The 57,671-nt window shown below is 59.8% G+C and carries 45 protein-coding genes (2 of these 45 running past the window's edge); 25 read left to right on the top strand and 20 right to left on the bottom strand.

Translation table 11 applies throughout. The annotated features are described in order from the left end of the window. The 6 genes from F7R06_RS14245 to acnA all read right to left on the bottom strand — a co-directional run. Positions 1-523, bottom strand: the 5' portion of a protein-coding gene (locus F7R06_RS14245; RefSeq protein ID WP_090318488.1) for a polysaccharide biosynthesis/export family protein. The gene continues 551 nt to the left of window position 1, outside the view; the window shows 523 of its 1,074 coding nt (coding positions 1-523); it begins with the start codon at positions 521-523; the stop codon falls past the left edge of the window. Between the two features lie 40 nt (positions 524-563). Further along, positions 564-1,670, bottom strand: a complete 1,107-nt coding sequence (locus tag F7R06_RS14240; protein WP_090318491.1) for a KpsE/RkpR family capsule polysaccharide export protein — start codon at positions 1,668-1,670, stop codon at positions 564-566. A 48-nt stretch (positions 1,671-1,718) separates the two neighbouring features. Further along, positions 1,719-2,372, bottom strand: a complete 654-nt coding sequence (locus tag F7R06_RS14235) for an ABC transporter ATP-binding protein (RefSeq protein ID WP_090318495.1) — start codon at positions 2,370-2,372, stop codon at positions 1,719-1,721. Positions 2,373-2,385: 13 nt separating this feature from the next. Then, positions 2,386-3,180 carry an ABC transporter permease gene (locus F7R06_RS14230; protein WP_090318498.1) on the bottom strand — a complete coding sequence of 265 codons (795 nt, stop codon included), beginning with the start codon at positions 3,178-3,180 and terminating at the stop codon, positions 2,386-2,388. A gap of 238 nt (positions 3,181-3,418) precedes the next feature. Further along, complete coding sequence (locus F7R06_RS14225; protein WP_090318501.1) at positions 3,419-4,210, bottom strand: CPBP family intramembrane glutamic endopeptidase; 792 nt, start codon at positions 4,208-4,210, stop codon at positions 3,419-3,421. Between the two features lie 488 nt (positions 4,211-4,698). Beyond that, positions 4,699-7,440 carry an aconitate hydratase AcnA gene (acnA, locus tag F7R06_RS14220; RefSeq protein WP_090318504.1) on the bottom strand — a complete coding sequence of 914 codons (2,742 nt, stop codon included), beginning with the start codon at positions 7,438-7,440 and terminating at the stop codon, positions 4,699-4,701. A 222-nt stretch (positions 7,441-7,662) separates the two neighbouring features. On the opposite strand from acnA, the gene rlmM reads away from it, so the two are divergent. Then, positions 7,663-8,736, top strand: a complete 1,074-nt coding sequence (rlmM, locus tag F7R06_RS14215) for a 23S rRNA (cytidine(2498)-2'-O)-methyltransferase RlmM (RefSeq protein ID WP_090318507.1) — start codon at positions 7,663-7,665, stop codon at positions 8,734-8,736. Positions 8,737-8,851: 115 nt separating this feature from the next. Beyond that, positions 8,852-9,103, top strand: a complete 252-nt coding sequence (tusA, locus tag F7R06_RS14210; protein ID WP_090327233.1) for a sulfurtransferase TusA — start codon at positions 8,852-8,854, stop codon at positions 9,101-9,103. A 136-nt stretch (positions 9,104-9,239) separates the two neighbouring features. Here tusA and F7R06_RS14205 read toward each other — a convergent pair whose 3' ends face one another. Beyond that, complete coding sequence (locus F7R06_RS14205) at positions 9,240-10,649, bottom strand: MATE family efflux transporter (RefSeq protein WP_090318510.1); 1,410 nt, start codon at positions 10,647-10,649, stop codon at positions 9,240-9,242. A 217-nt stretch (positions 10,650-10,866) separates the two neighbouring features. Between F7R06_RS14205 and pdxB the strand changes: the two genes are divergently transcribed. After that, positions 10,867-12,009, top strand: coding sequence for a 4-phosphoerythronate dehydrogenase PdxB (gene pdxB / locus F7R06_RS14200; protein ID WP_090327236.1), 1,143 nt, complete (start codon positions 10,867-10,869; stop codon positions 12,007-12,009). 153 nt (positions 12,010-12,162) lie between these two features. On the opposite strand, the gene F7R06_RS14195 is transcribed toward pdxB, so the two are convergent. After that, positions 12,163-12,342 carry a PA1571 family protein gene (locus tag F7R06_RS14195; protein WP_090318513.1) on the bottom strand — a complete coding sequence of 60 codons (180 nt, stop codon included), beginning with the start codon at positions 12,340-12,342 and terminating at the stop codon, positions 12,163-12,165. A gap of 251 nt (positions 12,343-12,593) precedes the next feature. Between F7R06_RS14195 and F7R06_RS14190 the strand changes: the two genes are divergently transcribed. Continuing rightward, complete coding sequence (locus F7R06_RS14190) at positions 12,594-14,375, top strand: ABC transporter transmembrane domain-containing protein (RefSeq protein WP_162493933.1); 1,782 nt, start codon at positions 12,594-12,596, stop codon at positions 14,373-14,375. A 74-nt stretch (positions 14,376-14,449) separates the two neighbouring features. Here the strand turns inward: F7R06_RS14190 and F7R06_RS14185 are convergent, their stop codons facing one another. Next, positions 14,450-16,378 carry a transglycosylase SLT domain-containing protein gene (locus tag F7R06_RS14185; protein WP_090318520.1) on the bottom strand — a complete coding sequence of 643 codons (1,929 nt, stop codon included), beginning with the start codon at positions 16,376-16,378 and terminating at the stop codon, positions 14,450-14,452. A 213-nt stretch (positions 16,379-16,591) separates the two neighbouring features. On the opposite strand from F7R06_RS14185, the gene F7R06_RS14175 reads away from it, so the two are divergent. Then, positions 16,592-18,511: an ATP-binding cassette domain-containing protein gene (locus F7R06_RS14175; protein ID WP_090318524.1), complete on the top strand. Its 1,920-nt coding sequence runs from the start codon at positions 16,592-16,594 to the stop codon at positions 18,509-18,511. A gap of 185 nt (positions 18,512-18,696) precedes the next feature. On the opposite strand, the gene F7R06_RS14170 is transcribed toward F7R06_RS14175, so the two are convergent. Next, the gene (locus F7R06_RS14170) at positions 18,697-19,137 is read right to left on the bottom strand and encodes a universal stress protein (RefSeq protein ID WP_090327238.1); all 441 of its coding nucleotides are present in this window, start codon (positions 19,135-19,137) and stop codon (positions 18,697-18,699) included. A 104-nt stretch (positions 19,138-19,241) separates the two neighbouring features. Here F7R06_RS14170 and F7R06_RS14165 point away from each other — a divergent pair, with 104 nt between their 5' ends. The 7 genes from F7R06_RS14165 to F7R06_RS14130 all read left to right on the top strand — a co-directional run bounded on the left by F7R06_RS14165 (position 19,242) and on the right by F7R06_RS14130 (position 27,786). Next, a complete protein-coding gene (locus tag F7R06_RS14165; RefSeq protein WP_090318527.1) occupies positions 19,242-19,679 on the top strand; it encodes a hypothetical protein in 438 nt (145 codons plus the stop codon). A gap of 615 nt (positions 19,680-20,294) precedes the next feature. Beyond that, positions 20,295-22,442, top strand: coding sequence for a fatty acid oxidation complex subunit alpha FadB (gene fadB, locus F7R06_RS14155; protein WP_090318530.1), 2,148 nt, complete (start codon positions 20,295-20,297; stop codon positions 22,440-22,442). 29 nt (positions 22,443-22,471) lie between these two features. Then, positions 22,472-23,647 carry an acetyl-CoA C-acyltransferase FadA gene (fadA, locus tag F7R06_RS14150; RefSeq protein ID WP_090318533.1) on the top strand — a complete coding sequence of 392 codons (1,176 nt, stop codon included), beginning with the start codon at positions 22,472-22,474 and terminating at the stop codon, positions 23,645-23,647. A gap of 99 nt (positions 23,648-23,746) precedes the next feature. Beyond that, complete coding sequence (locus F7R06_RS14145) at positions 23,747-23,983, top strand: DUF1653 domain-containing protein (RefSeq protein WP_034147901.1); 237 nt, start codon at positions 23,747-23,749, stop codon at positions 23,981-23,983. Positions 23,984-24,096: 113 nt separating this feature from the next. Beyond that, a complete protein-coding gene (gene topA, locus F7R06_RS14140; RefSeq protein WP_090318536.1) occupies positions 24,097-26,724 on the top strand; it encodes a type I DNA topoisomerase in 2,628 nt (875 codons plus the stop codon). Positions 26,725-26,875: 151 nt separating this feature from the next. Further along, on the top strand, positions 26,876-27,400 hold the full coding sequence (locus F7R06_RS14135; protein ID WP_090318540.1) for a DUF6586 family protein: 525 nt from the start codon (positions 26,876-26,878) through the stop codon (positions 27,398-27,400). Between the two features lie 152 nt (positions 27,401-27,552). Then, positions 27,553-27,786 carry a hypothetical protein gene (locus F7R06_RS14130; RefSeq protein WP_046041430.1) on the top strand — a complete coding sequence of 78 codons (234 nt, stop codon included), beginning with the start codon at positions 27,553-27,555 and terminating at the stop codon, positions 27,784-27,786. Between the two features lie 91 nt (positions 27,787-27,877). Here F7R06_RS14130 and sulA read toward each other — a convergent pair whose 3' ends face one another. Both sulA and lexA read right to left on the bottom strand, forming a co-directional pair. After that, the gene (gene sulA / locus F7R06_RS14125; RefSeq protein ID WP_090318543.1) at positions 27,878-28,351 is read right to left on the bottom strand and encodes an SOS-induced cell division inhibitor SulA; all 474 of its coding nucleotides are present in this window, start codon (positions 28,349-28,351) and stop codon (positions 27,878-27,880) included. A 10-nt stretch (positions 28,352-28,361) separates the two neighbouring features. After that, complete coding sequence (gene lexA / locus F7R06_RS14120) at positions 28,362-28,970, bottom strand: transcriptional repressor LexA (RefSeq protein WP_090318547.1); 609 nt, start codon at positions 28,968-28,970, stop codon at positions 28,362-28,364. A 229-nt stretch (positions 28,971-29,199) separates the two neighbouring features. On the opposite strand from lexA, the gene F7R06_RS14115 reads away from it, so the two are divergent. From F7R06_RS14115 to F7R06_RS14105, 3 genes are all read left to right on the top strand, one after another. Continuing rightward, positions 29,200-29,907 (top strand): TetR/AcrR family transcriptional regulator, encoded by a 708-nt coding sequence (locus tag F7R06_RS14115; protein ID WP_090318550.1) that lies wholly within the window; start codon positions 29,200-29,202, stop codon positions 29,905-29,907. Between the two features lie 170 nt (positions 29,908-30,077). Beyond that, the gene (nagZ, locus tag F7R06_RS14110; protein ID WP_174552493.1) at positions 30,078-31,076 is read left to right on the top strand and encodes a beta-N-acetylhexosaminidase; all 999 of its coding nucleotides are present in this window, start codon (positions 30,078-30,080) and stop codon (positions 31,074-31,076) included. A gap of 12 nt (positions 31,077-31,088) precedes the next feature. Beyond that, a complete protein-coding gene (locus F7R06_RS14105) occupies positions 31,089-31,826 on the top strand; it encodes an S-methyl-5'-thioinosine phosphorylase (protein WP_090318554.1) in 738 nt (245 codons plus the stop codon). Positions 31,827-31,966: 140 nt separating this feature from the next. Here F7R06_RS14105 and F7R06_RS14100 read toward each other — a convergent pair whose 3' ends face one another. The 3 genes from F7R06_RS14100 to mfd are packed head-to-tail and all read right to left on the bottom strand — an operon-like array spanning position 31,967 to position 38,697. Further along, a complete protein-coding gene (locus F7R06_RS14100; protein ID WP_090318557.1) occupies positions 31,967-34,660 on the bottom strand; it encodes a DEAD/DEAH box helicase in 2,694 nt (897 codons plus the stop codon). Between the two features lie 10 nt (positions 34,661-34,670). Further along, positions 34,671-35,237, bottom strand: a complete 567-nt coding sequence (locus F7R06_RS14095) for a CsiV family protein (protein ID WP_090318560.1) — start codon at positions 35,235-35,237, stop codon at positions 34,671-34,673. Positions 35,238-35,247: 10 nt separating this feature from the next. After that, complete coding sequence (gene mfd / locus F7R06_RS14090) at positions 35,248-38,697, bottom strand: transcription-repair coupling factor (RefSeq protein ID WP_090318564.1); 3,450 nt, start codon at positions 38,695-38,697, stop codon at positions 35,248-35,250. 363 nt (positions 38,698-39,060) lie between these two features. Here mfd and F7R06_RS14085 point away from each other — a divergent pair, with 363 nt between their 5' ends. The 5 genes from F7R06_RS14085 to F7R06_RS14065 all read left to right on the top strand — a co-directional run bounded on the left by F7R06_RS14085 (position 39,061) and on the right by F7R06_RS14065 (position 47,105). Next, positions 39,061-40,524, top strand: a complete 1,464-nt coding sequence (locus tag F7R06_RS14085; protein ID WP_090318567.1) for a glyceraldehyde-3-phosphate dehydrogenase — start codon at positions 39,061-39,063, stop codon at positions 40,522-40,524. A 533-nt stretch (positions 40,525-41,057) separates the two neighbouring features. Next, a complete protein-coding gene (locus tag F7R06_RS14080) occupies positions 41,058-42,263 on the top strand; it encodes an HlyD family secretion protein (protein WP_090318570.1) in 1,206 nt (401 codons plus the stop codon). Next, positions 42,260-43,504 carry a hypothetical protein gene (locus F7R06_RS14075; protein WP_090318573.1) on the top strand — a complete coding sequence of 415 codons (1,245 nt, stop codon included), beginning with the start codon at positions 42,260-42,262 and terminating at the stop codon, positions 43,502-43,504. The genes F7R06_RS14080 and F7R06_RS14075 overlap by 4 nt, the downstream gene beginning before the upstream one ends. Before the next feature lies 1 nt (position 43,505). Continuing rightward, positions 43,506-45,656: a glycosyltransferase family 2 protein gene (locus tag F7R06_RS14070; protein WP_090318576.1), complete on the top strand. Its 2,151-nt coding sequence runs from the start codon at positions 43,506-43,508 to the stop codon at positions 45,654-45,656. 9 nt (positions 45,657-45,665) lie between these two features. After that, positions 45,666-47,105 carry an efflux transporter outer membrane subunit gene (locus F7R06_RS14065; RefSeq protein WP_090318579.1) on the top strand — a complete coding sequence of 480 codons (1,440 nt, stop codon included), beginning with the start codon at positions 45,666-45,668 and terminating at the stop codon, positions 47,103-47,105. Between the two features lie 97 nt (positions 47,106-47,202). Here F7R06_RS14065 and tcuC read toward each other — a convergent pair whose 3' ends face one another. After that, positions 47,203-48,501: an MFS transporter gene (gene tcuC / locus F7R06_RS14060; RefSeq protein WP_090318582.1), complete on the bottom strand. Its 1,299-nt coding sequence runs from the start codon at positions 48,499-48,501 to the stop codon at positions 47,203-47,205. 275 nt (positions 48,502-48,776) lie between these two features. Between tcuC and F7R06_RS14055 the strand changes: the two genes are divergently transcribed. Beyond that, on the top strand, positions 48,777-49,802 hold the full coding sequence (locus F7R06_RS14055; protein WP_090318585.1) for an FAD:protein FMN transferase: 1,026 nt from the start codon (positions 48,777-48,779) through the stop codon (positions 49,800-49,802). Between the two features lie 207 nt (positions 49,803-50,009). Further along, positions 50,010-51,404 (top strand): Si-specific NAD(P)(+) transhydrogenase, encoded by a 1,395-nt coding sequence (gene sthA, locus F7R06_RS14050; protein ID WP_007984277.1) that lies wholly within the window; start codon positions 50,010-50,012, stop codon positions 51,402-51,404. 42 nt (positions 51,405-51,446) lie between these two features. Here the strand turns inward: sthA and F7R06_RS14045 are convergent, their stop codons facing one another. Next, entirely contained in the window at positions 51,447-52,169 is a 723-nt protein-coding gene (locus F7R06_RS14045; protein ID WP_090318588.1) for a glycerophosphodiester phosphodiesterase, read from the bottom strand. A gap of 14 nt (positions 52,170-52,183) precedes the next feature. Further along, positions 52,184-52,765, bottom strand: a complete 582-nt coding sequence (locus F7R06_RS14040) for a PilZ domain-containing protein (protein ID WP_090318591.1) — start codon at positions 52,763-52,765, stop codon at positions 52,184-52,186. Positions 52,766-52,859: 94 nt separating this feature from the next. On the opposite strand from F7R06_RS14040, the gene F7R06_RS14035 reads away from it, so the two are divergent. From F7R06_RS14035 to F7R06_RS14025, 3 genes are all read left to right on the top strand, one after another. Then, a complete protein-coding gene (locus F7R06_RS14035; RefSeq protein WP_090318594.1) occupies positions 52,860-54,110 on the top strand; it encodes a lipoprotein-releasing ABC transporter permease subunit in 1,251 nt (416 codons plus the stop codon). A 7-nt stretch (positions 54,111-54,117) separates the two neighbouring features. Next, on the top strand, positions 54,118-54,801 hold the full coding sequence (gene lolD / locus F7R06_RS14030) for a lipoprotein-releasing ABC transporter ATP-binding protein LolD (protein WP_174552474.1): 684 nt from the start codon (positions 54,118-54,120) through the stop codon (positions 54,799-54,801). Between the two features lie 66 nt (positions 54,802-54,867). Then, positions 54,868-56,112: a lipoprotein-releasing ABC transporter permease subunit gene (locus F7R06_RS14025; RefSeq protein WP_090318600.1), complete on the top strand. Its 1,245-nt coding sequence runs from the start codon at positions 54,868-54,870 to the stop codon at positions 56,110-56,112. Between the two features lie 104 nt (positions 56,113-56,216). Here the strand turns inward: F7R06_RS14025 and F7R06_RS14020 are convergent, their stop codons facing one another. Both F7R06_RS14020 and F7R06_RS14015 read right to left on the bottom strand, forming a co-directional pair. Beyond that, entirely contained in the window at positions 56,217-57,566 is a 1,350-nt protein-coding gene (locus F7R06_RS14020; protein WP_090318604.1) for a heavy metal sensor histidine kinase, read from the bottom strand. Next, on the bottom strand, positions 57,566-57,671 hold the final stretch of the coding sequence (locus F7R06_RS14015) for a heavy metal response regulator transcription factor (RefSeq protein WP_090318607.1). 575 nt of this gene lie beyond the right edge of the window; the window shows 106 of its 681 coding nt (coding positions 576-681); its start codon lies off the right edge, out of view — the gene reads right to left on this strand; the stop codon is at positions 57,566-57,568. The genes F7R06_RS14020 and F7R06_RS14015 overlap by 1 nt, the downstream gene beginning before the upstream one ends.

The raw sequence follows: 57,671 nt of genomic DNA, 5'->3' as shown, positions 1-57,671 counted from the left end.
CGGGAGCTTTCACGGCGCCCGCTACCAGTACCGAGCCCGACAGATCGCCAACCAGATCAACATGCGCCTGTACGTCGGTGGTCACGCCCTTGAGCTTCTGCCGAATCATGTCTTCGACCTGAATCAGGGTCATGCCGGCAACGAACTGATGGCCAACATATGGCAGGGAGATCATGCCTTTGTCGTCGATACGCACTTTGAGCTGGGTGCCACCCGTCGAAAGCGGGGCGAACAGACTGCTACCTTCGGGGGCATTGTCAGTGATCAATACGTTAATCACATCGCCCCCCATTAGGCGCACACTTTGGGCCAGAGGACTGGTGATCTTTGCTTTGGCCGGTTTTGCGGCTGGGCGCATGTACGGTGCGATGGTATTGGCGTTGATGTCTACCAGGTCATAGGCAGTGCTTTGGCTCTTGCTTTCGATATCACCCTTGTATGGACCTGCACCGGACAAGGTGCCGCCGCACCCTGCCAGCGTCAAAGTCACCAGCATCAAACCCGCAACAGCGCTGTTTCGCATGCTCAAGTTCAGGGGGCGAAGGGGCAGGCTGGAAATGGATTTAATCACGATGATCCTCGATCGATGCAATAAGGAAGCGGGCAATACCGTAGAGCAGCAGCAGGGCCAGGAAGATGGTCGCCAGGTTGTAGAGGCGCTCCGGGTACAGGGCCATCTGCGGCGTGTTCGGGCTGACCACGGTGACCAGGGTGCGAATCTTCTTGCTGGCTTCGATGCGCGCGTTGTCCAGTGCGGCAACGGCGGTCTTGTAGGTTTCTTCGGCGATACCGGCGTCGAGGGTCAGTTGCTGGAAGCGCGAGGCCACGACGTTGAGCTGGTCGCCATCCGGGGCGGATACCAGCAGGCGTTTTTCGGCATTCAGTTGTTCACGAATGGCGTTCACGCGTTGCTGCTGTTGTTTGACCTGAGGGGAGTCCGGGTGAAGCTTGTAGAGCATCTGGGTGAGCACGGCGCGTTCTTTGGAGTGCTCGCCTTCGAGGGTGTCGATGATGCTGGCGCGGCCCTGGGCCGAGCTCTTGCCGTCCAGTACCTTGTTACGGTTCTGGAAGCTCAGCAGTTCTTCCTTGCGTTTGGTGTAGTGCTTCTTCGCGCCTTCCAGTTCGACCTGGGCGAAACGCATCTGCTCGCGGGCGATGCCGTGTGAGACTTCGTTCACGAAGCGCTCGCTGGCTTCCAGAATGGTCTTGACCATCTGCTCTGCCAGTTCCGGGCTGAAGGCTTGTACTTCAACGCGCAGCAGGCCGGTGGTTTCGTCATAGTGGGCGGAGACCATGCGCTGGTAGTACTTGAGCAGGTCTTCGCGCTCGGTGTCCTTGTCCAGCCAGAAGAACGGGTCATTGCGTTGCTTGCTGTACTGCTCGACCCAGTGCAGGCGGTCTTCCAGCAGTTGCATCATGTCCATCGACACGATGTATTCGCGCAGGTACAGGGTTTCTTCCCGGGAGGCGGGGTTGGTGCCGTTCAGCAGCATGCTCAGCCCTGGTAGCTGTGCGCCAGGGTTGTTGCCGTCCTGACGCACCACCACTTGCGCGGAGCTGACAAAACGATCCACGGCAAAAAAGCTGTAGTAGACGATGGCCAGTACCATGGGTACGACGATCAGCCCCAGTGTCAGGCGCCAGCCCTTGAATTTACCCGTACTGCTCATATGCACTTGCATCCTTGAAATAAAACGATCTCGCCGCGGTCCGGGCGATCAGGTGTTGTAGGCCTTGATGCCTTCATCGACATCGTCATAGATCTGCACCCCGCCATCGCGTACCAGCAGCACGACGTCACAGAGCTTTTTGATTTCCGGCATGCTGTGGGAAACCAGGACAACCTTGGATTTCTGCAGGCGTTCCTCGAACACCTCAGCGCATTTGCGCTTGAAATGGGCGTCACCCACCGACATCACCTCGTCGATCAGGTAGTAGTCGAAGTCAAAGGCCATGCTCAGGCCGAAGGCCAGGCGCGAACGCATGCCGGAGGAGTAGGTCTTGACCGGCTCGTCGATCCAGCTGCCGATTTCGGCGAAGTCTTCGACGTAAGCGATCTTCTGGCGCATGGCGTCACCCACCGCGCCGTAGACGCGACTGACGAACTTGATGTTTTCGCGTCCTGTCATGGTGCCCTGAAAGCCACCGGACAAGCCCACGGGCCAGGAGATGCTTTTGTCGGTGGCAACGGTGCCGGAGTCAGGCACGTCGGCACCGCCCAGCAGGCGCATCAAGGTCGATTTGCCAGAGCCGTTGCGGCCGATCAGGCCGATGTTCTTGCCGGCGGGGATTTTCAGCGACAGGTCGCGGAACACGTGGCGACGCCCCTTGGGGGTCAAGTACGACTTGGTGATATTTCTGAGCTCGAACACGGGAAGCCTGTGGTTAGCCGTTCTTGGTGGAGATCAAATGCAGTCGACGAACCCGATAGGTACCCAGGGAGACGAACAGCAAGACCAGGGTGAAGGCGATTACGTAATGCAGTGAAACGCCATCGACCGGTACGTAGTGCGGAAAAATCTGGGCGCGGATCAGTTCCAGCAGGTGCAGGAACGGATTGAGCAGTAGCAGCGGCAGCATGGCTTGAGGCAGATAGGTGGCGGGAATAAGAACGCCCGAGATGAAATACAAAGGTAAGAACATCATGCGTAGGAACAGCGTGCTGCTGGGTATGGCGTGGGCAATCAGCGACAACAGCATGCCCAGGCCAAAGGAGAACAATACTCCGAGCAGGATGATCAGCATCCACTCGATGGGCGCCTTGATGGCCATGTCGAAGCCGAACCAGGCGAAGCCGAACACCAGAATGGCGTATGCGCTTGCAGAGATGCAGAACTCCACGAGCACCCGGGCCACATAGGTGTCGAGGGGCTTGATCTGTTTATAGGCAAATAGCGCGCGGTTTTCCTTGGGGCTATTCATCAGTCGCATGGAGATGTTGCGAAACAGCAGGAAGGGCGCGAGGCCCACCAATACAAAGACCGGGAAGTCGATGCCGGCCACAGTGCGACCGCGAATCAGGGAAAACAGCAGACTGAGAATCAGCAGGTGGCAAATCGGCTCGATCAGCGTCCAGCTCGCACCCATGCGCCGATCACCAAAACGCGAACGCGCTTCACGCAGCACCAGGGCGAAAATGACGGATTTTTTGATTTGCAGGGGGGAGCGAGGCTTGAGCATTTTTTACCGCACAGCACAACAGCGCGATAAACGCGCTGCTTGAATTCATTTTCAGAGGACTATCAGTCGGTGTATGACAGATTGCTTCCATTCGTGGGGCGCGAGGTTAAACGTTGCGGCGGACAGGAGTCAAGCCGCTTAGTTCCCTATCGATAATCGGGTGATTTCGCCAAAACTCAGGGTGAATTGAGGGGGGATTCGGCCTGTCCGGCACCCTGTAGGTCTGGCTATAAGTGGCTCAGCCCGCCAGCATCGGGTAGGTAAACAGACCGAAATGCAGCAGATTCAAGCCGAAGTGAGTAGCAATGGCTGCGGCTAATCCGCCGTATCGATAGGCCAGCCCATAACCAATGCCCGCCAGGCTCGCCAATACGACCCATTCCCAGCCAGCACCGGAATGGGCCAGCCCGAACAGGAGTGAGGCGATCAGCAGGGCAAGGTGTTCACCGTAGGGCCGATGCTTGAAACATCGGCTCAGACCGCCTTGTATGTAGCCGCGAAACAAAGCCTCTTCTACGACGGTGACGAGCAAGAGGTTGTTGTTTATCCACAGCCAGGCCTGATCCGGCCATTTGGGTGACCATTCGATGATCCCCAGCAGCCAGGCGGCTCCTAACGTTACAGATGCTGTGACGCACAAGGCAGCAGCGGATGCTTTCAGCGTCGGAAGAAATGGCTGGCGGGCGACGGTCCACGGGCACACCAGTAACAGCCAGAAGCCAATCAGCGGTTTGTCCAGGTTGAGGTTCATCGAAAACGGGACAGCGTTTTCGGTAAAGCGCGTCTGGTCGATCATCTTGGCGTTGTAGAACCCGGGCCACCCATGCACGGCCAATGCGAATGCCAACAGGACGAACAGGGCGTGGCCGAGATAACGCACCTGGCGGTAGTCGGCTTGCCGGGCGGCAAAGCCGGCGAGGATCAGCAGGATGATTGCCAGGCCCGCCAGGACTGTCAGTTGTCCGTAGGTGAGTGCCAGGACATAGCCGGCGCAAAGCAGTGTCAGGTACGGCCAGGGCAGTACGAGCATGGGCAGGATCCTGGATTTGAATGAAGCTTGCCTTTAAGTGGGGCATTTAGGCAGATATGACCACCTGTCGGCAATTGTGGTGCTCGGTTTCAGTGCGTAGAACGGATCCTGTGACTATGTTTAAACGTGCCTGACATTAACGTGAAGGGCGCTCTGCCGGATTTTCCTGAACCAGGGGATGCGCATGATGACTTGGCCTGTCGTTGCTTTGACATTGTTGTTACTGGCGCCGCTGATGGTTGTTTCAACTTCACTCAGTGGCTGGGTCGAGCATTTCAGGATTGAAGGGGATAGCGAGTACTAGTTTCGGTGGTTTGAGGATTCAGCAAGCACAGGTACCGCAGTACCTGCAGGAGCCGGCTTGCTGGCGATGATCTCAAATACGTCGCGTTTAATCAGGTTACACGCGTTATCGTTGACGACCTTCGCCGGCAAGCCGGCTCCTACAGGGGGCCTCGTACGCTCAAAGGCAATTTTTGCTTTCCGCCTCAGGAAGCAATCAACTGCCGCAACACGTAATGCAAGATCCCTCCCGACTTGAAGTACTCCACTTCATTCAGCGTATCGATCCGGCACAACACTTCGATTTTCTCGCCGCTGCCGTCTTCTCGGGTGATGACCAGGTTCAGGTTCATCCGTGGCGTCAGTTCGACGCCGGTCAGGCCCTGGATGTCCAGGGTTTCCTTGCCGGTCAGGTTCAGGGTTTTGCGATTCTGGTCGAGTTTGAACTGCAGCGGCAGCACGCCCATCCCCACCAGGTTGGAGCGGTGGATGCGCTCGAAGCTTTCGGCGATGACCGCTTTCACTCCCAGCAGATTGGTGCCCTTGGCCGCCCAGTCCCGGCTTGACCCGGTGCCGTATTCTTGCCCGGCGATCACCACCAGCGGCGTCCCCGAGGCTTGGTAGCGCATGGCCGCGTCGTAGATCGCCAGTTTCTCGCCGGTCGGAATATAGAGGGTGTTGCCACCTTCTTCGCCGCCGAGCATTTCGTTGCGAATGCGGATGTTGGCGAAGGTGCCGCGCATCATCACTTCATGGTTGCCGCGCCGCGAACCGTAGGAGTTGAAGTCCCGCGGTTCCACGCCTTTCTCGCGCAGATAACGGCCCGCCGGGCTGTCGGCCTTGATGTTACCGGCCGGTGAAATGTGGTCGGTGGTCACCGAGTCGCCCAGCAGCGCGAGGACGCGGGCGCCGGTAATGTCCTTGACCACGGGGGGTGGCCCGCCGATGTCATCGAAGAACGGTGGATGCTGGATGTAGGTCGAATCCGCCTGCCAGACGTAAGTGGCGGCCTGCGGCACTTCGATGGCTTGCCACTGCTCGTCGCCGGCAAACACTTCGGCGTACTCCTTGTGAAACATCGCGGTGTTGACCTGTTCCACGGCTTCGGCGATTTCCTTGCTGCTCGGCCAGATGTCACGCAGGTACACCAGATTGCCGTTCTGGTCTTTACCCAGCGGCTCGGTGCTGAGGTCGATGCGTACCGTGCCCGCCAATGCATAGGCGACCACCAGCGGCGGGGAGGCCAGCCAGTTGGTTTTCACCAGTGGATGCACCCGGCCCTCGAAGTTGCGGTTGCCCGAGAGCACCGAGGCCACGGTCAGGTCGGCCTGCTGGATGGCTTTTTCGATCGGTTCCGACAGCGGCCCGGAGTTGCCGATGCAGGTGGTGCAGCCATAACCGACCAGGGCGAAACCCAGTTGATCGAGGTACTTCGTGAGCCCGGCCGCCTTGTAGTAGTCGGTGACCACTTTCGAGCCGGGGGCCAGCGAACTTTTCACCCAGGGTTTGCGTTGCAGGCCTTTTTCCACGGCTTTTTTCGCCACCAGTCCGGCGGCCATCATTACGCTCGGGTTCGAGGTGTTGGTGCAGGAGGTGATCGCGGCAATCACCACCGCGCCGTTTTTCAGTCGATGGGTCTGGCCCTCATATTCATAGTCCGCTTCGCCGGCCATGTCCGCATTGCCCACCGCCACGCCGCCACCGCCCTCGCTTTCCAGGCGGCCTTCTTCCTTGCTGGTGGGTTTGAGCTGCACGCCGAGGAAATCGCTGAAGGCTTGCGCGACGTTAGGCAGCGAGACGCGGTCTTGCGGGCGTTTCGGCCCGGCGAGGCTGGCTTCGACGCTGCCCATGTCCAGCGCCAGGCTATCGGTGAACACCGGCTCTTTGCCCGGCAGACGCCAGAGGCCCTGGGCCTTGCTGTAGGCCTCGACCAGTTTCACCGTCGAGAGGGGGCGGCCGGACAGGCGCAGATACTCCAGCGTGACGTCATCCACCGGGAAGAAGCCGCAGGTGGCACCGTATTCCGGGGCCATGTTGGCGATGGTCGCGCGATCGGCCAACGGCAAGTCGTCCAGCCCGTCACCGTAGAATTCGACGAACTTGCCGACCACGCCTTTCTTGCGCAGCATCTGGGTGACCGTCAGCACCAGGTCGGTGGCGGTGATGCCTTCCTTGAGTTTGCCGCTGAGCTTGAAGCCGATGACTTCGGGGATCAGCATCGACACCGGTTGGCCGAGCATCGCCGCTTCTGCTTCGATCCCGCCAACGCCCCAGCCGAGCACACCGAGACCGTTGATCATGGTGGTGTGGGAATCGGTGCCCACCAGTGTGTCCGGGAAGGCATAAGTACGCCCGTCCTCGTCCTTGGTCCAGACCGTGCGACCGAGGTATTCGAGGTTCACCTGGTGGCAGATCCCGGTACCGGGCGGCACCACGCTGAAGTTGTCGAAGGCACTCTGGCCCCAGCGCAGGAAGGCATAACGTTCGCCGTTGCGCTGCATTTCAATGTCGACGTTCTGTTCGAAGGCGCTGCTGCTGGCGAATTTGTCGACCATCACTGAGTGGTCGATCACCAGGTCCACCGGCGACAGCGGGTTGATTCGTTGCGGGTCACCGCCGGCCTTGGCCATCGCCGCGCGCATGGCCGCCAGATCGACCACGGCGGGCACGCCGGTGAAGTCTTGCATCAGTACCCGCGCCGGGCGGTACTGGATTTCGCGGTCGGAGCGGCGCTCCTTGAGCCAGGCGGCAATCGCCTTGAGGTCAGCGCCGGTGACGGTTTTTTCGTCTTCCCAGCGCAGCAGGTTTTCCAGCAACACTTTCAACGACATCGGCAGCTTATCCAGATCGCCCAGGCTCCTGGCGGCATCCGGCAGGCTGAAATAGTGGTAGGTCTTGTCGTCGACTTGCAGGGTTTTAAGGGTGTTCAAACTGTTGAGGGAGGGCATTGCAATCACTCCTTTGAGTCCGCATGGCTACGGACGGAGGGGACGGGCAGAGCATTAAACCTAGCCCTGTTTTGAGTAGCTGGCTAATAACTGGACTCTATGGACAGACCCCAGGTTCCGATCTCAGTTATCATGCGCCGGTTTTCGTGACAGGCTTTGCTTCAACGCAGGTCTGGGCATCGCGCAGTGGTTGAATGTCTCGCCATCTGCCCAGGAGTAAGAATGAACACCCTCTTTATGCATTGCCGGCCGGGCTTCGAAGGCGAAGTCTGTTCCGAGATTTCCGACCTCGCCGCGCGGTTGAACGTAGCCGGTTATGCCAAGGCCAAGACCGCCAGCGCCTGCGCCGAATTTGTCTGCACCGAAGAAGACGGCGCCGAACGGTTGATGCGCGGTCAGCGTTTCGATCAATTGATCTTCCCGCGCCAGTGGGCTCGGGGGATCTTCATCGATTTGCCGGAAACCGATCGCATCAGCGTGATCCTCGCCCATATGGCCGACTTTCCGCTGTGCGGTAGCCTGTGGCTGGAGATGGTCGACACCAACGACGGCAAGGAACTGTCGAATTTCTGCAAGAAATTCGAAGTCCACTTGCGCAAGGCGCTGATGGCGGCCGGCAAACTGGTGGAAGACGCCCACAAGCCGCGTCTGTTGCTGACCTTCAAAAGCGGCCGCGAAGTGTTCATGGGGCTGGCAGAGGCGAACAACTCGGCGATGTGGCCGATGGGCATTCCACGTTTGAAATTCCCCCGCGAGGCGCCAAGCCGTTCGACGCTGAAGCTGGAAGAGGCGTGGCACCATTTCATCCCGCGCGATCAGTGGGACGAGCGCCTGCACGGCGACATGACCGGCGTCGATCTGGGCGCCGCGCCCGGTGGCTGGACCTGGCAACTGGTCAATCGCGGCATGCTGGTGACCGCCATCGACAACGGCCCGATGGCCGAAAGCCTGATGGACACCGGATTGGTGCAACATCTGATGGCCGACGGTTTCACATTCAAGCCCAAGCAACCGGTGGACTGGATGGTGTGCGACATCGTCGAGAAACCTGCACGCAACGCCGCGATGCTCGAAGAATGGATTGGCGAGGGGCATTGCCGCGAAGCGGTGGTCAACCTCAAGTTGCCGATGAAACAGCGTTACGCCGAAGTGAAACGTCTGCTGGAACGGATTGCCGATGGCTTCAAGGCGCGGGGCATCAAGGTCGAGATTGGCTGCAAACAGCTGTATCACGACCGTGAAGAAGTGACCTGCCATTTGCGTCGACTGGATGTGAAGAAACCCAAGGCCCGCTGATCAGATAAAACTTGTGGGAGCGGGCAAGCCCGCTCCCACAGGGTGAGGCGTAATGCCACAGATGACCGAACACCCGGCAATGCGCGACAATGCCGGCACGTTTCAGGAGCAAATCATGAGTGAAATGATCAATACGCCGGTTGACGGCACCCTGGATGCCACCGGCCTCAATTGCCCGGAGCCGGTCATGATGCTGCACCAGCACATCCGTGACCTGGCGCCTGGCGGTCTGCTGAAGGTGATCGCCACCGATCCGTCGACCCGGCGCGACATCCCCAAGTTCTGCGTATTTCTCGATCATGAACTGGTCGGTCAGCAGGAAGAGGCGGGCACCTACCTCTACTGGATCCGCAAGAAGTCCGAATAACCGACGCTCACCCCTGTAGGAGCGAGCTGGCTCGCGATGGACGTTAACGATGACGCGCGTTTGCTGGATAAGCGCGGTGCCCTGGGGTCCATCGTCGAAACGCCGCCCGGAGCCAGCCCGCTCCTAAGCCGTAGGGTCAACCCATCGAATGACTGATACGAATCCGCTTGCGCGCACTGCGTGTCAGGCGGATTGACAGCATCAGCGCCGCGCAGCTCAGGCCCACGATCAAACCCTGCCACAGCCCGCTCGGGCCACTCGGTGCGCCGAACCAATCGGTCAGGCCCAAGGCGTAACCCACCGGCAAGCCAATGCCCCAGTAAGCGAACAGCGTCAGGATCATCGTCACCCGTGTGTCCTGATAGCCGCGCAACGCGCCGGCTGCCGTTACCTGGATCGCATCGGAAAACTGGAACAGTGCCGAGTAGACAATCAGCATCGCCGCCACTTTGATCACCGTCGGGTCAGCGGTGTAGATCGTCGCGATGTGCTCGCGCAGTAACAGCATCATGCTCGCCGACAAACAGGCGTAGGCCAGGGCTGTGCCCATGCCGACCCCGGCAGCGAAGCGTGCTTCGCGCGGCTCCTGGCGGCCCAACGCCTGGCCGACCCGCACGGTCACTGCCATGCCGAGGGAGTAGGGGATCATGAACACCAGCGAGCTGAAGTTCAGGGCAATCTGATGCCCGGCGACCACGGTGGCGCCGAGGCTGCCGATCAGCAGGGCGATGACGGCAAAGATGCTCGACTCGGCAAATACCGCGATGCCGATGGGCAGGCCGATGCCCAGCAAGTGCTTGATCACCGACCATTGTGGCCAGTCGAAACGGCCGAACAATTCACTCGATTGGTACGCCGGCGCCCAGCGCTCCCAACCGGCCATGCCCAGCGCCATGACCCACATCACGATCGCCGTGGCCCAGCCGCAGCCGACGCCGCCCATGGCCGGGACACCGAGGTGGCCATAAATGAAGATGTAGTTCAGCGGAATATTCAGCGCCAGCCCGCACAGGCCCAGCACCATCGCCGGCCGGGTACGGCCCAGGCCATCACTGAAGCAGCGCAGCACATGGTAGAAGGCAACAGCGGGTAGGCCACTGGCGATGCCGTGCAGATACTGCATGCACGGGCCAATCAGTTCGGGGTCGACCTTCATGACACGCAAAATCGGTTCGGCACTGAACAGAATGCCGGTCGCCATTAACCCGACCACCAATGCCAGCCACAGCGCCTGACGCACGATCGGACCGATTTCGCTGTGGGTGCCGGCGCCGAAACGTTGAGCGACTTTCGGTGTGGTCGCCAGCAAGGTGCCGGTCATCAGCAGGAACACCGGCACCCAGATCGAATTACCCAATGCCACGGCAGCCAGATCACGTGGCCCAACCCGGCCGGCCATCACCGCATCGACGAACCCCATGGCCGTGGTCGCCAGTTGCGCGATCATGATCGGCAGCGCCAGGGCGAGCAGGTTTTTCAGCTCGAGGCGAACCCGGGCCGGGCGATTGAGGGGCTTGGCGGTGGAGCGGTCAGTCACAGAGTTCAAGGGCAAAACGTCCAGAAGGTATTGATGCGCAGACGCGCATTCTACGCATTGACGCAGCGGTCAGGAAAAGACCCGTGTTGGGGATTTGTAATCGACCTCTTGAATGAATCCGCAACGCCGCAGGAATCTGCAGTCCTTCCTATCCAGCATGCGCAATGCACACTGGCCCACCACCCGCATCTACGCCTACACTGCCGATCCGCCTAAGGAGCCTGCCATGCTGATTGTTGCCGACGAAAATATCCCCCTGCTCGATGCCTTCTTTGCAAGTTTCGGTGAAATCCGCCGGGTGCCAGGGCGTTCCATCGACCGCGCTACCGTCGAACAGGCCGATGTGCTGTTGGTGCGCTCGGTGACCAATGTCAACCGCGCGTTGCTTGAAGGCAGCAAGGTGCGTTTTGTCGGCACCTGCACCATTGGCACCGATCATCTGGATCTCAATTACTTTCAACAGGCCGGGATCACGTGGTCCAGTGCGCCGGGCTGCAATGCCCGTGGCGTGGTCGACTACGTGCTCGGCAGTCTCCTGACCCTGGCTGAAATCGAAGGCGTCGACCTGACCCAGCGTACTTACGGGGTGGTGGGGGCCGGTGAAGTGGGTGGGCGCCTGATCAAGGTCCTGCAAGGGCTGGGCTGGAAGGTACTGGTCTGCGACCCGCCGCGCCAGGCCGCCGAAGGGGGGGACTACGTCAGCCTGGAGCAGATCATCGAACAGTGCGATGTCATCAGCCTGCACACGCCGTTGACCAAGCAGGGCGCGCATTCGACCTGGCATTTGTTCGATCAAAAGCACCTGAACCAACTCAATCCCGGCACCTGGCTGATCAATGCCAGCCGTGGCCCGGTGGTGGATAACAGCGCCCTGCGCCAGGTGCTGTTGCAGCGTGAAGACCTGCAAGCGGTGCTCGATGTCTGGGAGGGAGAGCCGGAAGTGGATGTGGCACTCGCCGAACTCTGTGTGCTGGCCACGCCGCACATTGCCGGCTACAGCCTGGATGGCAAACAACGCGGAACAGCGCAGATCTACCAGGCGTATTGCGATTTTCTCGGACAATCGGCCGAGGTCAGCCTGAACGATTTGCTGCCGGCGCCATGGTTGTCCGCAGCGACCTTGACCGCTGAAAGCGATCCGGCCTGGGCACTGGCGATGTTGTGCCGCGGGGTGTACGACCCGCGCCGTGATGACGCGGATTTCCGCCGCAGTCTTGTAGGCAGCGTGAGCGAGCAGCGGGCAGCGTTCGATGCTTTGCGCAAAAACTATCCTTCGCGCCGTGAGATCGACGGATTGAAGGTGCGCATTGAAGGAGATTCGCCGGCATTGCGGCAGATCGTGGCGGCGTTGGGCGCGTCGGCTGTCTGATAACCACGTTGGCCCTATCGCGGGCAGGCCGCGCTCCTACAGGTCATGCGGAAACATTGGCATCGCATTGAATCCGTGGGGGCGCAGCACCCTCAAAAAAACAGCATAAAAAACCCGGCCAACAGGGGCCGGGTCAAGAAGACGGTGGCTATATCACTTTTGTTCGGCAGGCTTGACCAATCGCTGTTCCAGTTCACGGCACGCGGTCTGGATCATGTCTTCAGTGATCGGTACTTCGCGGCCATCTGCATCGATTATGGAGCAACCCAGAGACTGGTCGGGCTGTGTGCGGATCACTTGAATCTTGTCATCTCTGCTGTCTTGCAAGGACATGGCCTGTCTCCTCATCAGGTTGTGTGCCTACTTTAGAACCGCCAAGTGACCAGGCTGTGACAACTCCCTGCGATCTCTGTATGGCGGCAGCACCAGTCCACCAGAAATAGCGCGATGTTGCCACCCGGACTTTAGACCAATAGTGTCTAGCATCTAGCAGGGGCGGTCATAATTAACCTGACTCATTATGATTTACCGAGTTCCGCCCCGTTCAGCGGTCTAGGCCGACCTTAATCACTGCTCCCTTGTGGATGATGCCAATGCTCTCTGTTCGTCACCGCCGTGCGATACGTCTGGCCAGCCATTTCATCGCGCCTTATCGCTGGCAGGCGTTCGGCGCCTTGCTGGCGCTGATCGTCACGGCAGGCATCACTTTATCCATGGGGCAGGGTATCCGTCTGCTGGTGGATCAGGGCTTCATGACCCAGTCCCCGCACTTGCTCAACCAATCGATCGGTCTGTTCATGCTGTTGGTGGTCGGCCTGGCGGTGGGTACCTTTGCGCGTTTTTACCTGGTGTCGTGGATTGGCGAGCGCTGTGTCGCCGACATTCGTCGGCAGGTGTTCAACCACCTGATCTACTTGCATCCCGGGTTCTACGAAAACAACCGCAGCTCTGAAATCCAGTCACGGTTGACCGCCGATACCACCTTGCTGCAATCGGTAATCGGCTCTTCCTTGTCACTATTTTTGCGCAATCTGTTGATGGTGATCGGCGGGATCGTCTTGTTATTTGTGACCAATCCCAAGCTCACCAGCATCGTTGTGGTTGCACTGCCACTGGTGGTTGCGCCTATCCTGATTTTCGGTCGCCGGGTGCGAAACCTGTCGCGCCTGAGCCAGGATCGGATTGCCGATATCGGCAGTTATGTCTCCGAAACCCTGGGCCAGATCAAGACCGTGCAGGCCTACAACCACCAGGCCCAGGACGAGCGGCGTTTTGCCCTGACCGTGGAAGAGGCGTTCAACACTGCGCGCAAGCGTATTTTCCAGCGGGCCTGGTTGATCACCTTGGTGATCGTGCTGGTGCTGGGTGCAGTCGGCGTCATGCTGTGGGTCGGCGGCATGGACGTGATAGCCGGTCGTATTTCTGCCGGTGAGCTGGCGGCGTTTGTCTTTTATAGCCTGATCGTCGGCAGTGCATTCGGCACCCTGAGCGAAGTGATTGGCGAATTGCAGCGCGCGGCCGGCGCAGCCGAGCGGATTGCCGAGTTGCTGCGTTCGGAAAACATCATCCAGCCTCCGAGCACGGGGCTCGCGACCTTACCCGAGCGGGTAAGGGGTGATCTGGAGCTGCAAGACGTACGTTTTTCCTACCCGTCACGTCCGGAAAGCTATGCCGTTGATGGCTTGAGTCTGACCGTCAAGGCCGGCGAAACCCTGGCCCTGGTCGGGCCGTCCGGGGCCGGGAAGTCGACGGTGTATGACCTGCTGCTGCGCTTTTACGATCCTGCTGAAGGGCGCCTTCTGCTCGATGGCGTGCCGCTGACCTGTCTCGATCCTCTGGACCTGCGTCGCTGCTTTGCCCTCGTTTCGCAAACCCCGGCGCTGTTTTTCGGCAGCATCGAGGAGAACATCCGCTATGGCAAGCCAACGGCGACGCTGACGGAGGTTCAGGAGGCAGCGAAAATTGCCTATGCCCACGATTTTATCGAAGCCATGCCCAACGGTTATCAGACTCACTTGGGTGACGGCGGCCTGGGTTTGTCCGGTGGTCAGCGCCAGCGCCTGGCCATTGCCCGGGCGCTACTGGTGGATGCTCCAATCCTGTTGCTGGATGAAGCCACCAGCGCGCTAGATGCCCAAAGCGAACACCTGATCCAGCAAGCTCTGCCGAGCCTGATGAAAAACCGCACGACCCTGGTGATCGCCCACCGCTTGGCCACGGTGAAAAATGCCGACCGGATCGCTGTGATGGATCAGGGAAAACTGGTGGCGGTAGGGACGCATCAGGAGCTGATTGCCACTAATGCGCTGTATGCAAGATTGGCGGCGTTGCAGTTCAGTGATGGCAAGGTTCTCGCCGACCTGTAGGCGCTGGCTTGCCAGCGAAAGCGGTGCAGGTGCACCGCGTTGCGCCATTTGTTAGCAAGCCGGCTCCCGCACGATCATTGATCGTCGAAATACCGCTCATGCCAATCCACCAGCGGTTGCGGTGAATTGAGTTTCTGGCCGTAGATTACCGAGTAAGACAGCACGTTCTGTACGTACTGACGGGTTTCGTCGAACGGGATGCTTTCCACCCACACGTCGAAACTCAGGTGGTCGGCGCCGCGCAGCCACTGGCGAACACGGCCGGGGCCGGCGTTGTAGGCAGCGGAGGCGAGGACGCGGTTGCCGTTGAACTGACTGTGGACCTGGCTCAGGTATGCGGCACCGAGCTGGATGTTCTTGTCCGGCTCCAACAGCTGCTGCGGCGAGGCATAGGGAATGCTGAACTTGCGCGCGGTTTCCTTGGCGGTCACGGGCATCAGTTGCATCAAGCCTGACGCACCGACGCCGGAGCGGGCGTCGTCCATGAAGGCGCTTTCCTGGCGGGTGATGGCAAATACCCAGCTCGAATGCAGGCCACGGTTTCTGGCTTCACGGACCAGGGTTTCTCGGTGAGCCATCGGGAAGCGGATGTCCAGGTCGTCCCAATACTGCGCCTGACTGATCGTACGAATCGCCGGGAAATACCATTTCAGGTCGTAGGCCAGTTTTGCCTGGGCAACCATTTCCTCTCGACTGAAGTGGCGGCTGACGTAGTACCACTCGCGGCGACCGTCGACGATCTGTCCGCGGGCGTGAAACTCCAGGGCGCGACGAATACCGGGAGTGTTGCGCACTCTATTGATTGTCGCCTGGCTCAGCACCAAGGGTTTGTTAACCAGCGAATAGGGTGACTGCGAACGATCGGCTGCGAGGAAACCATAGAAATCGCGTTCGCGAGCGAGGTTTTTATAGAGCGTCTGCGCCTCAGGGTTTTGCGGCTGCGCCAGTTCGAGGCTGCGGGCTTGCCAATAGCGCCAGCGGTTGGTGGTGGCCAGGTCTTGCGGCAGGCGGCGAGTCAGTTCATAGGCGTCTTCCCAGCGAGCCAGGCGCAACAACAGGCGCAGGCGCCATTCGGACACCGTGTTGTCACGCAGTTCCGGGTCGTACTTGGTCATGACGTCCAGCGCGCGGCTGTCGAAGCGGCGCGCGAGCGTCAGGCCGATTTCCCGGGCGATCGCCACTTTTTCGTCCCGGGAAAAGTGCATGCTGCTGGCATAGCCGTCGAGCAGATCCATGGCCTTGTCCGGGTCCTCCCGCGCCAGGCGCCGCAGACCGAGGCTGACAATATCGGACATCGGCTCGTCAGCCGGGGTGAAGCGTGACGGCTGGTTGAGCAACTCGGGTTTTTGCGCCACATCGATCAGCAGGCGACCGCGAGGGGCGAGGGCGGTCAGGCTGTTGACCAGGCTGTTGGCCAGCGGATAGTTGCGCGCCTGGGCGGCAAGCTTGGCGCGCTCCCAGCGTTTTTGCTCGGTCAATTGGCCTTCGGCGGCCCACATGCCAAACAGTGCATCGCAGGCGGCCGGTTGGGATTTGCCAGTCAGCCAGAGTTTGTTGGTGTTGGCGTAACCTTCGGACTTTAGGTTGTGGCTGATCTGATACTGCGCATTCAGGCAGTCCAGTTCGGTGAAGTTCATCTTGGGGTCGTAATATTTGACGAACGTCTCCCAATCGCCGCGATCAGCCATCCAGCGCAGCCAGCGCAATTTCATCCAGTTGGCTTGTGGCAGGTCGCCATGTTCGGCAAGGAATTTTTCAATTTCGGTATTGCTCGCGGTTTTCAGACGCGCGGTCAGTTCGTCGTACGCGAGGTAGGGCTCTAGCGGGTAATCGCTCAGGGCCTGGCTGTAGCGGAAATAAGGGCCGCTATCGCCTTTGGCCAGGGCGCGCTTGGCTTCATCGTAATACTGGCGTTGGGTAGACAGGTCCACCGCCTGGGCGGAGTTAACGGCAGCGGCAGAGAGTAAAAGACATGAAAAAAGCTTGAAAATGCGACTGCGCATGAGACGTCCGAACAGAGAAATCATGACAAGTGCTGACGAAGGCAACACTTTATTAACTGTAGCTTAGCCTTTTGCCAGCAGGGGACGAAAGCTTTGCCGGCCTGTCTGAATAAGTTCGCAACATTTGTTGTGCAGAGTGCTTCGACAGTGAAATTGCCGGCCTTCTGAAGCCTCAAGTCAGGTAGACTGCGCGCCCGGTTTTTGGAGAAGCTCATGACCCTGCTCAAATTCAGCGATGTGTCCCTTGCTTTCGGCGCTATGCCGTTGTTGGACAAGGTGTCCTGGCAGATCGCCCGTGGAGAGCGGGTGTGCATCATCGGCCGCAATGGCACTGGCAAGTCCAGCATGATGAAGCTCGTCAAGGGCGACCAGAAGCCCGATGACGGCTCCGTTTGGCGCACACCTGGGCTCAAGATCGGCGAATTGCCGCAAGAATTGCCGGTAGCCGACGAGCGGACCGTGTTCGACGTGGTCGCCGAAGGCCTGGACGGCGTCGGCGCACTGCTCGCCGAATATCACCACCTGAGCCAGAACATCGTCACCGACGCTGACCTGGACAAGCTGATGCACGTCCAGCACGATCTCGAAGCTCGCGATGGCTGGCGTCTGCAGACCCTGGTCGACAGCACCCTGAGCCGTCTGCAATTGCCCGCCGACAAGACCCTCGCCGAGTTGTCCGGCGGCTGGCGTCGTCGCGTGCTGCTGGCCCAGGCGCTGGTATCCGAACCCGACCTGCTGCTGCTCGACGAACCGACCAACCACCTGGACATCGGTGCGATTGCCTGGCTCGAAGAAGCGCTGAAGGATTTCCAGGGCGCCGTGCTGTTCATCACGCACGACCGTTCTTTCCTGCAAAACCTCGCGACCCGCATCCTCGAACTGGATCGCGGTGGCTTGATCGACTGGAACGGCGACTACGCCAGCTTTCTGGTGCATAAAGAAGCCGAACTCGCTGCCGAAGCGACCGCCAACGCGCTGTTCGACAAAAAACTGGCCCAGGAAGAAGTCTGGATCCGCCAGGGCATCAAGGCTCGCCGCACCCGTAACGAAGGCCGAGTACGTGCCCTCAAGGCTTTGCGCGTTGAGCGCAGCGAACGTCGCGAGCGTACCGGTAAGGCCAATATTCAGCTCGATACCGCTGACAAGTCCGGCAAGCAGGTGATGGTCCTCGAGAACGTGAGTTTCGCTCACCCGGGTGGCCCGTTCCTGATCAAGGATTTCTCCATGGTCCTGCAGCGCGGCGACCGTATCGGCTTGCTCGGCGCCAACGGTACCGGCAAGACCACGTTGCTGAAGCTGATGCTCAGCGGTCTGCAGCCCACCAGCGGCAAGGTGGAAGAGGGCACGCGCATTGATGTGGCGTACTTCGACCAGTTGCGTCACCAGCTGGATCTGGAAAAAACCGTGATCGATAACGTCGCCGAAGGCCGCGACTTCATCGATATCGACGGCCAGAGCCGCCACGTCCTGAGCTACCTCGGCGACTTCCTGTTCAGCCCGCAGCGTGCCCGCACGCCGGTCAAGGCGCTGTCCGGTGGTGAGCGTGCCCGACTGTTGCTGGCCAAGCTGTTCAGCAAACCGGCGAACCTGCTGGTGCTCGACGAACCAACCAACGATCTCGACGTTGAAACCCTCGAGCTGCTGGAAGAGGTATTGCTGACCTTCAACGGCACCGTGCTGATGGTCAGCCACGACCGGGCGTTCCTCGATAACGTGGTCACCAGCACCCTGGTCTTTGAAGGTGAGGGCAAGGTTCGCGAATACGTCGGTGGTTATCAGGACTGGCTGCGCCAGGGCGGCTCTCCGCGCCTGTTGGGCGTGACCGAGAGCAAGTCCGGCAAGGCCGACCTGAACTCCGCGGTGGTCAAGGCCGAGCCTGCGCCGGTTGCGGCAGCCGTTGAAGCGCCTGTGGCGAAGAAGAAGCTCAGCTACAAATTGCAGCGTGAGCTGGAGGCGCTGCCTGGGCAGATTGAAGCGATGGAGCAGCAGATCGCTAGTGTTGAGGCGCAAATGGCCGATGCTGGTTTCTATTTGCGCCCGGCTGCCGAGACCGCTGCGGTGATCGCTCAACTGGCGCAATTGCAGGCTGAACTCGACGTGATGGTCGAGCGTTGGGCCGAGCTGGACGCCTGATTGATCCTGCCATGAAAAAGCCCGGCTTCATTCGCATGAACGCCGGGCTTTTCATATGGAATACGGTCAACTCTCTGTAGGAGCGAGCGTGCTCGCGATGAATCCGGGAGTTTCGCGGGGCGTCAGGCGTTGCGAGATATCATTGACGACCATCGCGAGCGAGCTCGCTCTTACAGGGGGGGCTATCAGCTTTTTGTTTGCAGGCGCACCGCCAGCACATCGCAAGGTGCTCCGTGCAGTACGTCGTTGGCGGTGGAGCCCAGCAGCAGTGCCAGGCCGTGTCGCCCGTGACTGCCGACCACGATCATGTCGCACCCTTGCTCTTTGGCCAGGTGGTGAATTTCCTGGCGTGGCTGGCCGTAGGTCAGGTGGCTGTACTCCCTGGACAGCTCCGGATATTTCAAGATCAACCGGTCAAGGCGCTCTTTGGCCTGGTCGAACTGCTGTTGTTGCAGTTGTGACAGGTCCATCGGCACGTCACCGCCAAAGGCCATGGCCATCGGCTCGACAATGTGCACCAGGGACAATTTCGCACCGTTGCTCACCGCCAGTTCGCGAGCGCGGTGGATTACAGGGTCGCACTCTTCGGTTAGATCTACAGCGACCAGAATGTGGTTGTAGGGCATGAGGTGCTCCTCCTGAGGATTGCGATATTGGTAAGTATGGCTGGTTTCAAACGTATTGGTTTCAAAGTGACTGAATACGCTCATCAAGAATCGGGAGTACAGATATGACGGTCTGGATAGTGGTGTCAATCCTGCTGGTGGTTCTCAGTCCGCTGGCCTGGTTGCGACCGTCGCGACACCAGAGCGGGCGTATGGCCCTGCGCATGGAGGCGCGGCGCATCGGCCTGGCCATGCAGTTGGCGCCGCAGGAGTGGCCGCACTGGCTCGGCCAGGAGCCGCCAAATCCCTGTGCGCAGTACCACCGACCACGACGGGGCAGTCAACCGGCGTGCTGGAGTTTCTGGCAAAAAACACCGGGCGTGTGGGTGAATCAGTGGCAGGAGGTCTGTGAAGATCGATCGCTGCTCAATCATTTCGAAAAGTTGCCGGACAATGTCTACAAGGTCGAGGCCGACAAACAAATGATTGCTCTTTATTGGGGCGAGAAGGGCGAAGCCGAGGTCTTGCAGCACATCGACGCTACCCTCAAAGCCCTCGCCTGAATCGCATCCCCCTGTAGGAGCGAGCCTGCTCGCGATGAATCTGAGAGCGCCACGGGGTGTCAGGTTTCAAGCGTCATCGTTGACGTCCATCGCTGGCAGCCCAGCTCCCACAGGTTTTTATGCAGGCAATAAAAAGCCCGACAACATCATCGGGCGGGGTTGGCCAGGCAGGCCGGTAATTCGCTGTGGGCTGATCTTACGCTGGGCATTCGCCAAAAGCGTGCACATTTTTCCCTGAGATTCCGCCAGCGTAGCTCGTTAAACACGGGCTGCCGGGAATTAGGGCGACTTTTCTAATGATTGATCCTATGAATGACTTCACATGCCTTGGCGTGTTGAAGGTCTTCGCAGTACGGAAATGACCGGAAAGTCGCGTTTCAACCCCTGTTTCGGGCGATTGACAATTGTCGGAAATTCCGTGAAGGTGACGTACCCAAATCAAACGGGCGTATGAATTGAGCGTTTGTATTTCAGACCGCTCCTACAGAATCCCGACTATCGCGTTGGCGGGTGTGTCGGGTGAATCGGCGTAGCATCGACGTTTAACGTCCCTGCCGAGCCATTCGCCTGCGTCCGACGTGTACTGTTCAGCTTCCATATCGTGGAGATCAGTTGATGATTTACGAAGGTAAAGCCATCACGGTTAAGGCTCTTGAAAGTGGCATCGTCGAACTGAAGTTCGACCTCAAGGGTGAGTCCGTCAACAAGTTCAACCGTCTAACCCTGAACGAACTGCGTCAGGCCGTAGACACCATCAAGGCAGATGCTTCGATCAAGGGTGTGATCGTCAGCAGTGGCAAGGACGTCTTCATCGTCGGCGCCGACATCACCGAATTTGTCGACAACTTCAAGCTGCCGGATGCAGAGCTTGTTGCTGGCAACCTCGAAGCCAACAAGATTTTCAGCGATTTCGAAGACCTCAACGTCCCGACAGTCGCCGCGATCAATGGCATCGCTCTGGGTGGCGGTCTGGAAATGTGTCTGGCAGCGGACTACCGCGTCATGTCCACCAAGGCCAAGATCGGTCTGCCGGAAGTCAAGCTGGGTATCTACCCGGGCTTCGGCGGTACCGTGCGTCTGCCGCGCCTGATCGGTGCCGACAACGCCATCGAATGGATTGCCGCCGGCAAGGAAAACCGCCCGGAAGACGCGCTGAAAGTCGGCGCCGTCGATGCCGTGGTGGCTCCTGAAAAGCTGCAGGAAGCTGCGCTGGAACTGATCAAGCGCGCTATTTCCGGCGAGTTCGATTACAAGGCCAAGCGTCAGCCGAAGCTGGAAAAACTGAAGCTGAACGCGATCGAGCAAATGATGGCTTTCGAAACCGCCAAAGGTTTCGTGGCCGGTCAGGCTGGCCCGAACTACCCGGCGCCGGTCGAAGCGATCAAGACCATCCAGAAAGCCGCGAACTTCGGTCGCGACAAGGCGCTGGAAGTCGAAGCCGCCGGTTTCGTGAAGCTGGCCAAGACCTCTGCTGCGCAGAGCTTGATCGGCCTGTTCCTGAATGATCAGGAGCTGAAGAAAAAGGCCAAGGCCTACGACGAAATCGCCAAGGACGTGAAGCAGGCTGCCGTTCTCGGCGCCGGCATCATGGGTGGCGGTATCGCCTATCAGTCGGCTTCCAAAGGCACGCCGATCCTGATGAAGGACATCAACGAGCACGGTATCGAGCAGGGGCTGGCCGAAGCTGCCAAGCTGCTGGTGGGCCGCGTTGAGAAAGGCCGCATGACCGCCGCGAAAATGGCTGAAGTGCTCAACTGCATTCGTCCGACCCTGTCCTACGGTGACTTCGGTCACGTTGACCTGGTGGTTGAAGCGGTCGTCGAGAACCCGAAGGTCAAGCAAGCCGTTCTGGCCGAAGTCGAAGACCAGGTCAAAGAGGACACCATCCTCGCCTCGAACACCTCGACCATTTCCATCAGCCTGTTGGCCAAGGCCCTCAAGCGTCCGGAAAACTTCGTCGGCATGCACTTCTTCAATCCGGTGCACATGATGCCGCTGGTCGAAGTGATCCGTGGCGAGAAGTCCAGCGAGCTGGCCGTTGCCACCACCGTTGCCTACGCCAAGAAAATGGGCAAGAACCCGATTGTGGTCAACGACTGCCCGGGCTTCCTGGTCAACCGCGTTCTGTTCCCGTACTTCGGCGGTTTCGCCAAGCTGGTCAGCGCCGGTGTGGACTTCGTCCGTATCGACAAGGTGATGGAAAAATTCGGCTGGCCCATGGGCCCGGCCTACCTGATGGACGTGGTCGGCATCGACACCGGCCACCACGGCCGTGACGTGATGGCCGAAGGTTTCCCTGATCGCATGAAAGACGACCGTCGTTCGGCCGTTGACGTGCTTTACGAAGCCAAGCGCCTGGGCCAGAAGAACGGCAAGGGCTTCTACGCCTACGAGACCGACAAGAAGGGCAAGCAGAAGAAGGTGGCCGATCCGTCGGTCCTGGAAGTGCTCAAGCCAATCGTGTTTGAACAGCGCGAAGTCACTGACGAAGACATCATCAACTGGATGATGATCCCGCTGTGCCTGGAAACCGTGCGTTGCCTGGAAGACGGCATTGTTGAAACCGCTGCCGAAGCCGACATGGGTCTGGTCTACGGTATTGGTTTCCCTCCATTCCGTGGCGGTGCGCTGCGCTACATCGACTCGATCGGTGTTGCAGAGTTCGTTGCCCTGGCTGACCAGTACGCTGATTTGGGCGCGCTGTACCACCCGACCGCGAAGCTGCGCGAAATGGCCAAAAACGGCCAGAGCTTCTTCGGTTAAGCGCCCCCAACTAGAGTGAGAGTGAACTTATGAGCTTGAATCCTAGAGACGTCGTGATTGTCGACTTCGGTCGTACTCCGATGGGCCGCTCCAAGGGCGGCATGCACCGCAATACCCGCGCCGAAGACATGTCGGCGCACCTGATCAGCAAACTGCTGGAACGCAACGTCAAGGTCGACCCGAGCGAAGTCGAAGACGTGATCTGGGGCTGTGTAAACCAGACCCTGGAACAGGGCTGGAACATCGCCCGCATGGCGTCGCTGATGACCCAGATCCCGCACACCTCGGCCGGTCAGACGGTCAGCCGTCTGTGTGGCTCGTCGATGAGTGCGCTGCACACTGCCGCGCAAGCGATCATGACCGGCAATGGTGACGTATTCGTCGTTGGCGGCGTCGAGCATATGGGTCACGTGAGCATGATGCACGGTGTCGATCCGAACCCGCACATGTCCCTGTACGCGGCGAAAGCCTCGGGCATGATGGGCCTGACCGCTGAAATGCTGGGCAAAATGCACGGCATCACTCGCGAGCAGCAAGATGCTTTCGGCCTGCGCTCCCACCAACTCGCCCACAAGGCGACGGTGGAAGGCAAGTTCAAAGACGAAATCATCCCGATGCAGGGCTACGACGAGAACGGTTTCCTGAAACTGTTCGACTACGACGAAACCATTCGTCCGGAAACCACCCTGGAAAGCCTGGCGGCCCTCAAGCCCGCCTTCAATCCAAAGGGCGGTACCGTGACCGCGGGTACTTCGTCGCAGATCACCGATGGTGCTTCGTGCATGATCGTGATGTCGGCGCAGCGTGCGCAGGACCTGGGCATCCAGCCCATGGCGGTGATTCGTTCGATGGCAGTGGCAGGTGTGGACCCGGCGATCATGGGCTATGGTCCAGTACCGGCCACACAGAAAGCACTGAAGCGCGCGGGCCTTGGCATCAACGATATCGACTTCTTCGAGCTCAACGAAGCTTTCGCCGCACAGGCCCTGCCGGTGCTGAAAGATCTGAAAGTGCTCGACAAGATGAACGAGAAGGTTAACCTGCACGGCGGCGCGATCGCCCTGGGTCACCCATTCGGTTGCTCCGGTGCGCGTATCTCCGGCACTTTGCTCAATGTGATGAAGCAAAATGGCGGTACCTTCGGGGTAGCGACCATGTGCATTGGTCTCGGCCAAGGCATCTCCACCGTCTTCGAACGCGTTTAAGCGTTTCGTCGACGGAAGCCGGGGCCAAGTGCCCCGGTTTTTGTTTTTCCGGATTTATTTTTATTTTTATTTTGAAAAGATTTGAGTGAGGGCCGAAGCATGCCGATACAACCTGGGCTCTACCAACATTACAAAGGTCCGCAGTACCGTGTATTCAGTGTTGCACGGCACTCGGAAACCGAAGAAGAAGTGGTCTTCTACCAAGCCCTGTATGGCGATTACGGCTTTTGGGTGCGTCCCTTGAGCATGTTCCTGGAGTCGGTCGAAGTTGACGGCGAGCAGGTGCCACGCTTTGCTTTGGTGCAAGCCGAACCGAGTGTTTTTTCCAAGCCATAAGCTGAGTGCGCGCAAAACCCTGCGCTTGACCTCACCTTGTAGCCACTATATATAGCGGTGCCGCGTCAGGCGCCAACGCCTTTCACTTCTAGAATTCAGGAATTTTCTGATCCATGGGCAAATCGCTGGTCATTGTGGAATCCCCGGCTAAGGCCAAGACCATCAACAAGTATCTGGGTAACCAATACGTGGTGAAGTCGAGTATCGGCCATATCCGAGACCTGCCCACCAGCGGTTCGGCTAGCGCCAGCAAAGAGCCAGCCGCCAAGCGCGGCAAGGCTGTTGCGGGTGAAGCGCCGGCACTGTCGCCGAAAGAAAAGGCGCGCAAGCAGCTGGTCGCTCGCATGGGGGTCGATCCCGATCATGGCTGGAAAGCCAAGTACGAGATCCTCCCAGGCAAGGAAAAGGTCATCGAAGAGCTGCGCCGGCTCGCCAAGGATGCTGACACCATCTACCTCGCAACCGACTTGGATCGCGAGGGGGAAGCCATTGCCTGGCACCTGCGCGAAGCCATCGGTGGTGACGACAGCCGCTACAAGCGCGTGGTGTTCAACGAAATTACCAAGAAGGCGATTCAGGAAGCCTTTTCCCAGCCGGGCGAGCTGGACATCGATCGTGTGAACGCCCAGCAGGCGCGTCGTTTCCTCGACCGCGTGGTGGGTTACATGGTATCGCCGCTGCTGTGGGCCAAGATTGCCCGTGGCCTGTCCGCCGGTCGTGTGCAGTCGGTTGCCGTGAAACTGGTGGTCGAGCGTGAGCGTGAGATCCGTGCGTTCATTCCGGAAGAATATTGGGAGGTTCACGCTGACCTCGGCACCGCCAAGGGTGCAACCGTGCGTTTCGACGTCGCTCGCGAAAAGGGCGAAGCCTTCAAGCCGCTCAACGAAGCCCAGGCCATGGCCGCGCTGGAGAAGCTCAAGGCTTCCAGCTACAGCATCGTCAAGCGCGAAGACAAGCCGACCAGCAGCAAGCCATCGGCCCCGTTCATCACTTCCACCCTGCAGCAGGCCGCGAGCAACCGCCTGGGCTTCGGCGTGAAGAAAACCATGATGATGGCCCAGCGTCTGTATGAAGCCGGCTACATCACGTATATGCGTACCGACTCCACCAACCTCTCGGCAGACGCCGTGGCGATGGCGCGTACTTATATTGAAGGCGAGTTCGGCAAGAAGTACCTGCCGGAAACACCGAACGTCTATAGCAGCAAGGAAGGCGCCCAAGAGGCTCACGAAGCGATTCGTCCGTCCGACGCCAACACCGAGCCAAGCAAGCTCTCTGGCATGGAGCGTGATGCCGAGCGCCTCTACGAGCTGATCTGGCGCCAGTTCCTCGCCTGCCAGATGCTGCCGGCCCAATACCTGTCGACCACGGTCACTGTCGGCGCCGGTGACTTCGAGCTGCGCGCCAAGGGCCGTATCCTCAAGTTCGACGGTTACACCCGCGTCATGCCGCAAATCGCCAAGCCAGGTGATGATGACGTGCTGCCGGACATGGCCCAGGGCGACGCGATGAAGCTGATCAAGCTTGATCCGACCCAGCACTTCACCAAGCCGCCAGCGCGTTACTCGGAAGCCAGCCTGGTAAAGGAAATGGAAAAACGCGGCATCGGTCGTCCTTCGACCTATGCGGCGATCATTTCGACCATCCAGGACCGCGGTTACGTGGCGCTGCACAACCGTCGTTTTTATTCGGAAAAGATGGGTGACATCGTCACCGAGCGTCTGGCCGAAAGCTTCTCCAACTTGATGGACTACGGCTTTACTGCCGGCATGGAGGAGAACCTCGATGACGTGGCCCAGGGCGAGCGCGACTGGAAAAACGTGCTCGACGAGTTCTACGGCGACTTCAAGAAAAAACTCGAAGTGGCCGAAGGCGCGGAAAACGGCATGCGGGCGAACCAGCCGGTGATGACCGATATTCCGTGCACGACCTGCGGTCGCCCAATGCAGATTCGTACCGCATCGACCGGAGTATTCCTCGGTTGCTCGGGCTACAGCCTGCCACCGAAAGAACGCTGCAAGGCGACCGTCAACCTGGTGCCCGGCGATGAAATCGCTGCGGACGACGAGGGTGAGTCGGAATCCCTGGTATTGCGCGGCAAGCATCGCTGCCCGATCTGCAGTACGGCGATGGACGCTTATCTGCTCGACGAGAAGCGCAAGCTGCACATCTGCGGTAACAACCCGGATTGCGATGGCTACGAAATCGAAGAGGGCAACTATCGCATCAAGGGCTACGAAGGTCCTAGCCTGGAGTGCGACAAGTGCGGCAGCGAGATGCAACTCAAGACCGGTCGTTTCGGCAAGTTCTTCGGTTGCACCAACCCGACGTGCAAGAACACTCGCAAACTGCTGAAGAGTGGTGATGCGGCGCCGCCAAAGATGGATCCGGTGAAGATGCCTGAGCTGAAATGCGAAAAGGTCAACGACACCTACATCCTGCGCGACGGTGCATCCGGTCTGTTCCTGGCGGCGAGCCAGTTCCCGAAAAACCGTGAGACTCGTGCGCCATTGGTCATGGAGATCATTCCGCACAAGGATGAGATCGATCCGAAGTATCATTTCCTCTGCGAAGCGCCGAAGAAAGATCCGGACGGCCTCCCGGCAGTGATCCGTTACAGCCGCAAGACCAAAGAGCAGTACGTGCAGACAGAAGTCGACGGCAAGCCGACTGGCTGGAAGGCGTTCTACGACGGTGGCAAGTGGAAGGTCGAGGACAAGCGACCGGCTGCGAAGGCGTAAAATCGCAATACCTTGCAGGAGTGAGCGCGTTCGCGATGAGCGTGAGAGTAGCGCGGGCATTCTGAAGGCCCGCGTCATCGTTGACGACCATCGCGAGCTCGCTCCTGCATGACCTGCGTGATGCAATTATTTCGTTGTGGAGACTGCCGCCATGGCCCACGAGCTCTATACCCGTACCAATCAAAAGATTTATTTCGCCGGACTGTCCCTGGAGGCGCTCGCCAAAGCTGAAGAGGGGCGGGCAATGAACTCTCTGGCGCTGATTCAGGCTGGTCGTGAGTCGACGTTGTTTCACCTGTACGGTGCGCTGTTGGGGTTGTGTCACGAGATCGCTGGCTTCTATCGCTTGCCTCAGGCCAATGCATCACGGGCCGAAACGTTGCTGACTCGCGAAGTCCTGGAAACCATCGCCATTCCTGAGCTGGCCGAGATGATCGAACTGGCCAACAACCCGGAAACCTGGCTGGCCAAGTTGCTGGCGGCTCATAAAGCATTGTTCCAGCCACCCCGCGCACCGCACAAACCCAAGGGCGACGTGACGCAGCCGTTGATTCTGGCCGTGAATCTGGATGAAGAAGAGGTGCCTGAGGAGTTGAGCCGCGACGAGCTGGAGAGCTGGCGACAGAACCTTAAAAGTCTGGCGATCCGTTTTCGTGATGGCTTGAACGAGTGCTGAGAAATTGAGCGACTGGTGGATACCTTTAAAGGCTATCCGCCCCAAGGACGACTGCTAAAAGATAACTCCGTGCAATGACATCTGGTCAAGATCCCGAGCGGAGTGTGGCCGATGCCTATATAATCCCCGCCTTTCGTGGAGAACAGACCTTTATGCCAACGTCCTTTCTAGAAATTGTCGAGTTACCAGACGGCCGTATTGAGCTGCGCAGGGCTGAGGACGAGGGTTCTCTGGTGACTTTGGATTTCTCCGAGGACGCCAAAGCGTTCCTTCAAGGCCAGCACGTGGAAGTCGCCAAGGCGATGTTGAGCGTTGGTGTGCAGATGGCAGGACGCCTGGTTGAAGGCGAGTTCGATAAGGAAGAGGGCTCGCGGGTCCTTCATTGATCCCGCCCGTCGGATTTTCAGTATCCAGTTGTAGATCAGCTTCTCTGTCCCTGGAGAAGCCCTGCGCCGGTCAAGGCGCAGTATGTGTCAGTCAACCCAATCGAATATTCAGGCTTTGAGCGTCCCCGGTCCGGGCTGCGCTGATCAACTGTTGCCGCGAGTTCGCGGTCAGCGGATTGAGCCAGCTGACAACCGTGTGGCTTCGACCCAGGCGAAGGGCTTCGCAGGTCAGTTGCTGAGCGCTCTGAGTGCCGCGCGGCTGCAACAACAGAATACGTTCGCGATTGAGGCCGGCGTCCCGTAGCCAAGCCTGGGTCAGACTGGCGGGCGGGGCGATCAGCGTCAGCCAGCGCGCATCCTGATCCTGGCTCAATTCCCTGAGGATTGGTGCCAGAAGGTTCAGGCAGTTTCCGGCGGCACCACGCAGAGACAACTCACTGAAGACCTCGGGTTCCGCGCTCCATGGCGACTCGACCACTTCCTTCAGAATTGGCGCCAATGGCTGCGCCATGAACGCCTCGAACAACGGCAGTTGGGCTTGCTGTGATGTGTGTGGGAACTGCATAAAGCCTCCTTTAGCGGCGAATGACGCCGACACTCAAGCCTTCGATCACCAGTTCCTGATCTTTAAGGTTTACTTCGATAGGGGCGAAGTCAGGGTTTTCGGCGATCAGCCAGACTTTGCTGCCGTCACGCTTGAAGCGCTTGACGGTCACTTCGTCGCCGATCCGAGCGACCACGATCTGGCCGTTGCGGGCTTCACGGGTGGTGTGCACCGCCAGCAGGTCGCCATCGAAGATACCGACGTCTTTCATGCTCATGCCATGTACCCGCAGGAGGTAGTCGGCGCGAGGATGGAAAAACGAAGGATTAATGTTGCAGGATTCCTCGACGTGCTGTTGAGCGAGGATCGGCGCGCCAGCGGCAACGCGGCCAATGATCGGCAGGCTGGAATCGTCGGCCTTGGCCTCGAAACCGGGAATGCGAATCCCGCGAGAGGCGCCGGGCGTCATCTCGATGGCACCCTTGCGGGCCAGCGCCTTGAGGTGTTCTTCTGCCGCATTGGGTGATTTGAAACCCAATTCCTGAGCGATTTCCGCGCGGGTTGGCGGGTAGCCGTTGTCTTCTAGGCAGCGTTTGATGAAGGCCAGAATCTCTGCTTGGCGTGGCGTCAGCTTTAGCATAATGATCGCTCTGTCTTTTTATACAGTGACTGGGATTATATACAGTGAAACGGTCTTGGCAATGCCCCTTTTTTTGCCTGCCGCCAGACGGTCGATCAGCCTTCTGATTGAAGCTTTGCGGTTGTATGGTTAAATGTCTGACTGACCATTCCCAAATTGAACTGCCAGACTTGACAATACTCAGGCTGAAACGTATGTTTCAAACAAGTGTTTGTCAGGCGGAGTAGTCATGGCCCAGTCGGAAACCGTAGAACGCATTCTTGATGCTGCCGAGCAGTTGTTCGCGGAAAAAGGTTTCGCCGAAACCTCGTTGCGTCTGATAACCAGCAAGGCCGGTGTCAATCTGGCGGCGGTGAACTACCACTTCGGGTCGAAAAAAGCACTGATCCAGGCTGTCTTCTCCCGGTTTCTCGGGCCGTTCTGCATCAGTCTCGACAAAGAGCTGGAGCGTCGTCAGGCCAAGCCGGAGTACAAGGCGACACTTGAGGAATTGCTGGAAATCCTCGTCGAGCAGGCCCTGGTGGTCCAGCCGCGCAGTGGCAACGATCTTTCTATCTTCATGCGTTTGCTGGGTCTGGCTTTCAGTCAGAGCCAGGGGCATTTGCGTCGTTATCTGGAAGACATGTACGGCAAGGTGTTTCGCCGCTACATGATGCTGGTCAACGAAGCCGCGCCACGGATTCCGCCGATCGAACTGTTCTGGCGTGTGCACTTCATGCTGGGCGCCGCTGCGTTCAGCATGTCCGGCATCAAGGCCTTGCGCGCCATTGCCGAAACCGACTTCGGGGTGAATACCTCCATTGAGCAAGTCATGCGACTGATGGTGCCGTTCCTGGCTGCGGGCATGCGTGCCGAGTCCGGTGTCACCGACACGGCCATGGCCAGCGCTCAATTGCGTCCGCGTAGCAAGTCGACCGCGGTTGCCGCCAAGGTTTAACCCCGCACGGGTGGGCGCGGCAGCTGACATCCGCTAAGCTAGCCGCCCATGCCGACTCTCGTTCTGAATCCGTTCCCTATCGATATCGCCGATCTGCCGGGCACTGCCCATGGCGGCGAATTCGTGCGAGCCGGATTTTTCGTTATCAAGGAATCTCTATGACTGCTGGCCTGCAAGGCTCGTTGATGGTGGACGTCGCCGGTACCTGGCTGACGGCCGAAGATCGCCAATTGCTGCGCCAACCCGAGGTGGGTGGCCTGATTATTTTCGCTCGCAACATCGAGCATCCGCGTCAGGTCCGTGAGTTGAGTGCCGCAATCCGTGCCATTCGTCCGGATCTGTTGCTGGCGGTGGATCAGGAAGGCGGGCGTGTGCAGCGTCTGCGCCAGGGCTTCGTGCGACTGCCGGCGATGCGCGCCATTGCCGATAATCCGAATGCTGAGTACCTGGCCGAGCAGTGCGGCTGGATCATGGCAACTGAGGTGTTGGCTGTTGGCCTGGATCTTAGTTTCGCACCGGTACTTGACCTCGATTACCAGCGCAGCGCGGTGGTCGGTACCCGTTCGTTCGAAGGCGACCCGGCGCGTGCGGCTCTGCTGGCCGGTGCGTTCATTCGTGGCATGAACAGCGCGGGCATGGCTGCCACCGGCAAGCATTTTCCCGGTCACGGTTGGGCCGAGGCCGATTCCCACGTGGCGATTCCGAACGACGAGCGCAGTCTCGACGAGATCCGCGCCAATGACCTGGTGCCGTTCGCCAGGCTGAGTAAACAACTGGCAGCGATCATGCCGGCGCATGTCATCTACCCTCAAGTCGATTCCCAGCCTGCCGGTTTCTCCCGGCGCTGGTTGCAGGACATTCTGCGCGGTGAGTTGCAATTCGACGGTGTGATCTTCAGCGATGACCTGTCCATGGCCGGCGCCCACGTAGTGGGTGATGCCGCCAGTCGCATTGAAGCGGCCTTGACCGCCGGTTGCGACATGGGCCTGGTGTGCAACGATCGCGCTGCCGCCGAGCTGGCCCTGAGCGCCGCGCAACGCCTGAAAGTCAAGCCGTCCGCACGCATCGCACGAATGCGCGGTCAGTCGTTTGCGAACACAGAATACCGTCAGGATCCGCGTTGGCTGGTTGCCGTCGGCGCGCTCAAAGAAGCTCAATTGATCGATTAAGGGCGGTTTGTTATGACGGTTTACGCGATTATCGGTGGTACCGGCCTCACCCAGCTCGAAGATCTGCGCATTCGTCAGTCATTAGCGGTGGACACCCCTTACGGCGCGCCCTCTGCCGAGGTGCAGGTCGGCGAGTACGCAGGCAAGGAAGTGCTGTTCCTTGCCCGTCATGGTCACCCGCACCGTTTCCCGCCGCATCAGGTGAACTACCGCGCCAACCTCTGGGCGCTGAAACAGGCCGGGGCCGAGGCGATTCTCGCGGTGAACGCGGTGGGTGGCATTCATGCGGCGATGGGCACTGGGCATTTTTGCGTGCCGCATCAGTTGATCGACTACACCAGTGGTCGCGAGCACACTTACTTTGCCGATGATCTGGAGCAGGTCACGCACATCGATTTCAGCTATCCCTACAGCGAACCGCTGCGTCAGCAATTGATCGCGGCGCTGGCCGCTGAAGGCGTCGGTTACAGCAGCCATGGCGTGTATGCCTGTACCCAGGGCCCGCGCCTGGAAACCGTTGCCGAGATCGCGCGCCTGGAGCGTGACGGTTGCGACATCGTCGGCATGACCGGAATGCCGGAAGCGGCCCTGGCTCGTGAGCTGGAGCTGGATTACGCCTGTCTGGCGCTGGTGGTGAATCCGGCGGCAGGCAAGTCGACTGCGGTGATCACCATGGCCGAGATCGAGCAGTCGTTGCATGACGGGATGGGCAAGGTGAAGTCGACGCTGGCGCGGGTGCTCAGGGGCTGAGTCAGGCTTGGCACCGAGTCGCTTCCATCGCGGGCAAGCCCGCTCCCACACTGTTCGCGTCGAACACAAATTTTGTGAACACCACTGAACCTGTGGGAGCGGGCTTGCCCGCGATGGCGTTCTACCGGGCGCCGCCGTTCTCAGCGCTTCTCCAGCTTATCCGGCAACGGCGCGAACAACGCCTCGATATCATCGCTCTGCAGTTTCCAGTCCCCGGCCTGACGTCCATCCAGCACGCCCGCCGCGAGGTCGGATTTTTCTTTTTGCAGATGCTGAATCTTCTCTTCCACCGTGCCGCGCGCGATCAACTTGTAGACGAACACTGGCTTCTCCTGACCAATGCGATAGGCACGGTCGGTCGCCTGATTTTCAGTCGCAGGGTTCCACCACGGATCGTAATGAATCACCGTATCTGCTTCCGTGAGGTTCAGGCCCACGCCGCCTGCCTTCAAGCTGATCAGAAATATCTGACGTTTGCCGCTCTGGAAGTCCTTCACTGGCGTGCGTCGATCACGGGTCTGTCCGGTCAACAGGGCGTAGGCCACTCCGCGTTTGTTCAGCTCATCTTCGATCAACGACAGCATCGAAGTGAATTGCGAGAACAGCAAAATCCGCCGCCCTTCCTCAAACAGCTCTTCGAGCATTTCCATCAGGCTGTCGAGTTTGCCCGAAGTGCTGCCACGCGCCGGTAGGGTGGCGTCGTTGACCAGGCGTAAATCGCAGCACACTTGCCGCAATTTCAGCAGCGCCTCAAGGATGATGATCTGGCTGCGCGCCACGCCCTTGCGGGTGATCTCGTCGCGAACCTTCTTGTCCATGGCCAGGCGCATCGTTTCATAAACGTCGCGTTGGGCTTCGTTGAGCTCGACCCAGTGGATGATCTCGGTTTTCGGCGGCAACTCGGTCGCCACCTGTTCCTTGGTGCGACGTAACAGGAAGGGTTTGATCCGACCATTGAGGTGCTGAAGTCTGACTTCGCTGGCGCGCTTTTCGATCGGTACGCGGTAATCGCTGTTGAAGCTTTTGACGTCACCCAGCCAGCCTGGCAGCAGGAAATGAAACAGCGACCACAGTTCACCCAGGTGGTTCTCCAGTGGCGTGCCGCTCAGGCACAGGCGCTGACGGGCATTCAGTTCGCGCGCTGCCTGGGCCGCCTTGCTGTTCGGATTCTTGATGTACTGCGCTTCGTCCAGTACCAGTATGTGTAATGGCTGAGCTGCCAGGCGTTCGACATCCTTGGGCAGCAAGGCGTAGGTGGTCAGGATCAGGTCGTAATCGGCGAGGTTGTCGAAATGCTTTTTGCGGCTGGCGCCATACAGCGCCAGCACTTTGAGTTGTGGCGTGAAATGCGCCGCTTCGTCGAGCCAATTGGGGATCAGGCTGGTAGGCATTACCACCATGCATGGTCGGTCGAGTCGTCCGGCGTTTTTCTCCGTAAGAACATGCGCCAGAGTTTGCAGGGTTTTACCCAGGCCCATGTCGTCCGCGAGGATCCCGCCGACTTCCAGTTGTCGCAATGACTGCATCCAGCTCAAGCCTTCCAGCTGGTAGGGGCGCAGCGTCGCATTCAAGCCGTCCGGTGCCGTGGTGGTGTAGTCCTTGATGTCTCGCAAGCGTTGGGCAAAGGTGCGAATCTGTTCGCCGCCTTCCCATAGCAGCGGCAGGTCTTCCAGCGGATTCAGGCGCGTGGCGTCGGCCTTGCTCAGGCGTAGTGTGGTTTCACCAGGCTCTTGCAGGTAGAACTCGCCAAGGGTGGCCAGCACCGGCTTCAAGCGCCCGAAGGGCAGGGCGACTTGCAAGGGGCCCTGTTCGGAGTTCGGCCGGTTGGGAATGTTCACCAGGATCAACTCATCGTCGCGCCGTCGGGCGAGGCGTTCCGGGTTGAGGATTTCGGTGTGGGAACGCATCAGGTTCAACAGGATCGGCAGCAAGCTCAGCCGCTCGCCATTGACGATGATGCCCAGCTCCAGATCAAACCAGTCACGTTCCGGTGCCTGTTCGACGGTGGCGTACCAGTCGTCCACGGCGGTCAGGTCGAAACCGAAGTCTTCGTTGATCTGCAGCTCCCAGCCCTGGGTGCGCAGCTTCGGCAGTTCATTGAGGGTGAAGGTCAGCCAGGCGCTGTCATTGACCATCTCGAACAATTCGCCGGCACTTTCCGGCAGGGCTTTGCTCTGGCGGGTGGCGACTTTGAAACCGAGGATCCGCAGCTGTTCCCGGTAGGACTGTTCCACGTCCGGATGACGCTTTATCCGAAGTGTCTGTGTTTCCTGGCGAATCAGGATGTCGGCGTTTTTCTGCCCGGAAACGTACTCGTCCAGATAGCTGAAGGACAGCGCCGCGCGATGCTGGATATAGCGCTGCATCTTGCCATTGCGTGGCTCGAAGGCACTGAACTCGATGCTCGCCAGCCACAGGCGAGGCATAGGTTGCACGTTATCTATCAGGACTTGTGGCGGTGCTTTCGGACTGCGGTTTTCCAGTACGGCCTGCAGTTTCTCCAGAAGCTCGGCGTCCTTGGCGGCGGCGGGGTAATCGAGTGTTTCCTGCACCTGCAGCAAGACCGCCGCACAATGCTTGCAGTTGGTGTGCACCGGACAAGAGCAGGTGGCATCGACCATCAGCAAGGTGCCTTTGGCTGACTCACGCAGGCGAATGGTCTGACGATAAACGTTGCCGCCAGAGCCTTCGCAAGCGGCAATGATGGTCGCGTCGCCGGCCTCGACTATCCTGACGCGATTCTCCAGTGCGTAGCGGCGGCCGCGTTCGAGGCTCTGCTCCTTGAAGCGGCTGACCCAGGAGGGTGCCAGGGGTTTGCTCAGGGTCGCGGACATAGGGACTCAATCAGTCCGGAATTTCTTCGGGGGCTGGCCGAGGGGCGGGGATGGTCAGCGAGGTGATTTTGATCAGCAGGCCAAGGTGGCCGTTGTCGAGGAAGTTCAGCTGGCCGTTCTTGGTGTGGCTTTCCTGTTTCAGGCGTTCACTGGCGGTGACCAGGCCATCGGCGTTGATCTGGTTGATCCAGAAGTCTGCGTCGACGTCGGTGAAACGTCCCAGTTTCAGGTTGAGCGTGCCTTCGATCGGGAATTGACCGAATTGTTCCTTGCCCTCGCTGATCGCGACTTTGGTGGCTTCTTCGCCGAGCGTTTGTTGCCAGGCCTTGTGCAGCAACACGGTGTAGTCGGTACTGGCACTGAGTTTTGCCACTTCGCCATTGAGGCTCGGTGTGCGCAGGCTGTCGGGACTGATGGGCTGCGCGCCGGCGGCCCAGTCTTCCGGTGCGGCGCGACTGACAATGGGCGGCACAGCGTTCTGACGGACCAGAATCATTTCAACCTGATACAGATCGGCGGCAAACGCCGTGGGAGTGACCAAGGAGATCATCAAGGTCAGTAAGCGAAACAGGCGCATGCGGCGTCCTTCAAGCAGTTTTCGGGATGAGGCGCTCGAGCAGCGCCTCTACAGTATTAAAGCGCTCTTCCGGGCGTTCCATCGGGACCATGAACTTAAACACCGTGGCCCCTTCGAATTTGTAGCGTTTGGGCTGGCTCTGGATCAGTTTGATCAGCGTCAGCGGGTCGACCGGGGTTTGCGCGGCGAACTCGATGCGACCATCTTGCGGACCACCGTCGACCTTTCTGATGCCCAGCAATTCGGCCTGCAACTTCAGGGCGGTGATGCGCATCAGGTTCTTGGTCGGCTCTGGCAACAGGCCGAAGCGATCGATCATCTCCACTTGCAGGTCCTTCAGGCCTTCCTCGTCGGTGGCCGAGGCGATGCGCTTGTAGAGAATCAGGCGTGCGTGGACGTCCGGCAGATAGTCCTCGGGAATCAGTGCCGGCACCCGCAAGTTGACTTCCGGACCGCCACCCAGGGGTTGGTCGAGGTTCGGCTGCTCGCCCTTGCGGATCGACTTCACCGCACGTTCGAGCATTTCCATGTACAGCGTGAAACCGACCGCCTGGATCTGCCCGCTCTGACCATCGCCGAGCAATTCGCCGGCGCCACGGATTTCCAGGTCGTTGGTGGCGAGTACGAATCCCGCGCCGAGGTCCTGGGTGTTGGCGATCGCTTCCAGGCGTTTTTCCGCGTCCGGGGTGATTTGCTGGCGCGGTGGTGTCAGCAGGTAGGCGTAAGCCTGGTGGTGACTGCGTCCAACCCGTCCGCGCAACTGGTGCAGCTGCGCCAGGCCGAATTTGTCGGCGCGCTCGATGATGATGGTGTTGGCGCTCGGCACGTCGATGCCGGTCTCGATGATGGTCGAGGCGATCAGCACATTGAAGCGCTTGTGGTAGAAGTCGCTCATCACCTGTTCGAGTTCGCGCTCGCGCATCTGCCCGTGGCCGATGCCGATCCGTGCTTCCGGCACCAGTTCGGCGAGATCGGCGGCGCATTTCTCGATGGTCTTCACGTCGTTGTGCAGGTAGTAGACCTGGCCGCCACGCAGCAGCTCACGGAGCAGGGCTTCCTTGACCGTGCTCTTGTTTTGCTCCATGACGAAGGTCCGCACGGACAGGCGTCGGGCCGGCGGCGTGGCGATGATCGACAGGTCTCGCATGCCCGACACCGCCATGTTCAGCGTGCGCGGAATCGGCGTGGCAGTCAGGGTGAGAATGTCGACTTCGCTGCGCAGTGCCTTGAGCTGTTCTTTCTGGCGCACACCGAAACGGTGTTCTTCGTCGATGATCACCAGCCCGAGGTTTTTGATTTTGACGTCGTCCTGCAGCAACTTGTGCGTGCCGATGACGATGTCGATCTTGCCTTCGGCCAGGTCCGCCACCGCAGCATTCACTTCCTTGGCCGACTTGAAGCGGCTCATCACTTCCACGGTCACCGGCCAGTCGGCGAAGCGGTCGCGGAAACTGTTGTAGTGCTGCTGGGCGAGCAGGGTGGTCGGTACCAGAATCGCTACTTGCTTGCCGCCATGCACGGCGATGAACGCGGCGCGCATCGCCACTTCGGTCTTGCCGAAACCAACGTCGCCGCACACCAGGCGGTCCATCGGTTTTGGCGCGAGCATGTCTTCGCGCACCGCTTCGATGGTGGTTTGCTGGTCCGGGGTTTCTTCGAACGGGAAGCCGGCGCTGAAAGTCGCGTAATCGGCTTTCGGGTCGGCGAAGGCATAGCCTTCGCGGGCGGCGCGGCGCGCATAGATGTCGAGCAGTTCGGCTGCGACGTCGCGTACTTGTTCGGCGGCCTTGCGCTTGGCTTTCTGCCAGGTCTCGGAGCCCAGGCGGTGCAGCGGGGCCAAGGCGTCGTCGCTGCCGGTGTAGCGGGCGATCAGGTGCAGGTTGGCCACCGGCACGTAGAGCTTGGCGCCCTCGGCGTATTCCAGGGCAAGAAATTCGGCGGTCTGGCTGTCGATTTCCAGGGTGGCGAGGCCGAGGTAGCGACCGACCCCGTGATCGATATGCACCACCGGTGCGCCTTCGCGCAGTTCGGTGAGGTTCTTGATCACCGCATCGTTGTTGGCGTCGGCGCGTTTTTCGCGGCGACGGCGCTGCATCACGCGCTGCCCGAACAACGGGCTTTCGGCCACCAGGGCCAGGGCCGGATCGTCCAGCAGCAGGCCTTCATCCAGCGGCGCGATGGTGATCGCCAGGCGCTCCTTGCCCGCCACGAAGTCCGGCCAGCTGTCGACGGTCTTGGGTCGCAGCTTCAAGCGTTCCAGCAGTTCCAGCAGCACTTCGCGCCGGCCTGCGGATTCGGCAGTAAACAGTACGCGTCCGGGAAATTCGTCGAGAAAACCGGACAACGCCGCCAGCGGTTGGGTGGCCTTGGCTTCGATGGCCAGGTTCGGCAGTTCCCGGGCAGGGAAGCGCTCGCGACCGGCACCGGATTCCACGTCCTGTTGACTGGCGACCACCCGTGGCCAGTTTTTCAGGCGCGCGAAGCAGTCCTCCACCGGCAGGAACAACTCGGCGGGTGGCAATAAAGGACGGGAGGGATCGACACGCCGCTCTTCATAGCGATTGCGCACGTCGTTCCAGAAGTTTTCCGCTGCCTGTTCGATGCCTGGCAATGAGAACACTTGAGTGTCCTGGGGCAGGTAGTCGAACAGCGTTGAGGTTTCCTCGAAGAACAACGGCAAGTAGTACTCGATGCCGGCCGGGGTAATCCCGCTGCTCAAATCCTGAAAGATCGGGCAGCGGCGGAAGTCGACGTCGAAGCGCTCGCGAAAACGTGCCTTGAAACGGGTCACGGCTTCTTTCTGCAGCGGGAGTTCCTTGGCCGGCAACAGCTTGACCGAATCGACCTTGTCGATGGAGCGCTGGTTCTCCGGATCGAAGGTGCGCAGGGTTTCGATTTCGTCGTCGAACAAGTCGATCCGGTATGGCAACTTGCTGCCCATCGGGAACAAGTCGATCAGCGAGCCGCGCACCGTGAATTCGCCATGCTCGTACACGGTATCGACGTAGCGATAGCCGGTGGCTTCGAGACGGGTGCGCATTTGCTCGACGTCGAGCTTCTGGCCGACGTCCAGCACCAGGCTGCTGCCGAGCAGAAATTTGGTCGGTGCCAGGCGATGCAGGGCGGTGGTGATCGGTACCACCAGCACGCCGTGCACCAGTTCCGGCAGTCGATACAGGCTGGCGATGCGCTGGGAAATGATGTCCTGGTGCGGCGAGAACAGGTCGTAGGGCAGGGTTTCCCAGTCCGGGAAATGCAGCACAGGCAAATCCGGGGCGAAGAAACTCAGCTCCTGTTCCAGCCGTTCGGCGCTTTGGCTGTCGGCGGTCAGTAGCAGGGTAAAGCGCTTGGCCGCGCTGGCGGCCTCGGCGATGGCCAGGCTCAGGGCGGCACCGGGCAGGTTGCCCCAATGCTGTTTACCTGCCGCGGCAGGGAGATGCGGTAGACGCAGAACGGGCACGGAAGGTTGAGCTCCAAGCGTTGCGACAAAGTCGGTAATTGTAGCGGCCTCGGGTGCCGCCTGTCAGTTGCAGACTGTGTCTATTACGCCGGTTTGGCGAAATGTAGTGGTAAAGACAAAAAACGCCTGTTTTTCACCAAAAATTATTGAATATGTAGTGGTAAAACGAACGAGTGTTACGGAGGGTTACGCACAACGCGGCGCATCTTCCAAAAAAATGACTCTGCTGCAAGCCCCGGTTTTATTGGGTTTGCGCCAGGCGTGATTTTTTTGAACGGAGAATTGTTACGGATCGCACGACAAGCGCGCATTGCTACGTGAGTCACTCGGCGGCATAATGTAGCCCCTTTTTTCTGCCCCTACATGTGGAAGGTTACCGTGACTCAGAAGCCCGACCAGTGTCTTGGTGAATGGATCGACCGTGAAGCTCTCGCAGAAGCGATGATTCCGCTTATCGGTCAGCTCTACCGCAATAACAACGTGGTGAGCTCGATCTATGGCCGCAGTCTGATCAACCAGTCTGTCATCGCGATTCTCAAAGCTCACCGCTTTGCTCGCCACCGTTCTTCCGACGACAGCGAACTCTCCGTCCACGAAACATTCCCTCTGCTCAAGGCCATGAGCGAGCTCAAGCTCGGCGCGGCTTCGGTAGACCTGGGCAAGTTGGCGTTCAAATTCCGTAGCGAAGGCAACGGCCGCACTGCCGAGCAGTTCGTCCGCGAAGAACTGGCTGACGTGGTTGGTCAGCAAAACGCTTCCGCTCGCAAAGGCACCGACGTCGTCCTGTACGGCTTCGGTCGTATTGGCCGTCTGCTGGCGCGCATCCTGATCGAGAAAACCGGTGGTGGCGACGGCCTGCGTCTGCGCGCCATCGTTGTCCGCAAGGGCGCCGAGAATGATCTGGTCAAGCGTGCAAGCCTGCTGCGTCGTGATTCGGTTCACGGCCCGTTCGATGGCACCATCACCATTGATGAAGCCAACAACACCATCACCGCCAACGGCAACCTGATCCAGGTTATCTACGCGAAAAACCCGACTGAAGTGGATTACACCCAGTACGGCATCAAAGACGCGCTGCTGGTGGACAACACTGGTGTATGGCGTGACGCCGATGGCCTGGGTCAACACCTGGCCTGCCCGGGCATCGACCGCGTAGTTCTGACCGCGCCTGGCAAAGGCAAGCTGAAGAACATCGTTCACGGCATCAACCATGCCGAGATCACTGCTGACGACAAGATCATTTCGGCCGCTTCCTGCACCACCAACGCCATCGTGCCGGTGCTCAAAGCCGTGAATGACAAGTTCGGCATCGTCAACGGTCACGTTGAAACGGTTCACTCGTACACCAACGACCAGAACCTGATCGACAACTTCCACAAGGGCGATCGCCGTGGCCGTAGCGCCGCGCTGAACATGGTCATCACCGAGACCGGTGCTGCCACTGCCGCTGCCAAGGCCCTGCCTGAGCTGGCCGGCAAGCTGACCGGTAACGCGATCCGCGTTCCGACGCCAAACGTGTCGATGGCCATTCTCAACCTGAACCTCGAGAAGGCCACCACCCGCGAAGAGATCAACGAGTACCTGCGCCAGATGGCCATGCACTCTGATCTGCACAAGCAAATCGACTACGTCAACTCGCAGGAAGTGGTTTCCACCGACTTCGTCGGCTCGCGCCACGCAGGCGTTGTGGATGCTGAAGCGACCATCACCCAGGACAACCGCGTTGTACTGTACGTTTGGTACGACAACGAGTTCGGCTACAGCTGCCAGGTGGTTCGCGTGATGGAAGACATGGCCGGTGTAAACCCGCCAGCGTTCCCGCGCTAAGCCTTAGCGGTACATGAAAACGCCCCGACTTGGTCGGGGCGTTTTTTTTGTGTATCGCATCGCTACTTATATCTTTTTAATCTTTCTGATAAAAAACTCAGAATTATCTAAAAATAGATAAAAAGTTCACTTGAATATTAAAAATAAAAACTCTCAATGAAAATAAGTAGTTGTCGATCAAATCGACATGAGTCGTTTGAATGGATCCATTTCTTTGCGTGGTACATATTTGACGTCATTTATTTGTTAAATCCAAATGCTTGACACCCCTCGGGACTGAATCTAGTGTCGCCAATGTAAGCGCCCGCTCTGCCACGGGCCTGTTGAGCCGCTTCGTTATGGCTGTACAACAACTCTCCAAAAAGACAGGAATCTCATTCCTGCTCACATCACCATAAAATCCAATAAAACGGCGTCGGCTTAATTGCCGTGCAAAGAACAATTTCGTTTTGCTCACCCTGCCAAAAGTGTTTCGCAGTCACGGTTTGTTATTGCCTGACTGATATGCGGTTGGTCTATCGGGAGAGTCAAACATGGCAGAAGAACGCTCGAAGTTATTGTCACTGTTGCCACGCCTGGTGGGTTTGGGGGTCCTTGGATTTGTCGTCTGGTTACTGTTGTCGACTTTGCTGATGCCACTGGTATCCGCCTCGGCGACTCGGGCGATTTTGAATGCGCCTGTGATTCTTCTGACCACTCCGATTGACGGCGTGGTGAGTTCGTTGGAGGTCAAGCCCGGCACGACTTTCAGTCAGGGCCAGAAAATCGCGGTGGTGGAAAACCCGCGAGCCAACCAGGAAACCCTCCTCACCCTGCAAACCCGGCGCCTGACCCTGGAGCAACAATTGTCGTCTTCGGCCAGTCAGGCCGAGCACGATCAGCGGTACTACGAGGAGCTGGAGAAAACCAGCGAGCAGTACCAGGCCGCGTTTCACACTCGCCAGCTCTTCACTCAAAAAGCCCTGAAAGCCGAAAACAGTGCGGCCAGCGCGCGGTTGTTAGACGCCCAGGAAACCGTCGAGCGCAATCTCGAGTTGTTCGTCCAGGGGGCAGTGAGCAGTGCGGTGGTCGCTCAGTCGAAGGCTCAGCTGGCTTCGTTGCAAGGCGCGGCGGAATCGGTGCGTTCGCAATTGCGGATCACCGACGGCGACGTCAGTGCGGCAAGCAAGCAGGTTTACCTCGACCCCGATCAACTGCGCATGTTCGATCTCAGTGCACAGATGACCACGCTGAAACTCAGTCTGGAGAACCAGGCACGCAACCGCCGGGCCTATCAACAGGAGCTCGACAACCTCAATCAGTTGATCGAAACCGAGCAGAACCGGGTCAAGTTGATGGCCGGCTACGACGTCGTCGCATACTCGCCCGGTACGGTCCAGGAGTTGCTGGCGCCTCAGGGCACGCTGGTGCAGGCCGGCTCGACCTTGTTGCGCGCCACCGATTGCGGGCAAAGCTACGTGATTGCGGTGTTCCCCGAACGCATGGCCAGCAAGATCGACCGCGACAGCGTGCTCACAGTGAAAATCCGTGGCCTGGATCAGCCCCTCAAGGCCAGCGTGGTGCAGTTGCTGTCCAGCACATCGGACATTCGCGCCAACACCTACAGCGTGCCGTTCCCCTATGCCGAGCAGAATTCGGTGTACGTGGTCGGGACGTTTGCCGCGGACTTGACCGATGCCCAGCGAGCCATGACCTGCAATCCGGGTTTGTGGGCCAGTGCCGAGGTATCACGGCCATGAACGTCGTTCTACGCGGGGTATTGAGCTTGATGCTGCTCGGCAGCGGGGTGTCCGCCATGGCGGCTCAGGCGAGGCCGCAACTGGCGGCAATGACCTGTGCGGCGCTGGATCAAGCCGTGACAGCGCTGCCGGCCGGGCCGGTGCTGGTGGCCAGTTACCCGCCGCTGGATGGGCATCCTGCGCCGATCCTGGCCTTGCGCGGCGTGGCGTTCACCTACGACAACGCGCTGGCCAGCATCGCCTTGTTTGCGTGCGGCAAGGCTGAATCGGCGCGGCGGATCGCCGATGCACTGGCCTTCGCGACGCTGCACGATCCAGAGTATCAGGACGGGCGCCTGCGCAATGCCTACGCCGCCGGTGCCGTGGGTTCACCGTCGATGAAATTGCCGGGTTACTGGAGTGTCGAGCGCAACGCCTGGAATCAGGACGCGTATCAAGTCAGCAGCGCCACCGGCAATCAGGCGTGGGCGGCCCTGGCGCTGCTGGAGGCGTATCGACAAAGCGGTGAGGCGTCTTACCTGGAGGCCGCGCGAAAAATCCTGCACTGGTCGCAGAAACACACCTACGACGGACAATCCCCCGCCGGTTTCAGTGGTGGTTACTACGGGTACTTTTCCAAACAGATCCAGCAGAACTGGAAATCCACCGAACATAACGTTGACCTCGCCGCAGCGTGGTCGGCACTCGATGCGTTGGCCCCCAATAGCGATTCGGCAGCGCAGGCGCAGATTGCCCGGCAGTTTGTCTCGAGCCAGTGGGATGCCCGGGAAGGGCGCTTCCTGATCGGCACCGGTGCTGATGGCCGGACGTCTGACCGCGAGCGTTCCGGGCTCGATGCACAAATCTGGCCTTTGATAGCGCTACAAGATCCTCCCAGGGACTGGCGGCGCGTCTTCGCGTTCATTGATCACGCTCACCGTGCCGGCGAGGGCTATGGCTTCAACCGCGATCCCGATGGCCTGTGGACCGAAGGCACCGCGCAAGCCGCTGCCGTGGCGCGCTTGAGTGGCTTGGGCGACAAGGCGCAGCCGTTGTGGCGCGTGCTGCTGGCGCAACAGGCGGGCAATGGATGGCTGTATGCAACACCGGCACCGCGCATCAGTACCGGACTGGCCATCGGTCCGGACTCGGTCACCAATGACTTTTTCTACTACCACCTGCCTCACTTGGGCGCCACAGCGTGGGCGGCGATTGCGGCCACCGGCGTCAATCCTTTTACCGGCTTTCAAGAGGCTGACTGACATGCAGGCACTGGACTCGCTGCAACTGCTGCAAATCAATTTCTGGACGCTGGCGGCGGTGGTGCTGTTCACCTGCCTGACCCACCGTGATCAATGGGCCGCGCGGGCCGGTTTCGGCGCGGTCACCGCCTTGTTACTGGTCAACTACGCGGCCTGGCGAATTCGCGACACGTTGCCCGACGGTCATTCCGGATTTGCCACGGTCTGGGCCTACGCCTTCCTGTTTTTCGAAATGCTGGCGATTGGTTACACGTTGTTCTCGATTGTCGTGATGCTCTGTCGCACGGATCACCGCAAAGCGGCCGATGCCGGTGAGCGGCGTCTGCGTGCGCAAGGCAGTGCGGTGCCTGCGGTGGACATCTTCATCGCCACCTACAACGAAGGCCTCGATATCCTCGAAAAAACCATCATTGCCGCCCAGGCCATCGACTACCCGAACTTCACCATCTGGGTACTCGACGACACCCGGCGCGACTGGTTGCGCGATTACTGTGCCGAGGTGGGCGTGCAATACGCGCGGCGTCCCGACAATTCCCACGCCAAGGCCGGCAACCTGAATAACGGCTTGCGCCAGTCGGCGGCCGCCAGCAATGCGCCTTACATTCTGGTGCTCGATGCTGACTTCGCGCCGCAGCAACCGATTCTTTTACGCACGCTGGGACTGTTCGAGGACCCCAAGGTAGGCCTGGTGCAAACGCCGCAGTTTTACTACAACCCCGATCCGATCCAGCACAATCTCGGCACGTCGGCCTGCTGGGTGGATGAGCAGCGGGTGTTTTTCGATGTGTTCCAGCCGGCGAAGGATGGTTGGGATGCGGCGTTTTGTGTCGGCACGTCCTTCGTTGTGCGGCGCGATCTGATTACCGAAGTCGGCGGTTTTCCTACAGGTTCGGTGTGCGAAGACATCTACACGACCTACCGCTTGTTGCAGAAAGGCTACGTCACCCGCTGGTTGAACGAACGCCTGTCGATCGGTTTGTCCGCCGAGGGCCTGACCGAGTACATCAACCAGCGCGGGCGCTGGTGCCTGGGCACGATCCAGGTGGCACTGCTCAAGGAGGGCCCGCTGCGCGGCAGCGGCTACACGCTCAACGACCGACTGCACTATGTGCATGGCCTGATGCACTGGTTTTCCAAGCCGTTCATTTTGATGATGCTGGTTTCGCCGGTGCTCTATTGGTACTTCGGCATCGCCGGGTTCTACGCCAATCCGGCGGACTTCCTGGCCTTCGGCATGCCGGCGTTGATTGCCTTCTGGGGTTATGGCACCTGGGTCACCGACCGGCGCACCTTGCCGATTTTCACCGAGGTCACTCAGATCGTCGCCTCGCTGGCCGTCACGGCCACCATTGCCAGCGCCATGGTCCGACCGTTCGGGCGACCGTTCAAAGTCACCGCCAAGGGGCTCGATCGCTCGCGCACCATGGTGCACTGGAAGTTGTTCGGGTTCTTTTTTGCCTTGACGGCGTTTTCGCAGATCGGTGCGTACATCGCCATCAGCACTGCGGCTTCGTTTGACGGCAACATGATGTTCAACCTCTGCTGGACGGTGGTTGCGCTGGTCTACAACCTGGCCACGCTGGTGGCCTGCGTCGACCGGCCACGGTTGCATGGCGAGGAGCGTTTTCCATTCGACAAGGCCAGCGGATTTCGCTTCGGCGGCAAAGTCCTTCCGGGTCGCCTGGTGGACATTTCCCTGAGTGGCACGTCCTTTACCTGCGCCTTTGCCTCCTCGATCAAGCCGGGGCTGTGCGGCCAGGTGTGGGTCGACAAGTTGGGCTGGCTGGATGTGGAAGTCATGCGCAATCACGGCGATGACCGATTGGGCCTGAGGTTTGCGGACCTGGACGAAGGCGTGCGGCGCCAGCTGATTGCCCGGTTGTTCAGCGACGCGAGCATCAACGTCGTCAGCAAGGCAGAGCCGGCGCAGGCCTTTGGCACCTTACTGCAGCGTTCCCTGTTGGGGGAGAAGCGCCTGGCGCCGCGTGCGCCGAAACCGGTCAATCTGCCGTCCCACTTTTCGCCTGCGCGCTGGCGGCCGGTCCGGGTCCGTTCGCGTCAACCGTCTCTGCCGTCGCTCAATGTCAGTCGCACAAGCCTGTGGACACTGCTTCTTTCTCCCTTGCGAGCTTTGCTCGGCCAACGCTTGTAGGTGCGCGCCATGAACCGTTGCTTATCTACGTCTTGCTTCATGTCTTTGCTGTTGCTCGGTGGTTGTTCGCTGGAACCGACTTACGAGAAGCCAGATGCACCGATCGACCAACAGTGGCCGGCGAACACCGCCGGTGAATGTTGCGCAGGCAAGCAGGCGTTCGACAAAGACTGGCGCGGTTTCGTGGTCGATGAACGACTGCGCCAGTTGATCGAAATGGCCCTGGTCAACAACCGCAGCTTGCGCCAATTCGCGGCGAGCGTCGAAGTCGCACGGGCCGGCTATGACAGTGCCGAGTCGGGGCTTTTTCCTACCATCGGCATCGACACTTATGCTGGGCGCAGCAAGCTGCCGCCGCTGGTGCGCACGCCTGGCGGGGGCGCCACGGCCGGCAGTATCGCCAATACCTTTCAGGCCACGGCGGGTTTTACGTCCTACGAGTTGGACCTGTTCGGCCGCCTGCGCAGCCAACGCAATGCCGCGGGGGCGCGCTTCGAGGCGTCCGAGGCGGACTATCAAACGGCGCGGCTGGCGCTGATCGGCGAAGTCGCCAGCACCTGGTTGAGCCTCAAGGCCAATCAGCATTTGCTGGATCTCGCGCAAAACACCTACCAATCCCAGGGCCGCTACGGCCAGCTGTTGCGCAAGAGCTATAACCTGGGTTCCAGCGCCCGGATCGATGTGCATCAGGCCGACGCACAAACCAACACGGCGGCGGTGCAGGTCAACACTTACCGCATGCAGGTGGCACAGAACCTTAATGCACTGCGGGTGCTGGTGGGGCAGCCGGTGCCAGAGGGGCTGCTGCCTACGGGGCCGCTCGGTGAACGGATGGCCACACTGGATGTGCCGGCGGGATTACCCTCGGCACTGGTTGAGCGTCGGCCGGACATCATGTCAGCCGAGGCTCAATTGCGTGCCGCCAATGCGGATATCGGCGCGGCACGCACGGCGTACTTCCCGACCTTTTCCCTGACGTCGGCACTGGGCAGTCTGAGTGGGGATTTTTCCCGCTTGCTCAGTGGGCCGGCCGAGTTCTGGTCGGTGGCGCTGGCGGGCTCGTTGCCGTTGATCGACGGTGGCGGGCGACGGGCGCAAGTGGACGCCAGTCATGCGCGCTTCGATGGCCAGGCAGCGGCTTATGAGGCCACGGTTCAGAACGCTTTTCGCGAAGCCGCCGATGCCTTGAATGCCCGGCAGGAAATGCTCACGCAGGTGGAGTTCCAGAAAAAACTGGTGGGGGATTACCAGGAAGCCTATCGGCAATCGCGCCTGCGTTTCGAAGCAGGCATGGACAGCTATTTCTCCACCATGGATGCCCAGCGTTCGTTGTTTGATGCGCAGCAGAAGTGGGCACAGCTGGAGCTGGCACGGGAGATCAATCAGGTGACGTTGTACAAGGCGCTGGGAGGCGGGTGGAGTCAGTCGTTGAAGATGGCGGATCGGTGAGGTGATTTGAGGGCCTTTTCGTGAGCAGGCTCGCTCCCACAGGTTTTGTGGTGTTCACAAATTCTGTGGGAGCGGACTTGCCCGCGATATCGATCTGTCAGGCGCCGCCAGCCACTGACGCGCGCGCCGTGCGCAGTTCATGCTTGTTGCCGCGGAACAGTACCAGCGTCGCGACCAACCCCAGCACCGCCGCGGCACTGAGCCAGATCCCGGGTGCTGCTTTGTTGTCCAGCACATGAATCAGGTAAGTGCACGCCGCCGGAGTAAAACCGCCGAAAGTCGCCGTCGCCAGGCTGTAGGCCAGGGAGAAGCCGGTTGTACGAACTTCCACCGGCATGATCTCGGTCAGGGCCACCACCATGGCGCCGTTGTACGAACCATAGAGGAACGACAACCAGAGTTCGACGATCAGCAGATGGCTGAAGCTCGGGTTCGCCACCAGCCACGACAGTGCCGGGTAGGCGGTGAGAATCGCCAGAATCGTCGCCGCCAGCAGTAGGGGTTTGCGCCCGATCTTGTCCGACACCGAACCCATCACCGGCAACCAGAAGAAATTCGAGAGGCCGATACACACGGTGACCAGCAAGGCATCCATGTCCGACAGGTGCAGTTCGGCTTTACCGAAAGTCGGGGTGTAGGCGGTGATCAGGTAGAACGACACGGTGGTCATGACCACCAGCGCCATGCCGGCGATGACGATGCCGAAGTTCTGACTGATCGAGCGGACAATATCGCGAAGGGAAGGGCGATGCTTGCGGGCCTGGAACTCGGGTGTTTCTTCCAGCGAACGACGAATCACGAAGATCACCGGTACGATCATGCAACCGATCAGGAACGGTACGCGCCAGCCCCAATCACCCATTTGTTCCGGGCTGAGCCAATGGTTCAAGCCAACACCCAGCAGGCCGGCGAATACCACTGCGGCTTGCTGACTGGCGGACTGCCAACTGACGAAGAACCCTTTGCGGCCCGGCGTGGAAATTTCCGCCAGGTACACCGACACACCACCCAGTTCCACCCCAGCCGAGAAACCCTGCAGCAGTCGACCGAACAGCACGATCAGCGGCGCGGCGACACCGAGGGTCGCGTAGCCCGGCACGCAAGCGATCAATATCGTACCGGCGGCCATCAAGGCCAAGGTGATGATCAGCCCCTTGCGACGGCCATGGCGGTCGATATAGGCACCGAGAAAAATCGCCCCTAACGGGCGCATCAGGAAACCGGCCCCGAAAGTGGCCAGCGAGAGCATCAGGGAAGCGAAGGCGCTATCGGCAGGGAAGAAGGTTTTGGCAATGGCCGTGGCGTAGAAGCCATAGACCATAAAGTCGAACATCTCGAGGAAATTACCGCTGACAACGCGAAAAATCGCCTTGCCTTTGCCCGTATTAGAGGACATTAGAACGTACTCGCTGTTGGCTGTCTTATTGGAAATCCATGATTTGGAAACGTCCTTCCTGTCGCTGGGAAGGCTGGGCACCTTCGGCGAGCATTTGTAACAATATGTGTGGATATATGGATAGGCAACCATTAATTAGCTTGCTGCTTAAACGTTTTTGCCATTACACGGTTCCAATGGCGCACTGGAGCGAATTAAGTGGGACGCACAGCGCAAAAATGTCGGGGCCTGTCGCATAATCGCTGGCCTTGGCGTTGTGCCATGGACTGTCGGAGATGCTGGGTTTGTTGAATGGGCGGCTATGTGGTCTTGTGACTCTGATCGTCATGTTGTCCGCCTGTGGCAACGGCGACTCCATGGAAAGCTTTGGCGGTCCAACCATGGGCAGCACGTATTCGATCAAGTACGTGCGGCGTGCCGGTCTTCCGGCACCGGCAGATGTCCGTGTCGAGGTGGAAAAAATCCTCACTGAAATCGACCGGCAAATGTCGACCTACCGCAGCGATTCGGATATCTCGCGCTTCAATGACTTGCCCGCCAATCGCTGTCAGAAAATGCCCGCGTCCATCCTCAAATTGATCCGCGTGGGTGAACAACTGTCGGAGCAAAGCGAAGGCTCCTACGACCTGACGGTGGAACCGCTGCTCAATCTTTGGGGGTTTGGCCCACAGGGGCGCGAGGAAAAAGTCCCGGCTGAACAGGCATTGGCGCAGGCGCGACAGCGAGTCGGTTATCAGCACCTGCGCATCGAGGGTGATCAGCTGTGCAAGGACGCTGCAGTCGAGGTTGATTTCAACAGCATTGCCGCCGGTTACGCGGTCGATACGATCGCTGCAAGACTCGAAGCGCTGGGCATCCACGACTACCTGGCCGAAGCCACTGGCGAACTCAAGGCCGCGGGCAAGAAGCTTGACGGTTCGCCGTGGTACATCGCCCTGGAAGAACCGCGCGATGATCAACAGGTGGCCGAGCGTATCGTCGCCGTCGACGGTTTAGGCTTGTCCACCTCCGGCGACTACCGAAATTATTTCGAGCAGGATGGCCGGCGCTATTCCCACACCTTCGATGCCCGCGCCGGTGCGCCGATCACACACGCCCTGGCCTCCGTCACGGTGATTCATCCTTCTGCGTTGATGGCCGATGGCTTATCGACGCTGTTGCTCATTCTTGGTCCGGAGCGCGGTTGGGATTACGCGGAAAAACACGATATCGGCGCATTTTTTGTGATTCGTGCCGATACAGGTTTCGTCACACGCACCAGTCACGCTTTTGAGCGCGTCACGGGCGGGAAAACCAAATGATCACGGCGTTTCAAGCGCCGAAGACTGGCTTTGTAGTGCAGGCAAAACTAGCCTACGACGCGACCAAGGGTTAATGTGCGCGGCGTTGACGCTTCTATAGACTGTGTCCGGGTTCTGCACTGGCCCCAAATTGTTCCTTCATGCCACAGATTGGCGTGATTTAGCCGCAGGTGCCGATGGCGCCACGGCCTGTTCTGAGGAGTACGCATGGCTGTCTACAACTACGACGTGGTGGTGTTGGGTTCCGGCCCGGCGGGGGAAGGCGCGGCAATGAACGCCGCCAAAGCAGGGCGCAAGGTGGCGATGGTCGATAGCCGTCGCCAGGTCGGCGGCAACTGCACTCACTTGGGCACCATCCCGTCCAAGGCACTGCGTCACTCGGTCCGGCAGATCATGCAGTTCAACACCAACCCGATGTTCCGGGCCATTGGTGAGCCGCGTTGGTTCTCGTTCCCGGACGTGCTGAAAAGCGCCGAAAAAGTCATCTCCAAACAAGTCGCCTCGCGCACCGGCTACTACGCCCGCAACCGTGTCGACGTGTTCTTCGGCACCGGCAGCTTCGCCGACGAGCAAACCATCGAAGTGGTCTGCGCCAACGGCGTGGTCGAAAAACTGGTGGCCAAGCACATCATCATTGCCACCGGCTCGCGTCCGTATCGCCCGGCCGACATCGATTTCCATCACCCGCGTATCTACGATAGCGACACCATCCTCAGCCTCGGCCACACCCCGCGCAAACTGATCGTTTACGGCGCCGGCGTGATCGGTTGCGAATACGCATCGATTTTCAGTGGTCTGGGTGTACTGGTCGAGCTGGTGGATAACCGTGGTCAGTTGCTGAGCTTCCTCGACTCGGAAATTTCCCAGGCGTTGAGCTACCACTTCAGCAACAACAACATCACGGTCCGCCACAACGAAGACTACGACCGCGTCGAAGGCGTGGACAACGGCGTGATCCTGCATCTGAAGTCCGGCAAGAAAATCAAGGCCGACGCCTTGCTCTGGTGCAACGGCCGTACCGGCAACACCGATCAGCTCGGTCTGGAAAACATCGGCGTCAAGGTCAACAGCCGTGGCCAGATCGAAGTCGACGAGGCGTACCGCACCTGCGTGCCGAACATCTACGGCGCCGGTGACGTGATCGGCTGGCCGAGCCTGGCCAGTGCCGCCCACGACCAGGGCCGTTCGGCCGCTGGCAGCATCGTCGACAACGGCAGCTGGCGCTTCGTCAACGACGTACCGACCGGGATCTACACCATTCCGGAGATCAGTTCGATCGGCAAGAACGAGCAAGAGCTGACCCAGGCCAAGGTGCCGTACGAAGTGGGCAAGGCGTTCTTCAAAAGCATGGCGCGTGCGCAGATCGCCGGCGAGCCGCAAGGCATGCTGAAGATCCTGTTCCACCGCGAAACCCTGGAAGTGCTGGGCGTGCACTGCTTCGGTTATCAGGCGTCGGAGATCGTGCACATCGGTCAGGCGATCATGAACCAGCCGGGTGAACTCAATACCCTGAAGTATTTCGTCAACACCACGTTCAACTACCCGACCATGGCCGAAGCCTATCGGGTAGCGGCGTACGACGGCCTCAACCGGCTTTTTTGAGCGGCTCCGGCCGGTGGCCTGAGCCGGCCGGGGAGACCGATTTCAGCAATTCTCGAGCGTGGCGATGGCCAAACCGGGAAAGTCTGTAATCAGGCTGTCAACGCCGAAGTCAGCGAGTCTGCGCATCAGCGCGGGCTCGTTGACGGTCCACACCGACACATGCAGGCCCTGACGCTGTGCCTTTTCCAGGCGCTCCGGCGTGCACAGGGTCCAGTTCAGCGCCAGAATCTCGCAGCCATAGCTTGCCGCGACCTTAAGCGGGTCCAGCCAGGCGTACTCGGCCACCAGTCCGCGGGATACGTCCGGCACCAGGTCCAGCGCCGCTTTCAGCACTTCCCGTGAACTGGAAGTGATCGTCACCTTGTCCATCAGGCCATGCCGTTGCGCCATTTCCCGAATCGCCAGCACGGTGGTCGCGGCGCGGGTGCGCGAGGCGCTTTTGACTTCCAGTTGCCAGTGATCGAAATCGCATTGCTCGAACAGCGAATCCAGGGTCGGAATCGGGCACGGCTTGATCCAGCCGGGGCCGCCCTTGCGCGCGTCGTAGGTCACCAGCTCCGCGGCCGTGTGCTCGACCACCTTGCCACGCCGGTCGGTGGTGCGCTTGAGGGTCGGGTCGTGGATGACCATCAGTTCGCCGTCCATGGACAGGTGCAGGTCCAGTTCGCAGCGACGCACGCCGTGCTTGAGACATTCCTGAAAGCTGGTCAGGGTGTTTTCCGGTGCTTCGCCCTTGGCGCCGCGATGGCCGTAAATGAGGGTCACGGTTCTTCCTTAAATTAATTGCCTGATTCGAGTTGTTCGCGGGCCAGGCGTCGTTCCTGGGCCTGCTTTTGCAAGATGTAGCGTGCCAGCAGTTGCCGCTGCGCGTCGGTCGGGTGTTCGAATTCGGTGCCGACGTCGTAGCCGTCGCCCTTGCGGTCGCAATGGGTGACGCGGGCGCGCAGCAACAGACCGAGGGCTTGCGGCATCAGCACCAGTTTGACCGACAGGTGCGCCCCGGGATCAATGGGCGTGGGATGCTGGAAGTCGATGCCGCCTTCGGAGATGATCACTGGCTGCGGTTCGCCGATCTGCCCCAGCACGGTGATGGCGATCACCTGGCTCAGCAAATCGATGCGTTTGTTCTGGGATTTCAGGAACGCCGAGAGGTTGCGGTCACGCTCGCTGATCTGGCGCAACAGGTGCTGTGACTCGAATTCGCTCAGGTGCAGTTCGCTGAGCACGTTGAAGAGTGGGGAAGCATCTTGCAACACTTCCTGGCCTGCGGCTTCGGGAGCGGACAGGGGCCGAATTTCCAGTGCGATCGTGTCCTCGATACGGTAGTATTCGCGGCGATCTTCTTCATCTAATGTCGACATGGCGAACCCATGGTAGCGGCGGTGGTCTGAGTGTAAAGCTGGTTATCGACCCCCGCCACAAGGACGTTCCTTTTCCCTCCGAACAAGCCCCGACATGTTCAGACCTCTCTTCGTATTTATCGGCACGCGTTATACCCGTGCAAAGCGTCGCAATCATTTTGTGTCATTCATTTCCCTGACCTCGATGATCGGGCTCGCCCTTGGCGTGGTCGTGATGATCGTGGTGCTGTCGGTCATGAACGGCTTCGATCATGAGATGCGCACCCGCGTGCTGGGCATGGTGCCCCACGCGACCATCGAGTCCGGCGAGCCGATCAGCGATTGGCAAAGCCTCGCCACCAAGGTCCGGCAGAACCCGCAGGTGACGGCCGTTGCGCCGTTCACCCAGATGCAGGGATTGCTGACCAACAACGGCAAGGTCTCGAAAGTCCTGCTCAATGCCATTGACCCGGCGCAAGAACGCCAGGTGTCGATCATTGATAACTTCATGCAGCAGGGCAAACTCGATGACCTGGTGCCCGGTGAGTTCGGCATCGTCATCGGCGACAAGGCGGCGGCCAAGCTCGGCGCGGCGATCGGCGACAAGCTGACCTTCGTGGCGCCGGAAGTCACCGTGACCCCCGCCGGGATGTTCCCACGCATGAAGCGTTTCACCGTGGTCGGCATTTTCCATGTCGGCGCCGGCGAGCTCGACGGTTACCTGGGCATCACAAACCTGCAGGACCTGGCGCGGTTGCATCGCTGGAAGCCGGACCAGGTCCAGGGCCTGCGCCTGAAGTTCGACGACCTGTTCCAGGCGCCGCGCACGGCATGGAGCATCGCCCGCGAACTCGGCGAAGATCGCTACTACGCTCGCGACTGGACCCGCACCCACGGCAACCTGTATCAGGCGATTCGCATGGAAAAAGCCATGATCGGCCTGCTGTTGCTGCTGATCGTCGCCGTGGCCGCGTTCAACATCATTTCCACGCTGGTGATGGTGGTGAACGACAAGAAGGGTGACATCGCGATTCTGCGTACCCTCGGCGCCACGCCCGGCACGATCATGCGCACGTTCATGGTGCAGGGCACGGTGATTGGCGTGGTCGGCACGGCCATCGGCGCCGTGGTCGGGATCTTCGCCGCGCTGAATGTCAGCGCCGCGATTTCGGCGCTGGAAGGCCTGATCGGGCACAAGTTCCTCAACGCCGACGTGTACTTCATCGATTACCTGCCGTCGCAGGTGCAGAGCCAGGATGTAGTGATGGTCTGCGCCGCCGCGTTGGTCCTGAGTTTCCTCGCCACCCTGTATCCAGCCTGGCGTGCCGCGCGCACCCAGCCTGCGGAGGCGCTACGTTATGAGTGAGTCGGGCATGAGTGATAAAGCAATCTTGAGCTGCCGCAACCTGGGCAAATCCTACGAGGAAGGCCCGGAGTCGGTTGAGGTGCTGGCCGGGCTGCAGCTGGAGCTGCATCCGGGCGAGCGCGTGGCGATTGTCGGCAAATCGGGTTCGGGCAAAAGTACTTTGCTCAATTTGCTGGGCGGCCTCGATACGCCAACTCAGGGCAGTGTCTGGCTCGACGGCGAAGAACTCTCGGCGCTGAGCGAGAAGAAGCGTGGCTTGCTGCGTAACCGCGCGCTCGGCTTCGTGTACCAGTTCCACCACTTGCTGCCTGAATTCACCGCGCTGGAAAACGTCTGCATGCCGCTGCTGATCGGCAAGACTGCGATCCCGGAGGCGCGCAAGCGTGCAACGGCGTTGCTGGAGCGGGTGGGGCTGGGTCATCGCCTGGAGCACAAGCCGGCCGAGTTGTCCGGTGGTGAACGCCAGCGTGTGGCCATCGCCCGCGCCCTGGTGAACAACCCGGGCCTGGTGATGCTCGACGAGCCGACCGGCAACCTCGATTCGCACACCGCCGAAGGGATTCAGGATTTGATGCTGGAACTCAGCACCTCGATGCGCACGGCGTTCCTGGTGGTGACCCACGACATGAACCTGGCCCGCCAGATGGATCGCGTCCTGCAATTGCAGGAAGGCTGTCTGACGCCTATCTGATTGGCTGAAACCCGGCGGGACTGAAAAGCACGTCGGGTCTATTATTTTTATACGGTGCCCCAGCGAATGTTCAGACCGTTATCGATCTTTATCGGCACGCGCTATACCCGCGCCAAGCGCCGCAATCGCTTTGTTTCCTTCATCTCGATGACCTCGATGATCGGCCTCGCCCTGGGCGTGCTGGCGATGATCGTGGTGTTGTCGGTGATGAACGGTTTCCAGCGCGAAATGAGCTCGCGCATCCTCGGCATGGTGCCGCACGCCACCATCGTCGGTGTAAACCCTATCGATGATTGGCAACCCGTGGCCGCTGCTGCGATGAAAAACCCCGAAGTCACGGCCGCCGTACCGTTCACCGAGATGGAAGGCATGCTGTCCTACAAGGGCACGATGCAGCCGATCCAGGTCAGCGGCGTTGATCCGGCGCTGGAAGGCCAGGTGTCGATCGTCGCCAAGCACATCGTTCAGGGAAGCCTCGAAGCCTTGAAACCGGGTGAGTTCGGCGTGGTGATCGGCGAAATCACCGCGCGGCGCTTCCGTTTGAACGTGGGCGACAAGATCACCCTGATCGTGCCGGAGGTGAGCAATGCACCGGGTGGCATCACGCCGCGCATGCAGCGTTTGAACGTGGTCGGTGTGTTCAAGGTAGGCGCCGAGCTCGACGGCACGATGGCATTGATCCACATGGCCGATGCCGCGCAAATGCAGCATTGGGCGCCGAATCAGGTACAGAGCGTGCGCCTGGCGGTGAAGGATCTGTACGCCGCGCCACAGGTGTCGAGCGACATCGCCACGGGGCTGGGCACGGCCTACAAGGCTGACGACTGGACCCACACCCAGGGCAGCCTGTTCAGCGCGATGAAGATGGAAAAAACCATGATCGGCCTGTTGTTGCTGATGATCGTCGCGGTGGCGGCGTTCAACATCATCGCCACCCTGATCATGGTGGTGAACGACAAGGGCGCAGACATCGCGATCCTGCGTACCATCGGCGCCACGCCGCGTCAGATCATGGCGATCTTCATGGTGCAGGGCACGGTGATTGGAATTGTCGGCACCCTGATCGGTGGCGTACTCGGCGTGATCGCCGCGTTGAACGTCAGTGAAATGGTGGGCTGGATCGAGCGGGTCAGCGGACAGCACATCTTCAGTTCCGACGTGTACTTCGTCAGCAACCTGCCGTCCGAGCTGCAGGGCGGGGATGTGCTGTTGATCTGCTCGGCGGGGTTCGTTCTGAGCTTCCTGGCAACGGTTTACCCGGCGTGGCGTGCGGCGAAGATCGAGCCGGCTCACGCTCTACGCTATTCGTAAGCGCTGATACCGCTTTCGCCGGCAAGCCGGCTCCTACAGTGTTGCGGGCAACGCAGAACCCTGTAGGAGCGAGCTTGCTCGCGATGAGGCCGGACCTGCTGGCCTCAATCTCCCTTCGGCAACTCGATCACAAACCGCGTCCAGCCGTTTTCCGATTCGCAATGAATCTTCCCGCCATGGGCGCGGACAATCGACTCGGTGATCGCCAATCCCAATCCCGCATGTTCACTGCTTCCTTCATGGCGCGCCGGATCGGCCCGATAGAAGCGATCGAACAGGCGCGGCAACAAATCTTCGGAAATCTGGGCTCCACTGTTTTCCACCGTCAGTTTCAAGCCTTTGGGTTGATCGACAATCTGCACCCGAACGTCACCACCGGCCGGGGTAAACCGCAGCGCATTGTCCAGCAAGTTGGACAGCGCCCGGCGCAACATGCTGCGATCGCCCTCCAGGTGTCCGCCACCGACTCGGCTTAACGTCACCCGGGCGTCCTCGGCCAGCGGTGCGAAAAACTCCAGCAACATATCGACTTCTTGTGCCAGCTCCAGCGGTTCGCGCTTGGGCATCAACAATCCGTGGTCGGCTTTCGCCAGGTACAACATGTCGTTGACCAATTGCGCCATCCATTGCAGTTCTTCAAGGTTGCTGTGCAGCGCTTCGCGGTAGTCCTCGATGGGGCGAGGGCGGGTGAGGGTGACTTGGGTGTGGGTCAGCAGGTTCGACAGTGGCGTGCGCAGTTCATGGGCGATGTCGGCGGAGAACGCCGAAAGCCGTTGAAAGGAGTCGTCGAGGCGTCCGAGCATGGCGTTGAAGCTGTGGGCCATTTCCGCCAGTTCTGGCGGCATGCGCTCTTCCGGCAGGCGGGCGTTGAGGGAGTGCGCTGAAACACCGCTGGCTATCGCGCTCATGCGTCGCAGCGGCCGCAACCCGCTGCGTGCTGCCCAGGCGCCGAGCAGGGCAGTGGCCAGGGCCGACAGGCCGACGGTCAGCCAGATCAAGTGCTGCATGCGCTGCAGGAAGTGCTGGTGATGGGTGATGTCCAGCAGCAGGGTCAATTGCGGCGAATCGGGCTTGCCTTCAAACAAGGGCGCGTTCAGCACGCGGTAGTCGGTGCCGTCATCGTTGACGGTCGACAAACCCGGTTGGTGCGGAAGCTGATCGGGCAGACTTGCCGAACTGTCATACCAGCGCCGACCGTCGCTGCCGGTGATGCGCAGTGAGAGATCGGCCTGGCGGCTCAATTCATCGGCCAGTTTGATTTCGCTTTCACGCGACTGAATGTCTTGCAGCGCCCGCCGCAGGCCAATCAGCTTGCCGTCGAGCAATTGCTGATCGAGCTCAACAAAGTGCGCCTCGCTGGCACGGCTGAACAGCACCCCGGCGAACAGCGATACCACCGCCGTGCACGCCGCGAACAATAGTGCCAGGCGACTGCTCAGTGAAAGACGCGGCATCAGGCTGGACGCTCTTCGAGCACGTAACCCATGCCGCGTACGGTGTGGATCAGTTTGTTGGGGAAGTCATCGTCGATTTTCAGGCGCAGGCGGCGGATAGCGACT

The organism is Pseudomonas moorei (assembly GCF_008801475.1).
GTDB classification, from domain to species: domain Bacteria; phylum Pseudomonadota; class Gammaproteobacteria; order Pseudomonadales; family Pseudomonadaceae; genus Aquipseudomonas; species Aquipseudomonas moorei.
The sequence above is the reverse complement of the archived record's forward strand: the minus strand, read 5'-3'. Positions and strand labels throughout refer to the sequence as shown.

Coding starts and splice junctions, on each gene's coding strand:
- F7R06_RS14240 (WP_090318491.1), bottom strand. CDS start 1,670: ATGAGCAGTACGGGTAAATTCAAGGGCTGGCGCCTGACACTGGGGCTG.
- F7R06_RS14230 (WP_090318498.1), bottom strand. CDS start 3,180: ATGCTCAAGCCTCGCTCCCCCCTGCAAATCAAAAAATCCGTCATTTTC.
- F7R06_RS14225 (WP_090318501.1), bottom strand. CDS start 4,210: ATGCTCGTACTGCCCTGGCCGTACCTGACACTGCTTTGCGCCGGCTAT.
- acnA (WP_090318504.1), bottom strand. CDS start 7,440: ATGCCCTCCCTCAACAGTTTGAACACCCTTAAAACCCTGCAAGTCGAC.
- rlmM (WP_090318507.1), top strand. CDS start 7,663: ATGAACACCCTCTTTATGCATTGCCGGCCGGGCTTCGAAGGCGAAGTC.
- tusA (WP_090327233.1), top strand. CDS start 8,852: ATGAGTGAAATGATCAATACGCCGGTTGACGGCACCCTGGATGCCACC.
- pdxB (WP_090327236.1), top strand. CDS start 10,867: ATGCTGATTGTTGCCGACGAAAATATCCCCCTGCTCGATGCCTTCTTT.
- F7R06_RS14195 (WP_090318513.1), bottom strand. CDS start 12,342: ATGTCCTTGCAAGACAGCAGAGATGACAAGATTCAAGTGATCCGCACA.
- F7R06_RS14190 (WP_162493933.1), top strand. CDS start 12,594: ATGATGCCAATGCTCTCTGTTCGTCACCGCCGTGCGATACGTCTGGCC.
- F7R06_RS14185 (WP_090318520.1), bottom strand. CDS start 16,378: ATGCGCAGTCGCATTTTCAAGCTTTTTTCATGTCTTTTACTCTCTGCC.
- F7R06_RS14175 (WP_090318524.1), top strand. CDS start 16,592: ATGACCCTGCTCAAATTCAGCGATGTGTCCCTTGCTTTCGGCGCTATG.
- F7R06_RS14170 (WP_090327238.1), bottom strand. CDS start 19,137: ATGCCCTACAACCACATTCTGGTCGCTGTAGATCTAACCGAAGAGTGC.
- F7R06_RS14165 (WP_090318527.1), top strand. CDS start 19,242: ATGACGGTCTGGATAGTGGTGTCAATCCTGCTGGTGGTTCTCAGTCCG.
- fadB (WP_090318530.1), top strand. CDS start 20,295: ATGATTTACGAAGGTAAAGCCATCACGGTTAAGGCTCTTGAAAGTGGC.
- fadA (WP_090318533.1), top strand. CDS start 22,472: ATGAGCTTGAATCCTAGAGACGTCGTGATTGTCGACTTCGGTCGTACT.
- F7R06_RS14145 (WP_034147901.1), top strand. CDS start 23,747: ATGCCGATACAACCTGGGCTCTACCAACATTACAAAGGTCCGCAGTAC.
- topA (WP_090318536.1), top strand. CDS start 24,097: ATGGGCAAATCGCTGGTCATTGTGGAATCCCCGGCTAAGGCCAAGACC.
- F7R06_RS14135 (WP_090318540.1), top strand. CDS start 26,876: ATGGCCCACGAGCTCTATACCCGTACCAATCAAAAGATTTATTTCGCC.
- F7R06_RS14130 (WP_046041430.1), top strand. CDS start 27,553: ATGCCAACGTCCTTTCTAGAAATTGTCGAGTTACCAGACGGCCGTATT.
- sulA (WP_090318543.1), bottom strand. CDS start 28,351: ATGCAGTTCCCACACACATCACAGCAAGCCCAACTGCCGTTGTTCGAG.
- lexA (WP_090318547.1), bottom strand. CDS start 28,970: ATGCTAAAGCTGACGCCACGCCAAGCAGAGATTCTGGCCTTCATCAAA.
- F7R06_RS14115 (WP_090318550.1), top strand. CDS start 29,200: ATGGCCCAGTCGGAAACCGTAGAACGCATTCTTGATGCTGCCGAGCAG.
- F7R06_RS14105 (WP_090318554.1), top strand. CDS start 31,089: ATGACGGTTTACGCGATTATCGGTGGTACCGGCCTCACCCAGCTCGAA.
- F7R06_RS14100 (WP_090318557.1), bottom strand. CDS start 34,660: ATGTCCGCGACCCTGAGCAAACCCCTGGCACCCTCCTGGGTCAGCCGC.
- F7R06_RS14095 (WP_090318560.1), bottom strand. CDS start 35,237: ATGCGCCTGTTTCGCTTACTGACCTTGATGATCTCCTTGGTCACTCCC.
- F7R06_RS14085 (WP_090318567.1), top strand. CDS start 39,061: ATGTGGAAGGTTACCGTGACTCAGAAGCCCGACCAGTGTCTTGGTGAA.
- F7R06_RS14080 (WP_090318570.1), top strand. CDS start 41,058: ATGGCAGAAGAACGCTCGAAGTTATTGTCACTGTTGCCACGCCTGGTG.
- F7R06_RS14075 (WP_090318573.1), top strand. CDS start 42,260: ATGAACGTCGTTCTACGCGGGGTATTGAGCTTGATGCTGCTCGGCAGC.
- F7R06_RS14070 (WP_090318576.1), top strand. CDS start 43,506: ATGCAGGCACTGGACTCGCTGCAACTGCTGCAAATCAATTTCTGGACG.
- F7R06_RS14065 (WP_090318579.1), top strand. CDS start 45,666: ATGAACCGTTGCTTATCTACGTCTTGCTTCATGTCTTTGCTGTTGCTC.
- tcuC (WP_090318582.1), bottom strand. CDS start 48,501: ATGTCCTCTAATACGGGCAAAGGCAAGGCGATTTTTCGCGTTGTCAGC.
- F7R06_RS14055 (WP_090318585.1), top strand. CDS start 48,777: ATGCTGGGTTTGTTGAATGGGCGGCTATGTGGTCTTGTGACTCTGATC.
- sthA (WP_007984277.1), top strand. CDS start 50,010: ATGGCTGTCTACAACTACGACGTGGTGGTGTTGGGTTCCGGCCCGGCG.
- F7R06_RS14040 (WP_090318591.1), bottom strand. CDS start 52,765: ATGTCGACATTAGATGAAGAAGATCGCCGCGAATACTACCGTATCGAG.
- F7R06_RS14035 (WP_090318594.1), top strand. CDS start 52,860: ATGTTCAGACCTCTCTTCGTATTTATCGGCACGCGTTATACCCGTGCA.
- lolD (WP_174552474.1), top strand. CDS start 54,118: ATGAGTGATAAAGCAATCTTGAGCTGCCGCAACCTGGGCAAATCCTAC.
- F7R06_RS14025 (WP_090318600.1), top strand. CDS start 54,868: ATGTTCAGACCGTTATCGATCTTTATCGGCACGCGCTATACCCGCGCC.
- F7R06_RS14020 (WP_090318604.1), bottom strand. CDS start 57,566: ATGCCGCGTCTTTCACTGAGCAGTCGCCTGGCACTATTGTTCGCGGCG.